Annotated in this window: 47 protein-coding genes and 1 pseudogene (1 of these 48 only partly in view); 10 read left to right on the forward strand and 38 right to left on the reverse strand. The window is 70.8% G+C overall.

Annotated features, from left to right (window positions below; genetic code table 11):
- Both ACFY3C_RS30735 and ACFY3C_RS30740 read left to right on the forward strand, forming a co-directional pair.
- On the forward strand, window positions 1-1,224 hold the 3' portion of the coding sequence (locus ACFY3C_RS30735; protein WP_390773078.1) for a SpoIIE family protein phosphatase. 1,149 nt of this gene lie to the left of the window's left edge; only the last 1,224 of its 2,373 coding nucleotides appear in the window; its start codon lies beyond the left edge, outside the window; its stop codon occupies window positions 1,222-1,224.
- A 105-nt stretch (window positions 1,225-1,329) separates the two neighbouring features.
- The gene (locus ACFY3C_RS30740) at window positions 1,330-1,479 is read left to right on the forward strand and encodes a hypothetical protein (RefSeq protein ID WP_390773079.1); all 150 of its coding nucleotides are present in this window, start codon (window positions 1,330-1,332) and stop codon (window positions 1,477-1,479) included.
- A gap of 26 nt (window positions 1,480-1,505) precedes the next feature.
- Here ACFY3C_RS30740 and ACFY3C_RS30745 read toward each other — a convergent pair whose 3' ends face one another.
- From ACFY3C_RS30745 to ACFY3C_RS30785, 9 genes and pseudogenes are all read right to left on the reverse strand, one after another.
- Entirely contained in the window at window positions 1,506-2,693 is a 1,188-nt protein-coding gene (locus ACFY3C_RS30745) for a VWA-like domain-containing protein (RefSeq protein WP_386575354.1), read from the reverse strand.
- A gap of 11 nt (window positions 2,694-2,704) precedes the next feature.
- A complete protein-coding gene (locus ACFY3C_RS30750; RefSeq protein ID WP_390773080.1) occupies window positions 2,705-3,916 on the reverse strand; it encodes an AAA family ATPase in 1,212 nt (403 codons plus the stop codon).
- Window positions 3,913-5,694, reverse strand: a complete 1,782-nt coding sequence (locus ACFY3C_RS30755) for an ankyrin repeat domain-containing protein (RefSeq protein WP_390773081.1) — start codon at window positions 5,692-5,694, stop codon at window positions 3,913-3,915. The genes ACFY3C_RS30750 and ACFY3C_RS30755 overlap by 4 nt, the downstream gene beginning before the upstream one ends.
- Window positions 5,691-6,824, reverse strand: coding sequence for a gala protein (locus tag ACFY3C_RS30760; protein ID WP_390773082.1), 1,134 nt, complete (start codon window positions 6,822-6,824; stop codon window positions 5,691-5,693). Before ACFY3C_RS30760 ends, ACFY3C_RS30755 begins: the two co-directional genes overlap by 4 nt.
- A gap of 109 nt (window positions 6,825-6,933) precedes the next feature.
- A pseudogene (locus tag ACFY3C_RS30765) lies at window positions 6,934-7,006 on the reverse strand.
- A gap of 124 nt (window positions 7,007-7,130) precedes the next feature.
- Window positions 7,131-8,495 (reverse strand): DNRLRE domain-containing protein, encoded by a 1,365-nt coding sequence (locus ACFY3C_RS30770; protein ID WP_390773083.1) that lies wholly within the window; start codon window positions 8,493-8,495, stop codon window positions 7,131-7,133.
- Between the two features lie 328 nt (window positions 8,496-8,823).
- Window positions 8,824-10,206 carry an L-serine ammonia-lyase gene (locus ACFY3C_RS30775; protein WP_390773084.1) on the reverse strand — a complete coding sequence of 461 codons (1,383 nt, stop codon included), beginning with the start codon at window positions 10,204-10,206 and terminating at the stop codon, window positions 8,824-8,826.
- 109 nt (window positions 10,207-10,315) lie between these two features.
- On the reverse strand, window positions 10,316-11,497 hold the full coding sequence (locus ACFY3C_RS30780) for an NAD(P)/FAD-dependent oxidoreductase (protein WP_390773085.1): 1,182 nt from the start codon (window positions 11,495-11,497) through the stop codon (window positions 10,316-10,318).
- Between the two features lie 16 nt (window positions 11,498-11,513).
- Window positions 11,514-12,647, reverse strand: a complete 1,134-nt coding sequence (locus ACFY3C_RS30785; protein ID WP_390773086.1) for an aromatic ring-hydroxylating dioxygenase subunit alpha — start codon at window positions 12,645-12,647, stop codon at window positions 11,514-11,516.
- 319 nt (window positions 12,648-12,966) lie between these two features.
- Between ACFY3C_RS30785 and purU the strand changes: the two genes are divergently transcribed.
- Window positions 12,967-13,836 (forward strand): formyltetrahydrofolate deformylase, encoded by an 870-nt coding sequence (purU, locus tag ACFY3C_RS30790; protein WP_390773087.1) that lies wholly within the window; start codon window positions 12,967-12,969, stop codon window positions 13,834-13,836.
- Between the two features lie 31 nt (window positions 13,837-13,867).
- Here the strand turns inward: purU and ACFY3C_RS30795 are convergent, their stop codons facing one another.
- From ACFY3C_RS30795 to betA, 14 genes are all read right to left on the reverse strand, one after another.
- Window positions 13,868-16,198 carry an FdhF/YdeP family oxidoreductase gene (locus ACFY3C_RS30795; RefSeq protein ID WP_390773088.1) on the reverse strand — a complete coding sequence of 777 codons (2,331 nt, stop codon included), beginning with the start codon at window positions 16,196-16,198 and terminating at the stop codon, window positions 13,868-13,870.
- Between the two features lie 36 nt (window positions 16,199-16,234).
- A complete protein-coding gene (gene folP / locus ACFY3C_RS30800) occupies window positions 16,235-17,062 on the reverse strand; it encodes a dihydropteroate synthase (protein ID WP_390773131.1) in 828 nt (275 codons plus the stop codon).
- 138 nt (window positions 17,063-17,200) lie between these two features.
- Window positions 17,201-17,812: a sarcosine oxidase subunit gamma gene (locus ACFY3C_RS30805; protein WP_390773089.1), complete on the reverse strand. Its 612-nt coding sequence runs from the start codon at window positions 17,810-17,812 to the stop codon at window positions 17,201-17,203.
- Window positions 17,805-21,062 (reverse strand): sarcosine oxidase subunit delta family protein, encoded by a 3,258-nt coding sequence (locus tag ACFY3C_RS30810; RefSeq protein WP_390773090.1) that lies wholly within the window; start codon window positions 21,060-21,062, stop codon window positions 17,805-17,807. The genes ACFY3C_RS30805 and ACFY3C_RS30810 overlap by 8 nt, the downstream gene beginning before the upstream one ends.
- 11 nt (window positions 21,063-21,073) lie before the next feature.
- On the reverse strand, window positions 21,074-22,306 hold the full coding sequence (locus tag ACFY3C_RS30815) for a sarcosine oxidase subunit beta family protein (RefSeq protein WP_390773091.1): 1,233 nt from the start codon (window positions 22,304-22,306) through the stop codon (window positions 21,074-21,076).
- A complete protein-coding gene (gene glyA, locus ACFY3C_RS30820) occupies window positions 22,303-23,589 on the reverse strand; it encodes a serine hydroxymethyltransferase (RefSeq protein ID WP_386575339.1) in 1,287 nt (428 codons plus the stop codon). Before glyA ends, ACFY3C_RS30815 begins: the two co-directional genes overlap by 4 nt.
- Window positions 23,586-24,446, reverse strand: a complete 861-nt coding sequence (locus tag ACFY3C_RS30825; protein ID WP_390773092.1) for a bifunctional methylenetetrahydrofolate dehydrogenase/methenyltetrahydrofolate cyclohydrolase — start codon at window positions 24,444-24,446, stop codon at window positions 23,586-23,588. The genes glyA and ACFY3C_RS30825 overlap by 4 nt, the downstream gene beginning before the upstream one ends.
- Before the next feature lie 22 nt (window positions 24,447-24,468).
- On the reverse strand, window positions 24,469-26,907 hold the full coding sequence (locus ACFY3C_RS30830) for an FAD-dependent oxidoreductase (RefSeq protein WP_390773093.1): 2,439 nt from the start codon (window positions 26,905-26,907) through the stop codon (window positions 24,469-24,471).
- A gap of 219 nt (window positions 26,908-27,126) precedes the next feature.
- Complete coding sequence (locus tag ACFY3C_RS30835; RefSeq protein WP_390773094.1) at window positions 27,127-28,095, reverse strand: ABC transporter substrate-binding protein; 969 nt, start codon at window positions 28,093-28,095, stop codon at window positions 27,127-27,129.
- Between the two features lie 13 nt (window positions 28,096-28,108).
- Complete coding sequence (locus ACFY3C_RS30840; protein WP_390773095.1) at window positions 28,109-30,109, reverse strand: ABC transporter permease; 2,001 nt, start codon at window positions 30,107-30,109, stop codon at window positions 28,109-28,111.
- On the reverse strand, window positions 30,109-31,197 hold the full coding sequence (locus ACFY3C_RS30845; protein ID WP_389177571.1) for a glycine betaine/L-proline ABC transporter ATP-binding protein: 1,089 nt from the start codon (window positions 31,195-31,197) through the stop codon (window positions 30,109-30,111). Before ACFY3C_RS30845 ends, ACFY3C_RS30840 begins: the two co-directional genes overlap by 1 nt.
- A 20-nt stretch (window positions 31,198-31,217) precedes the next feature.
- Window positions 31,218-32,687: an aldehyde dehydrogenase family protein gene (locus ACFY3C_RS30850; protein WP_390773096.1), complete on the reverse strand. Its 1,470-nt coding sequence runs from the start codon at window positions 32,685-32,687 to the stop codon at window positions 31,218-31,220.
- A 138-nt stretch (window positions 32,688-32,825) separates the two neighbouring features.
- The gene (locus ACFY3C_RS30855; protein WP_386575331.1) at window positions 32,826-33,662 is read right to left on the reverse strand and encodes a 5,10-methylenetetrahydrofolate reductase; all 837 of its coding nucleotides are present in this window, start codon (window positions 33,660-33,662) and stop codon (window positions 32,826-32,828) included.
- Between the two features lie 3 nt (window positions 33,663-33,665).
- Entirely contained in the window at window positions 33,666-35,336 is a 1,671-nt protein-coding gene (gene betA, locus ACFY3C_RS30860; RefSeq protein ID WP_390773097.1) for a choline dehydrogenase, read from the reverse strand.
- A 149-nt stretch (window positions 35,337-35,485) separates the two neighbouring features.
- Here betA and ACFY3C_RS30865 point away from each other — a divergent pair, with 149 nt between their 5' ends.
- Entirely contained in the window at window positions 35,486-36,283 is a 798-nt protein-coding gene (locus ACFY3C_RS30865) for an IclR family transcriptional regulator (RefSeq protein ID WP_386575329.1), read from the forward strand.
- A 70-nt stretch (window positions 36,284-36,353) separates the two neighbouring features.
- On the opposite strand, the gene ACFY3C_RS30870 is transcribed toward ACFY3C_RS30865, so the two are convergent.
- The 8 genes from ACFY3C_RS30870 to ACFY3C_RS30905 all read right to left on the reverse strand — a co-directional run bounded on the left by ACFY3C_RS30870 (window position 36,354) and on the right by ACFY3C_RS30905 (window position 44,253).
- Window positions 36,354-37,487, reverse strand: a complete 1,134-nt coding sequence (locus ACFY3C_RS30870) for an aromatic ring-hydroxylating dioxygenase subunit alpha (RefSeq protein ID WP_390773098.1) — start codon at window positions 37,485-37,487, stop codon at window positions 36,354-36,356.
- Window positions 37,488-37,519: 32 nt separating this feature from the next.
- Window positions 37,520-38,704: an NAD(P)/FAD-dependent oxidoreductase gene (locus ACFY3C_RS30875; protein WP_390773099.1), complete on the reverse strand. Its 1,185-nt coding sequence runs from the start codon at window positions 38,702-38,704 to the stop codon at window positions 37,520-37,522.
- Entirely contained in the window at window positions 38,701-39,063 is a 363-nt protein-coding gene (locus ACFY3C_RS30880) for a bifunctional 3-phenylpropionate/cinnamic acid dioxygenase ferredoxin subunit (RefSeq protein WP_386575325.1), read from the reverse strand. The genes ACFY3C_RS30875 and ACFY3C_RS30880 overlap by 4 nt, the downstream gene beginning before the upstream one ends.
- A gap of 255 nt (window positions 39,064-39,318) precedes the next feature.
- On the reverse strand, window positions 39,319-39,954 hold the full coding sequence (locus tag ACFY3C_RS30885) for an MBL fold metallo-hydrolase (protein ID WP_386575323.1): 636 nt from the start codon (window positions 39,952-39,954) through the stop codon (window positions 39,319-39,321).
- Window positions 39,951-41,036 carry an S-(hydroxymethyl)mycothiol dehydrogenase gene (locus ACFY3C_RS30890; RefSeq protein WP_390773100.1) on the reverse strand — a complete coding sequence of 362 codons (1,086 nt, stop codon included), beginning with the start codon at window positions 41,034-41,036 and terminating at the stop codon, window positions 39,951-39,953. The genes ACFY3C_RS30885 and ACFY3C_RS30890 overlap by 4 nt, the downstream gene beginning before the upstream one ends.
- A gap of 212 nt (window positions 41,037-41,248) precedes the next feature.
- Window positions 41,249-42,094, reverse strand: coding sequence for an alpha/beta fold hydrolase (locus ACFY3C_RS30895; RefSeq protein ID WP_390773101.1), 846 nt, complete (start codon window positions 42,092-42,094; stop codon window positions 41,249-41,251).
- A 65-nt stretch (window positions 42,095-42,159) separates the two neighbouring features.
- A complete protein-coding gene (locus ACFY3C_RS30900; protein ID WP_390773102.1) occupies window positions 42,160-42,606 on the reverse strand; it encodes an organic hydroperoxide resistance protein in 447 nt (148 codons plus the stop codon).
- Window positions 42,607-42,675: 69 nt separating this feature from the next.
- Window positions 42,676-44,253, reverse strand: coding sequence for a tannase/feruloyl esterase family alpha/beta hydrolase (locus ACFY3C_RS30905; protein ID WP_390773103.1), 1,578 nt, complete (start codon window positions 44,251-44,253; stop codon window positions 42,676-42,678).
- A 255-nt stretch (window positions 44,254-44,508) separates the two neighbouring features.
- On the opposite strand from ACFY3C_RS30905, the gene ACFY3C_RS30910 reads away from it, so the two are divergent.
- The gene (locus ACFY3C_RS30910) at window positions 44,509-45,549 is read left to right on the forward strand and encodes an alpha/beta fold hydrolase (RefSeq protein WP_390773104.1); all 1,041 of its coding nucleotides are present in this window, start codon (window positions 44,509-44,511) and stop codon (window positions 45,547-45,549) included.
- 31 nt (window positions 45,550-45,580) lie between these two features.
- Here ACFY3C_RS30910 and ACFY3C_RS30915 read toward each other — a convergent pair whose 3' ends face one another.
- The 4 genes from ACFY3C_RS30915 to ACFY3C_RS30930 all read right to left on the reverse strand — a co-directional run bounded on the left by ACFY3C_RS30915 (window position 45,581) and on the right by ACFY3C_RS30930 (window position 49,241).
- Window positions 45,581-46,060, reverse strand: a complete 480-nt coding sequence (locus ACFY3C_RS30915; protein ID WP_386575316.1) for a hypothetical protein — start codon at window positions 46,058-46,060, stop codon at window positions 45,581-45,583.
- A 72-nt stretch (window positions 46,061-46,132) separates the two neighbouring features.
- Window positions 46,133-46,681 (reverse strand): CGNR zinc finger domain-containing protein, encoded by a 549-nt coding sequence (locus tag ACFY3C_RS30920; RefSeq protein WP_390773105.1) that lies wholly within the window; start codon window positions 46,679-46,681, stop codon window positions 46,133-46,135.
- Window positions 46,682-46,793: 112 nt separating this feature from the next.
- On the reverse strand, window positions 46,794-47,591 hold the full coding sequence (locus ACFY3C_RS30925) for a maleylpyruvate isomerase family mycothiol-dependent enzyme (protein WP_390773106.1): 798 nt from the start codon (window positions 47,589-47,591) through the stop codon (window positions 46,794-46,796).
- A gap of 141 nt (window positions 47,592-47,732) precedes the next feature.
- Complete coding sequence (locus ACFY3C_RS30930; protein WP_390773107.1) at window positions 47,733-49,241, reverse strand: MFS transporter; 1,509 nt, start codon at window positions 49,239-49,241, stop codon at window positions 47,733-47,735.
- Between the two features lie 131 nt (window positions 49,242-49,372).
- Between ACFY3C_RS30930 and ACFY3C_RS30935 the strand changes: the two genes are divergently transcribed.
- Window positions 49,373-49,810, forward strand: a complete 438-nt coding sequence (locus tag ACFY3C_RS30935; protein WP_390773108.1) for a MarR family winged helix-turn-helix transcriptional regulator — start codon at window positions 49,373-49,375, stop codon at window positions 49,808-49,810.
- Window positions 49,811-49,859: 49 nt separating this feature from the next.
- Here the strand turns inward: ACFY3C_RS30935 and ACFY3C_RS30940 are convergent, their stop codons facing one another.
- Both ACFY3C_RS30940 and ACFY3C_RS30945 read right to left on the reverse strand, forming a co-directional pair.
- Window positions 49,860-50,663 (reverse strand): SDR family NAD(P)-dependent oxidoreductase, encoded by an 804-nt coding sequence (locus ACFY3C_RS30940; RefSeq protein ID WP_390773109.1) that lies wholly within the window; start codon window positions 50,661-50,663, stop codon window positions 49,860-49,862.
- On the reverse strand, window positions 50,660-51,667 hold the full coding sequence (locus tag ACFY3C_RS30945; RefSeq protein WP_390773110.1) for an NADP-dependent oxidoreductase: 1,008 nt from the start codon (window positions 51,665-51,667) through the stop codon (window positions 50,660-50,662). The genes ACFY3C_RS30940 and ACFY3C_RS30945 overlap by 4 nt, the downstream gene beginning before the upstream one ends.
- Before the next feature lie 247 nt (window positions 51,668-51,914).
- Here ACFY3C_RS30945 and ACFY3C_RS30950 point away from each other — a divergent pair, with 247 nt between their 5' ends.
- Both ACFY3C_RS30950 and ACFY3C_RS30955 read left to right on the forward strand, forming a co-directional pair.
- Entirely contained in the window at window positions 51,915-52,421 is a 507-nt protein-coding gene (locus tag ACFY3C_RS30950; protein WP_390773111.1) for a DUF485 domain-containing protein, read from the forward strand.
- A complete protein-coding gene (locus ACFY3C_RS30955) occupies window positions 52,418-54,034 on the forward strand; it encodes a cation acetate symporter (protein ID WP_386575308.1) in 1,617 nt (538 codons plus the stop codon). Before ACFY3C_RS30950 ends, ACFY3C_RS30955 begins: the two co-directional genes overlap by 4 nt.
- A gap of 88 nt (window positions 54,035-54,122) precedes the next feature.
- Here ACFY3C_RS30955 and ACFY3C_RS30960 read toward each other — a convergent pair whose 3' ends face one another.
- On the reverse strand, window positions 54,123-55,346 hold the full coding sequence (locus ACFY3C_RS30960; RefSeq protein WP_390773112.1) for a PucR family transcriptional regulator: 1,224 nt from the start codon (window positions 55,344-55,346) through the stop codon (window positions 54,123-54,125).
- A gap of 224 nt (window positions 55,347-55,570) precedes the next feature.
- Here ACFY3C_RS30960 and ACFY3C_RS30965 point away from each other — a divergent pair, with 224 nt between their 5' ends.
- Complete coding sequence (locus ACFY3C_RS30965) at window positions 55,571-56,221, forward strand: carboxymuconolactone decarboxylase family protein (protein WP_390773113.1); 651 nt, start codon at window positions 55,571-55,573, stop codon at window positions 56,219-56,221.
- Window positions 56,214-57,023 carry an SDR family NAD(P)-dependent oxidoreductase gene (locus ACFY3C_RS30970; RefSeq protein ID WP_390773114.1) on the forward strand — a complete coding sequence of 270 codons (810 nt, stop codon included), beginning with the start codon at window positions 56,214-56,216 and terminating at the stop codon, window positions 57,021-57,023. Before ACFY3C_RS30965 ends, ACFY3C_RS30970 begins: the two co-directional genes overlap by 8 nt.
- The last annotated feature ends 37 nt before the right edge of the window (window positions 57,024-57,060 follow it).

Raw genomic sequence — 57,060 nt, forward strand, 5'->3', positions numbered from 1 at the left:
ACCTTCCGGCGCAGCAGCAATCCCGACCCCTTCGGACCCGAGGAGCAGACGCTCGCCGTGGAACTGGCCGAGCGAGCCGCCGTCGGCATCGACAACGCGCGCCGATACACCAGCCAGCATGCGGCAGCCCTGGTACTGCAGCGCAGCCTGCTGCCCCAGCACCTGCCCGAGCAGAGCGCGGTCGACGTGGCGTACCGCTATCTGCCTGCCGACAGCCGCGTGGGCGTGGGCGGCGACTGGTTCGACCTGATCCCGCTGTCCGGTGCCAGAGTGGGCCTGACCGTCGGCGACGTGGTGGGCCACGGCATGCACGCGGCCGCGACCATGGGCCGGCTGCGCGCCACGGTACGGACCCTGGCCCTGCTGGACCTGGACCCGGCCGAACTGCTCACCCGGCTGGACGGCCTGGTCGCGCAGGACTCGGAACCCCACGGGAACGACGGGCTGAGCGACGAGGCGCTCGGAGTGACCTGTCTGTACGCGATCTACAACCCGGTCAACGGCCGGTGCTCCTGGGCGAGTGCGGGCCATCCCCCGCCGATCGTGGCCGATGCGAGCGGCTCGGTGGCCTTGTCCGCGCTGGCGCCGGGACCGCCCCTGGGGCTGGGCGGCCTGCCCTACGAGAACGTCGATCTGAACTTGTCCAGTGGCAGCGTGGTGGCGTTCTTCACCGACGGTGTCGTGGAGGACCGGCGCACCGACATCGACAGTGGCATCGACCGCCTTGTCCATGTGCTCACCTGGCAACGCTGCCCGCTGGAGGAACTGTGTGACCGGGCGCTGTCGGCCCGGCCACCCGGACCACAGGCGGACGACGCCACGCTGCTGCTCGTGCGCACCCGGCGTCTCGACGCCGACCGGGTGGCGGATCTGGAGCTGCCGCCCGACCCGGCCATGGTGGCGCACGCCCGCACGGTCGCCGAGCGCCAATTGGAGGCCTGGGGCCTGTCCGAGCTGTCGTTCACCGCCGAACTCGTGGTGAGCGAGCTGGTCACCAACAGCATCCGGTACGCCACCGGGCCCGTCATGCTGCGGCTGATCTGGGACCGCTCCCTGCTGTGCGAGGTCTCCGACAACGCGCACACCGCACCCCACCTGCGGCGAGCGCGCCGGGACGACGAGGGAGGCCGCGGCCTGTTCCTCGTCGCCCAGATGTCCCAGCGCTGGGGCACGCGATACACGTCGTCCGGGAAGACGATCTGGGCCGAGCTGGCCATACCCTAGGAGCCCTTGCATCCTTCCCGTCCTCACCAGTCGTGCACGGTCCCGTCCTGCAGCCTGCTGACCGGCAAGTACGCCTGCTGATAGGGGAAGTGGCGTGCCGCTTCGATGTCGAGGTCGATTCTGTTGGCCGCGGTGGTGGCGGGACTGCTGGCGGGCCTGCTGACGTACGCCCAGTCCCGCAACTGGCCGGCCTCGATCCTGGCGGCGCTCGGCGCGAGCGGCGCGGCCCTGGTGAGTCTTCCCCTGCTGCTGTGAGCCCGGCGTGCGCCGGGCTCCCGGTGTCAGGTGGGAATGCGTACCGTCTCCACCCAGCTCGGGGGCTGTGGTGCGGCGGAGCCGATCAGAGCCGCGATGACGCGGCAGGGTGGGTTCTCGTCGGGCCAGGGGGTGAACCCGTCGGTGAGGACGACGACGATGCTGGGGCGGTCCGGCGTCGCGAGCGCCGCTTCGATGCCGACGCGCATGTCCGTGCCGCCACCGCCGCCCAGGGTGATCTGCTCGGTGGCCGCCACCCGGGAGACGGCCTGTACGTCGGCGTCGCACGCGAGCACGGTCACGCGATTGCCCCGTATGCCCACCTCGCGCAGGACGCCCGTCACCTCCGCGAGGGCGGCGGCCAGTTCGGCATCGCCCATCGACCCTGAGGTGTCGATGACGACGGCCACCCGCGGCAACGGGCGGCGCAGGCTCGGCAGGACGACGCCGCGCAGCGCCGGGGTACGGCGCGAGGGGCGGCGGTAGGTGTAGTCGACGGCTCCGCCGGCCCATGCGGCGGCCTCCCGGACCGCGCCGGACAGCGCCCGCCGCCAGTCCACCGTGGGCTCCAGGACCTCCTCGGCCCAGCGCTGCCAGCCCGCGGGCAGGGTGCCACGGGTGCGCTGATGGGCCCGCATCGCCTCGGCGGTCTGCCGCCGCAGGGCCTGCGCCTCGACCTCGCCGAGCCGTGCGGGGCCGGCGGAGTCGGGGAGTTCCCAGGGCGCGGGCCGGCCGTGGGCGCCCGATCCGCAGTCCGGCGCCCGCACCTGCGGCGGCAGCCGGTCGAGGTACACCTCGAACAACTGGCCCTCGGGAAGGCCGAAGAGGCGGGGTTCCATGCGCCCCTCGGGCAGGCGCAGGCCGTCGGCGAGCAGGTCGTCGTTGATCTCGCAGTCCTGCGCGACGTTGACACGGTGCCAGTCGCGCTGGGCGGCGGCGGGGAGCCGGTCCGCCCGGCCGTGATGGTCGCGCAGCAGGTGCGCCGCCTCGTGCATCCAGACGCCCGCGAGTTCGGGCACCGGCGTCGCGTCGACGAAGGCGGGCGACACATAGCAGCGCCAGTGCCGGTCCACTCCCATCGTCCGGACCTCTGTGCTGGGCACGACGGTCAGGGCGTACAACGCCGAGGCCAGATACGGCCGGTCGCTCGCCGCCCGGTAGCGGGCGGCGAGCAGCTTGGTCATGTCCAGGGGGCGGCGGGATTCCTCCGTCATCCCCGCACTCCTCACCGGCCGGCGCCGGGCAGTGCCCCGGACATCTGCAGCAGGTCCAGGAACCCGTCGATGCCGGGCGGTACGGGCCAGTCGAGGTGCCGCATCGCCGCGAGGTCGGTGGCGGCCCGGGCGGCCACGTCCGGTACGCCCGCGTCCACGGCCTTCGCCAGCACCGCCCAGCCGGCCTCCCACCGGGGCCGGGTGAGGTCGCTCTGGATCGCGGCGACCACCGCGATGAGGAACGCCAGTTGCCGGTCGCCGCGGTCGGGCAGGGCGAAGGCGTCCGGGTCGGCGAGGACCCGGTCGGGGTCGGGCAGATCGAGGTGTTCGAGGTAGGACAGCAGCTCGATGCCCGCGCCGTCCCCGACGGCGCCGGTGAGCGCGGCGGCCAGCGCCTCGCGGCCGACGCCGGCCGCGTACCCGGCGGCGAGCAGCTTGAGTGCCATCTCCCAGGTGCGAGGGGACGGCCAGGACCGGCCCCGGCTCTCGGCGTCGCCGGGGATGTGGTGGACCAGGCCGGGCCGGGCCGTGAGGAAGCCGGAGATCGCGCCACGGGCCCGTGCGACCGCACCGGGCACCTTGCCGGCGTCGACGACGGGCACGGTCAGCTCCGGCCAGGTGCCGGCCATGCCGCGGGCGACCGTCCGGGGGTCGTGGGTCCATTCGAGGTGGACGAACCGGTTGGCGAGCGGCGGGCTGAGATGCCAGCCGTCCGCCGCGCTGGACGGCGGGTTGGCGGCGGCGACGATGCGCACCGCCTCCGGCAGGACCAGGCTGCCGACCCGTCGTTCGAGCACCACGCGCAGCAGCGCCGCCTGCACGGCCGGCGGTGCGGAGGACAGTTCGTCGAAGAAGAGCAGGCCCTGTCCGGCCCGGGCGAGGCGGACCGCCCAGTCCGGCGGAGCCATCGGCACGCCGGTCACGGCGGGGTCGTCACCGACGATGGGCAGTCCGGCGAAGTCGGAGGGCTCGTGCACGCTGGCGATGACCGTCTCCAGTGGCAGGCCGAGCCCGGCGGCGAGCTGCTCCAGGGCTGCCGACTTGCCGATTCCCGGCTCCCCCCACAGCAGCACGGGCTGATTGGCCGTCACAGCGAGGGCGAGCGCCTCCAGCTGTGGGTTCGCGGCGGGCTCGGTCCGGCCTGCGCGCAGCCTGCGGTTGAGGTCGTCCGCGGCCGCCAGCGGGCCGGACGGCGCGGTCGGGGCAGTACGGTCGGTGCTCAAAAGGGAAGCTCTTCCTCGTCGTCGGGGCCGTACTCGTCCTGCTCGTCCATCCATTCGTCCCACCACTCGGCGCCGACACCTGGATGCTCCGCCTGCACGCGCTCCCGGAGGAAGGCAAGGTCGGGCCGCTTGTACCGGCGGACGAGCTGGGCGAGCGACAACTCGGACTGGTCGATCACGTCGAGCCGCGCCCCGGCGGCGACGAGCGCCTCCACCAGCGCCTTCGAACCGAGGTCGTTCACCGCCACGAACAGCGGCGTGCGCTCCCGCCGGTCGCGGGCCTCCAGGTCCAGTCCCTCCGCCAGCAGGCGCGGCAGCAGCGTCTCGTGGTCGAGGAGGTTCAGTACGTGCAGCAAGCTGCGGCCGCTGGCGTCCCGCACGCGGGGGTCGACGCCCGCGTCCAGGAGCTCCAGCACGCCAGATGTGTCGCCGTGTTGGGCGCGCAGGAACAGTTCGTGGCGTTGCGCCCGCAGCGCCTTCGGCAGACGGCCTTCTCCAGAGGTCCACGTCTGCTCCACGGCGAAGCATCCGGCGACGGCACCGCCGAAGGCGCGCATGGCGCGTTCGCGCTGCTGTTCCTCGTCGCTGTGCGGCATGCGCAGCAGGCCGCCGGGCCGGAAGGCCACCTCGTGCCATTCCCCGCGGCACCTGACCCGCACGGGTGCGGGAGCCGTCGCTCCTGGCGGGCCGACCGGGCCTTCCGGGACCTGGAGGGCGGGGAACAACGCCTCGCGGACGAGCGGATGCAGATGCTCCGCCGCGACGCCTCCGGCGCGCATCAGGTCGAGGTCGGGAAGCCTGCGCCACAGAGCCTCGGCGAGGATGGGCTCGCCCTTCACGTCGTCCCGGTCGACGGCCCGCGCCAGCAGCCCGCCGGCGTCCACGGGCTCCAGCAGGATGTAGGTCCGCCAGTGCGCGGCGATGAGGAAGCGGTCGCCGGCGTCCTCGGCCATCTGCCGACGGATCTCCGGCTCCAGGCGGGTGTGGTCGAGCGCGAGCCCGCCCAGGAGCTGCTCCGGATCGGCCTGGTACCAGCCCGATTTCTGCGGGGGTGTCAGGTCCAGCTCGATACCGGCGGCGGCGAAGGCGGCCTGGGTCTCGCCCTTCTGGTGCAGCAGCGTGGCCCACTCGGCCCGCGCCGCCGGGTCGCGGTCGCCGGGATCGGCGGCGGGCAGTTCGTCCGTGCCACGCAAAGTGGCGTCGGCGTGGAAGAACGGCGGCCTGTCCGTGCCGCCGCACCGTTCACGCAGCTCGGCGGCGTGCCGTGCGTCCCACAGGTGCCGCGCGTACCGCCAGTCCTGCGTGGTCCGCCCGAAGACGCCTGCGGCCTGCTCGTGCGTGACCGTGCTGAACCGCAGGGCGATCCGCTGCGGTCCGTCGGTCATCGCAGGAGTGGTGATGTGCAGGTAAGGCGTGGCCCGGCGGCCCTCGTCCGCTGCCTTCGGGCGGTAGCGCGCGAGGACGACCGTCGTGTCCGTGGCGAGCGTGGTCCGTCCGCCGAGCAATCGCGGCAGGTGCCAGCGCAGCAGGTCGGGGGCGAAGTGGCGGAGGTCGTCCTCAAGGGCCGCGGCGACCTCGTCACCACAGTGGTCGGCGACTTCGGCCAGGTCGAAGGTGACGTCGACGTTCGCCGCCGCGCAGGCACCCAGCCAATCACCGGCCAGACGGCGCTCGGTCGCGCGCTCGATCATCCGGCCGGGCACCGCGTACCGGCGGATCCGGCGTCGGCTCGCCGCCTCGTCCGGGGGGAAACAACGGAGTTCGCTACGAGAGCTCAACGGTAGACACTCCCTATCGCGCGCAGGTCGGGATGTGCCCGGCCGACGGGCCGCAGACGCTGGGTGAAGGACCGCTTCACCTTGCGGGGCAGGCCGGGCCCCAGACCGACGTACTCCAGGGGCGAGTTGTCGGGCACGGCCGCCAGCAGCGTCTTCGCGCCCCGGCCGGTCAGACCGGTGTGGCACAGCTCCAGCCGGCGCAGCGGGCTGCCCGGCAGTGCGGCGGCCAGCGCGTGGGCGCCTTCGTCGCCGGTGGTGTTGGCGGGGGCGCCGAGGCTGCGTTCCGACATCGGGCGGCCCAGGTCGAGTGCCTCGATCCCTTCGAGGGAGTCGGCGAGGGCCCGGGCACCGACGGGGCCGATGCCGTTGCCGCCCAGGCCGAGGCGCACCGGCCGTGCGGGGTCGGCCGCGGCGGCGAGGATCGCGGCGCCCTCGTCTCCGAGGTGGTTGGCGGGGAGGTACAGCTCGCGCACACCCGCCTCGCGGATCAGTGCCGCCAGCAGCGGGGCGGCGTCGGCGGTCAGGCCGTTGCCGCCGAGGAAGAGGCGTTCCACCGGGCTGGGCCGGTCGGTGAGGGCGTCGAACAGGGCCCGCAGACCGTCGGTGGTCAGACCGGTGTTGACCAGGTCGAGGGTGCGCAGCGTGGTGTTGCGGCGGAGCATCGCGGCGAGCGCGCGGGCGCCTTCGTCGCCCACCGGGTTGCGCTTGAGCCACAGGGCGCGGACGGTGCCGTCCGTCGTCAGCGCGTCGGCGAGCGCGGTGACGCCCTCGGGGCCGATGCGGTTGCAGCCGAGGTAGAGCGTGTGCAGGCCGTGGCCGTCGATCAGCGCGTCGGCGACCGTGCGGGCTCCCTCGTTCCCGATGGCGTTGGTGCCGAGCAGGACATGCGCGGCGTGCGCGGAGGCGGCGGCGACGGGCATCAGCCGCGCGGCGCCGACCGCTCCGAGGCCCTGCTTGCACAGGTCGACGCGCCCGTCCGCGCGCACCGTGCCGCGCGGGAAGGCCTCGTCGGCCTCGACCGGCTGCGCGGACCGCAGTCGGGTGAGCAACGGCTCCAGAGCGGTGGGATCACTGATCGGGATGTCGGGGTGCTCGATCGCGGGGCAGCGTACGGGTGTCGGCTGCGTCATCACCACTCCACCGGTCCATCGCCGGTGCCCGGCTCGCCGAGGGCGGCATCGCCCTCCGCCCGCCCAGGACGAACCGACGCCAATCGACTTTCCTCCACGACAAGGGCGGCAAGGCTGGTCGGATTCGAACCGACGTCCTCCAGCTTGATGCGTGGGCGCGACGACCTCTGCGCTACAGCCTTGCCACGGAGATCATAGCGGCTATCGCCTTTGTGTTCGAACCCGGTTGGTCCTGGGCGTCGGGCAGTCGACGGGGGCCGCCCGTGGCTTGGCCACGGACAGCCCCCTCGTGCGAGAGGTGATCACTCAGTGGCAGCTGGTGGTGCCGCTGTCGCTGTAGGTCTTGCCCGCCTCGGGCACGAACTGCCAGTCGTAGCTGCCCGCGTGCAGGGTGAACTTGAGCACGCCGAAGCTGTCACTGTTGCGGGCTTCGCTGTTGGGCATGATGGTGCCGAAGCCGTAGTGGCTGGCCCCACCCATGCCGGCGACGAAGTGCCGGATGCCGCGGGTGGTGTCGAGCTGGCCGCTGGGGTTCATGGGAGCGAACCGCTCGTACTGGTGGTTGTGGCCCGCCACGATCACGTCGGCGTTGTTGTCGTACAGCGCCTGGACGAGAGGTCCGGTCGAGGTGTCGGGAGCGTGGTTGGCGCCGGAGGTGAACCGGGGCTTGTGCCAGTAGGCGATGGTGCACGGCTTGGTGCTGGCGGCCAGGTCCGAGCGCAGCCACTGCTCCTGCGGGGAGCCGACGGCCATGTTGACCTCGGAGTTCAGCGAGACCACGTGCCAGTCGCCGAGGTCGTAGGAGTAGTAACCCCGGCCGGACGGACCGGCGTTGGCCCCGAAGTAGTCGTAGTAGCCGGTGGCGCCGGGGGTGTTGTAGTCGTGGTTGCCCGGTGCCGGCCTGGTGCGGGCCTTGTGCCGGCCCCACGTCGGGTCGTAGTAGGTGGCGAACTCCGTGGCGGTGCCGCTGTCGTAGGCGTTGTCGCCCGCGGTGAACACGGTGCCGGGGATGTTGTCCAGCAGGTTGGCGGTCGCGGTGTCGCCCGTGCCGGAGTTGGCGATGTCGCCGGCGCCGACCAGCACCGGGTCGCCCGAGGGCGGCGGGGTGGTGGTGGGCGGCGGGGTGGTGCCGGTGGTGATCACCAGCTGCGGGGCGTCGGCGCCGCTCTCCCGCGAGTCGTAGTAGGCGCCGTCGCTGTTGGGGGAGGTCGCGCCGATGCTGAACGTGCCGTTGCCGGTCACGAGCGAGGTCACGTCGATCTCGTACCAGGTGTTCTTGACGACCGAGCCGAGGGTGCCCAGGGTGGAACCGTCGATGGCGGGCTTGTTGTTCCAGGTCGTGCCGGTCTCCGACCACGTGGTGTCGGTCATCGCCTTGAACGTGCCGCCGTTGCTGCTGCCGTTGTTGCCGCTGACGGTACGGATGCGCAGCTTGGCGTTGGTCACCGGGTCGGTGACGCCGCTGACGGTGAACTTCAGGAACGACTGGCGGACCGGCGAGTTGTCGACCACGAACTGGGTCGAGGTGCCGTAGTTGGTGGACGGGGTGCTGTCCTGTACGTAGGTGTCGGCGACCGGGGTGAACGTGGTCGTGGCCGCGGTGGCCACGGGAGCGGTGGTGAGCAGGCCTGCGACGGCTACGGCCGTCAGCGCGACTGCTCCTCCGGCCAACGCTGATCTCCGGAAGCGGCGGTTGCCCATCGGATGATCCCTTCTGAAGTGAGGGCTGTGGAGGGCGATTCGGGAACTTAGGGACCCGCCGATGCCGCCGCCATCCCCCTTTGAATGAACTGTGAGTGAGCTGTGAATGAGGGCCTGTCGGACTCGCTCACATGTTCTGACGAGCTGTCAGTACGCCACCCGTTGTTCAGCTACTGCATGCCCGCTCGCCGACTGCGTGCTGCTGGTGATCGTCGGGCTGGGGCACACCGGGAGCGAGCCGGACGTCGACGACGTCGTACGTGTTTGCCGCCGAGCCGGATCTCCAGCGGCTCCCGCCTCAGCACTCGATGACGTTGACGGCGAGGCCGCCGCGCGCGGTCTCCTTGTACTTGATCTTCATGTCGGCGCCGGTCTCCTTCATGGTCTTGATGACCTTGTCGAGGGAGACGTGGTGACGCCCGTCGCCGCGCAGCGCCATCCGAGCGGCGGTCACGGCCTTGACCGCGGCCATGCCGTTGCGCTCGATGCAGGGGATCTGGACCAGGCCGCCGACCGGGTCGCAGGTCAGGCCGAGGTTGTGCTCCATGCCGATCTCGGCGGCGTTCTCCACCTGCTCCGGGCTGCCGCCCAGCACCTCGGCCAGACCTCCCGCGGCCATCGAGCAGGCCGAGCCGACCTCGCCCTGACAGCCGACCTCGGCGCCGGAGATGGAGGCGTTCTCCTTGAAGAGCATGCCGATGGCGCCTGCCGCGAGCAGGAATCGGACGATGCCCTCCTCGTCGGCGCCGGGCACGAAGTCGAGGCAGTAGTGCAGGACGGCGGGGATGATGCCCGCCGCGCCGTTCGTCGGCGCGGTCACGACCCGTCCGCCCGCGGCGTTCTCCTCGTTCACCGCCATCGCGTAGAGGGTCACCCACTCCATCGCCCGGCTCGCCGGGTCGCCCTCGCTGCGCAGCGCGCGGGCCGCGGCCGCGGCCCGGCGGCGGACCTTCAGGCCGCCGGGGAGGATGCCTTCGCGGGACAGGCCGCGGGAGACGCAGGCCCGCATGACCCGCCAGATCTCCAGCAGTCCCGCGCGGATCTCCTCCTCCGTGCGCCAGGCCTTCTCGTTCTCCAGCATCAGCGCCGAGATGGACAGGCCCGTCTCCTTCGTGAGGCGGAGCAACTCGTCGCCGGTACGGAAGGGGTGGGGCAGCACCGTGTCGTCGAGCTTGATCCGGTCCGCGCCGACGGCGTCCTCGGCGACCACGAAGCCGCCGCCGACCGAGTAGTACGTCTTCTCCAGCAGCGGCAGGCCGTCGGCGCCGTACGCGAAGAGGGTCATGCCGTTGGCGTGGTACGGCAGTGACCGCCGGCGGTGCAGGACCAGGTGGGTCGAGGCGTCGAAGTCGAGTTCGTGGGCCGCGCCGATCTGCGCGCCGAGGAGGCGGATGCGACGTGTGGCGCGGATCCGCTCGACGTCCAGCTCGGCCTGGGCGATGTCGACGGTGTGCGGCTCGTTGCCCTCCAGCCCGAGCAGTACGGCCTTGGGGGTCCCGTGGCCGTGGCCGGTGGCCCCGAGGGAGCCGAACAGCTCCGCCCGCACCGCGGCGGTCCGGGCGAGCAGGCCGTCCTGCTTCAGCCGGGCGGCGAACATCCCGGCGGCCCGCATCGGGCCGACGGTGTGCGAGCTGGACGGGCCGATGCCGATGGAGAACAGGTCGAAGACGCTGATTGCCACGCCATACTCCGTGGGAGGGTCGGGGCATGCCGGGCATGTCCCGGGCAAGCCCCTGCGGGAGGGTTGTCGGTCACCGGCCCGGGTGGAGCGGGTGGCGGGGACGGGCGGCTCATGCGACCGGTACCGCGGTGGCCGGGACGAGGGTGCGGCGCAGCCGGTTGAACAGCTTGGGCTGGTTGAGGGAGAGCACGGCGACGGCGGCGCCCTCGCGGCGGTAGACGGCCGTGAAGGAGCGGCTGTCGAGGTCGCCCTCTACGACCTCGGGCACGGCACCGGGGGCGACGTGTCCGGCGAGTTGGATGCGCACCTGGTACTGGTCGGACCAGAAGTACGGCGCGGTGCGCGGGGCGGGGGCCGACACCCCGGAGAGCAGCGTGCGGGCGGCGGTCCGCGCCTGTTCGGTGGCGTTGGTCCAGTGCTCGACGCGGGCATGCCGTCCGGTGAACGGATGCGGGCAGCGGGCGACGTCACCGACGGCGACCACGCCCGGGACGGCGGTCGCGCAGCCGGCGTCGCACACCACACCGTCGTCGACCTGTACGCCGGAGCCGGCGAGCCAGTCGGTGGCGGGTCGCACCCCCACCCCGACCACGACGATGTCGGCGGGCAGCACCCGCCCGTCGGCCAGTCTCACTCCGGTGACCCGGCCGTTGCCCGTGAAGCCCGCCACGCCGGTGCCGCACAGCAGGGCGACCCCGTGATCGCTGTGGAGCGAGGCGCACACCAGCCCCAACTCGCGCCCCAGTTGGCGCTCCAGTGGTACGTCGAGCGCCTCGACGACGGTGACATGAAGCCCGAGCCGATGGGCGGTGGACGCCACCTCGGCGCCGATGAAACCGGCGCCGATGACGACGACCCGGGGCAGGCCGTTCAGCAACTCGGTGCGCAGGGACCGGGCGTCGTCCAGGGTCCGCAGGGTGTGGACGCCGGCCAGCCCCTCCATGCCGGGGAGCCTGCGGGGGGTGGCGCCCGTCGCGATGACCACGCCGTCGGTGCGCAGTTGCCGTCCTCCGGCCAGGGTCACGGAGCGGTCCGCCGGGTCCAGCCGGACCGCGCGCTCGCCGAGCAGCCACCGCACCCCCAGCTCCTCGTACTCGTCCGCGTCGCCCAGCGCGAGCGCGTCGGCGTCGAGGTCGCCCTTGAGGAACTCCTTGGACAACGGAGGCCGGTCGTAGGGGGTGTGACGCTCCTCCCCGACCACGACGATCTCACCTTCGTAGCCCTCCGAGCGCAGCGCGCGCACCGTGCTGAGGCCGGCCAGCGACGCTCCGACGACGGTGATGCTCCTCATGCCGGTCCTCCGGGTATCAGCGGACGGCTCGTACGTCGAGCTTGTCCTGCAGCCAGGTGTGGAAGGCGCCGATGTGGTGCTCGCTGGGCACCAGGACACCGCCCCCGGTGTAGGCCCGCGAGCTCATCCCGGGCTGGGTGCGCTCACAGGCCTCGAAGTCCTGCTGGTTGACGCGGTGGAAGAGCTCCACCGAACGGTCCACGTCCTTGCCGCTCTCCACCACGTGCGGCAGGTAGAGCCAGTCGCACTCCACCACCGTGCGGTCGTGCGCCAGCGGGTACATCCGGTGGAAGATCACATGGTCGGGCACGAGGTTGATGAAGACCTGCGGCTTGACGGTGATCGCGTAGTACCGGCGGTCCTGGTCCGCGGAGACTGAGGGGATGCGGTCCAGCCCCTCGGAGCCGTCGACGGTGAAGCCCTTGACCTCCTGCCCGAACTCCGCGCCGTGGCCCACGTAGTACTGCGCCGCGTATCCGTCGGCGAACTCCGGCAGGACCTCGGTGAGTTCGGGATGGATGGTGGCGCAGTGGTAGCACTCCATGAAGTTCTCGACGATGAGCTTCCAGTTGGCCTTGACGTCGTAGGTGATGCGCCGGCCCACCTCGAGGTCGTCGATCCCGTAGTTCTCGATCGACTCGGTGTCGCCCAGCCGCTCGGCCGCGGCCCCGATCACGTCCTCCTCGAAGGACGGCGGGTTGTCGGCCAGGCACACCCACACATAGCCGAGCCACTCCCGGACGTGAACGTCGACCAGGCCGTACGCGGTCCGGTCGATGTCCGGCATCGAGGTCAGGTTCGGCGCGGCGACCAGCTTGCCGTCAAGGCCATAGGTCCAGGCGTGATACGGGCACTGGAACGCCCGCTTGACCTCGCCGGACTCCTCGGTGCAGAGCTTGGCGCCGCGGTGCCGGCAGATGTTCAGGAACGCCTTGATCGCGCCGTCCCGGGAGCGTGAGACCAGCACGCTCTCCCGCCCGACCTGACAGGTGCGGAACTGACCGGGTTTGGCCAGTTCCGCGGCACGGGCCACGCAGAACCACATGGCCTCGAAGACGCGCTCCTGCTCCGACGCGAAGACGGCGGGGTCGGTGTAGTACTCGCCGGAGAGCGTGGAGATCAGGCTCGGGGGCAGATCGGTCGTGGTCATCGGTGTCACCTCGAAAGACGTCAGACGCGGACGCGGCGCGGGCCGAAGAGGATGATGAGGGCGATGAGGCGTCGTTGCGTATTACGCATCAAGCATCGTTATAAGCAACCGTCAAACTGTCTGCTCCTGCGGCGGCAGCTGTCAAGGGGTTGCCGCACGTCGCGCGTGCGCGCCACGGTGACGCCGGTGCACGACCGTTGCGTATCGCACAGCGCGATGCGTCAAGAAGAACTCCACCCCTTGACCAGTCAGCCACCCTGGCTGGACCATGTTGCGTATTACCCATGTCGTTGCGCATTGCGCATCCAGGGAGGATGTCATGTCTCCTCGACCGCAGCCCGGCCGCGAGTTCGTCCTCACCCTCTCGTGCCCGGACCGGGCCGGCCTCGTCCACGCCGTGACCAGCTACCTGGTGACCCATTCGGGCAACATCCTGGAGAGTCAGCAGTTCGACGACCGGCTCCAGGACCGCTTCTTCATGCGGGTGCACTTCGACGTCTCGGGCCCCTCCTCACTGGAGGACCTGCGCACCGGCTTCGGCCCGGTCGCCGAGGCGTACCGGATCACCTGGCGGCTGCACGACGCGTCGACCCCGACCCGCACGCTGATCATGGTGTCGAAGTTCGGCCACTGCCTGAACGACCTGCTCTTCCGCAGGTCGACGGGCGCGCTCAACATCGAGATCCCGGCGATCGTCTCCAACCACCGCGACTTCGAGCCGCTGGCGCAGAACTACGGCATCCCCTTCCACCACATCCCGGTGACACCCGACACCAAGACGGAGGCCGAGGCCCGGCTGCTCCGGCTCGTCGACGAACTCGACATCGACCTGGTGGTACTCGCCCGGTACATGCAGATCCTCTCCGACGACCTGTGCAAGCAGCTCGAAGGCCGGGCCATCAACATCCACCACTCCTTCCTGCCGAGCTTCAAGGGGGCCAAGCCGTATGTCCAGGCCCACCAGCGCGGCGTCAAGCTCGTCGGGGCCACGGCGCACTACGTCACGCCCGACCTCGACGAAGGCCCGATCATCGAACAGGACGTCGTCCGTGTGACCCACTCGCACGCCCCGGACGAGCTGGTCACCCTGGGCCGCGACGTCGAGGCCCAGGTGCTCGCCCGCGCCGTGCAGTGGCACAGCGAGTCCCGGGTACTGGTCAACGGCCACTGCACGGTCGTCTTCCGCTGACGCGCCGGACGCCTTCAGCGTTGCCATCGCGCTACCCGGGCTGAGCCCCCTCCCGGCCCGCGGCGGGCGCGACACGGCGTTCCAGGCGTACGACGACGCTCTTGGACGTCGGCGTGTTGGAGGTGTCGGCCACCGAGTCGAGCGGGACGAGCACATTGGCCTCGGGGAAGTAGGCCGCACAGCAGCCACGGGGCGTGTCGTACGCGACGGCGCGGAACGCCTCCGCCCGCCGGTCCGGACTGTCCGGCCACTCGCTCACGAGGTCCACCGCCTCGCCGTCGTCGATCCCGCGCTCCGCGAGGTCCTCGGGGTGCACGAAGACCACCCGTCGTCCCTGGTGGATGCCGCGATAGCGATCGTCGAGGCCGTAGATCGTGGTGTTGTACTGGTCGTGGCTGCGCAGGGTCTGCAGCAGCAGGCGGCCCGGCGGTACCCGCAGCACCTCCACGGGGTTGACCGTGAAGTTGGCCTTGTCCGTGCCCGTCGGGAAGCGCCGCTCGTCGCGCGGGGCGTGCGGCAGGGTGAAGCCGCCGGGGCGGCGTACCCGGGTGTTGAAGTCGGTGAAGCCGGGCACGACCCGGGCGATGCTGTCGCGGACGGCGTCGTAGTCGGCCTCGAAGGCCGCCCACGGCACGTCGCCGCCCGGGCCGAACAGGCTCCGGGCCAGCCGGCAGACGATGGCGGGCTCGGAGAGCAGGTGCGGCGATGCGGGCGGCAGTCCGCCCCGGGAGGCGTGCACCATCCCCATCGAGTCCTCGACGGTGACGAACCGGTTCGCGCCGTCCGGCCCCTGGTCGCGCTCGGTACGGCCGAGCGTGGGCAGGATGAGGGCCTCGCGGCCACAGACGGCGTGGGAGCGGTTCAGCTTGGTGGAGACCTGGACCGTGAGCCGGCAGCTGCGCAGGGCGCGCTCGGTGGCGGCCGTGTCCGGGGCGGCGGAGACGAAGTTGCCTCCCATGGCGAAGAACACCTTCACCGCGCCGGTGCCCATCGCCCGGATCGTCTCCACCGCGTCGAAGCCGTGCCGGCGGGGCGGCTCGAAGCCGAACTCGCCCTGCAGCGCGTCGAGGAAGGCCGGCGCCGGTTTCTCGTAGATGCCCATCGTGCGGTCGCCCTGCACGTTGGAGTGGCCGCGCACGGGACACACCCCGGCGCCGGGGCGGCCGATGTTGCCGCGCAGCAGAAGGAAGTTCACCACTTCACGGATGGTGGGCACGGAGTGCTTGTGCTGGGTCAGGCCCATCGCCCAGCACACCACGACCGACCGGGCGGACAGGACGTCGCGGGCGGTGGCCTCGATGGCGTCGAGCGGAAGTCCGGTCGCCTCCGCGACGTCGCCCCAGTCGAGTGTGCGCAACTGGTCGGCGCAGGCCTCGAAGCCGTCGGTGTGCTCGGCGATGAAGTCGTGGTCGAGGACCGTGCCGGGCGCGGCGTCCTCGGCGTCCAGCAGCAGCCGCGACAGCGCCTGGAAGAGCGCCAGGTCGCCGCCGAGCCTGATCTGCAGGAAGCGGTCCGCAAGGGGCGTGCCGCCGCCCGCGAGGCCGCGGGCGTTCTGCGGGTTCCTGAAGCGCAGCAGCCCGGCCTCCGGCAGCGGGTTCACGGCGACGACGCGCGCACCGCGGCGCTTGGCCTCCTCCAGGGCGGACAGCATCCGGGGATGGTTGGTGCCGGGGTTCTGCCCGACGACGAAGATCAGCTCGGCGTCGTACAGGTCGTCGAGGCGGACACTGCCCTTGCCGATGCCGATCGTCTCGGTGAGCGCCGAACCGCTCGACTCGTGGCACATGTTGGAGCAGTCCGGCAGGTTGTTGGTGCCGAACTGCCGCACGAACAGCTGGTAGAGGTACGCGGCCTCGTTGGAGGTGCGGCCCGAGGTGTAGAAGGCGGCCTCGTCGGCGCTGCGCAGCGCCCCGAGTTCCCGGGAGACGATGTCGAACGCCGTCTCCCACGTGACAGGTACGTAGGTCTCCGAGTCGGCGGGCTTGTGCATCGGCCGGGTGAGCCGGCCCTGTTGGCCCAGCCAGTAGTCGCTGCGGCCCGCGAGTTCACTCACCGGGTGCGCGGCGAAGAACTCCGGGGTCACCCGGCGGACGGTGGCCTCCTCGGCGACGGCCTTGGCGCCGTTCTCGCAGAACTCGGCCGTGTGCCGGTGGTCCGGCTCGGGCCAGGCGCAGCCCGGGCAGTCGAAGCCGTTCTTCTGGTTGACCTTGAGCAGGGTCAGCGCGGTGCGCCGGATGCCCATCTGGTCGTACCCCATGCGCAGTGCGTGAGTCACCGCGGGGATCCCGGCGGCCCACTGCTTGGGCGCGGTCACCTCCAGGGCGCCCTCGCCGGGTTCCTCGCGCGGGGCCTTGCGTGCCATGGCTGTCTCTCCTCATGGACAGGGCGAACAGTGCCGTCAGCGCAGCCGGGCCCGCGCCGACACATCCGCCTCGACACCCCAGCGAGCGGTCACCCGTACCGCGTCGCATGTCGAGGCCACATCGTGCACACGCAGGCACCAGATGCCCTGCGCGGCGGCCAGAACGGACACCGCGGTGGTCGCGGCGTCCCGCTGCGGCGCCGGGCGGGGGTCTCCGGTCACCGGGTCCGCCAGCAGTCGGCCCAGGAACGACTTGCGTGACGCGCCCAGGAGGACGGGGCGGCCCAGCGCGGACACTTCCCGGAGCCGGCCCAGCAGTTCCCAGTTGTGCCCGGGCTCCTTGGCGAAGCCCAGCCCGGGATCGACGATCAGGCAGTGGGGCGGGATCCCCGCCCGCAGCGCGGCCTCGATCCGCAGACGCAGTTCGTCGACCACGTCCGTGACGACATCTCCGTAGACGGCGTTGGCCTGCATGCCGGCGGCGTGTCCGCGCCAGTGCATCAGCACGTACGGCGTGTCCGCCCGCGCCATCAGCGGCAGCATCGCGGGGTCGGCGAGGCCGCCCGAGACGTCGTTGACCAGCCGGGCGCCCGCGTCGAGGGCGCGGGCGGCCACCTCGGCCCGCATGGTGTCCACGCTGACGGTCCCGCCCGCCGCGGCGAGTTCCCGCACGACGGGCAGAACGCGCCGCAACTCCTCCTCGGCGGACGGGCGTACGGCGCCCGGGCGGGTCGACTCGCCGCCGACGTCCACGATGTCGGCGCCCTGCTCGAACAGCGCGCGTCCGTGCGCGACGGCCGCTTTTGGGGCGAACGACCGGCCGCCGTCCGAGAACGAGTCCGGGGTCACGTTCACCACGCCCATGACCAGCGTGCGGCCCGGCCGGGGCAGCCCGTGCGGGTGCAGGTCCGGGAGTCCGGGGCGCGTCGAGACGGTGGCGGTCACCGGGGTTCCGCCCTGCGCACCGGCATGCTCGTCACGTGACGCGCCACGTGACGCGGATCATGCGACACCGGCGTATTCCGCGGCCGCGTCCAGCAGCCAGTCGGCCAGGTAGCCGGCGAAGGAGGAGCGCACCAGTACCCAGAAGCCGGCCCTGGTCTCGTCGCGGGCGACGAGGACGACCTGGGCTCGGGCCAGCGTCGTCTGGGCGCAGCGGCCGGGTCCGAAGGCGCGCGGGTGGAGGTCCAGCGGGCAGCCGTGGGAGAGCAGGTCGCGGGCGCGGGGGCCCGCGACGAGGAGGGTGGTGCGCTGGGCGGAGACGTCGGTGACGGAGACGGGCTCGTCCCCGGCCGCCGCACGGATCCGGCTCTCCAGATCGCGCTCGGTGCCGGGCCGGCCCACCACCAGCCATTCGTCGGGGCCGAGCCACACCGCGGTCACGTCACCCGTGTGCACGACCGTGTTGGGTTCCAGGGGCAGTTGGAGTCCCAGGGCCAGCCCGACGGCGTCCGCTGCCGGGCTCTTGGCATCGAGGCGGACGTTCACCTGGGCCAGGAAGGGGAGTTCGGCCAGGCGGATCGCGCCCCGGGAGGAGCGCGTCACGGCGGCCAGGCGGTGCGCGGCATCCGCCATGGGGCTGCGCTGCCGTGCGGTCTGGGCGGTGTCAGCCATCGCGGCGGGCTCCCTCGGGGTCGTAGAGGACAGGGCTTGCGACGGTCACCGGCAGCAGCCGGTCGGCGACGGGCGCGTAGAGGCGTTCACCGATGCGGTCCCTGCCCCCCTTGACGAGGGCGAGCGCGAAGGTCCGGCCGAGCGCCGCGCTGCGGTAGCTGGAGGTGACGTGGCCGAGCATCGGGACGGGTGGGGCGGGCAGTTCGCTCTCGGCGACCAGCTGCGTGCCCTCGGGGAGGAAGGCGCCGGGATCGTCCGGGAGCAGGGCGACCAGGTGCTTGCGGTCGGGGCGGACGGTGTCGGCTCGGGCGTAGGAGCGCTTGCCGATGAAGTCGGGCTTCTTCTTCGACACCGCCCAGCTCATGCCGAGGTCCTGCGGGGTGACCGTGCCGTCCGTGTCCTGACCGATGATCGGGTAGCCCTTCTCCGCGCGCAGGACGTGCATGGTCTCGGTGCCGTACGGGGTGATGCCGTACGGGGTGCCTGCCCGGTACAGCGCCTCCCACAGGGCGAGGGCGTCCCAGGGCGACACGTTGATCTCGTAGGCGAGTTCCCCGGAGAAGCTGATCCGGCACACGCGCGCGTCGATGCCGGCGACGGCCGTCTCCCGCCACGCCATGAACGGGAAGTCCTCATTGTCCACGGCGAGTCGAGGCGCGAGAGAGGCCAGGACCTCACGGGACCGGGGGCCGACCAGTGCCACGGTGGCCCACTGCTCCGTGACCGAGGTGCAGTGCACCCGCAGTTCGGGCCACTCGGTCTGCAGCCACTCCTCCATCCAGTCCAGGACGGCGGCCGCGTTGCCGGTGGTGGTGGTGACCAGGAACCGGTCCTGGGTGAGCCGGATGACCGTGCCGTCGTCGAACACCATCCCGTCCGGGCGGCACATGAGGCCGTAGCGGATCATGCCGACCTTCAGGGTGCTCATCATGTTCGTGTAGAGCAGGTCGAGGAAGTGCGCGGCGTCCGGGCCCTGCACATCGATCTTGCCGAGCGTGGAGGCGTCCATGAACGCCACGCCCTCGCGGGCCGCCCGGCACTCGCGCAGCACCGCGGTCTCCATGTCCTCGCCGTCCTGCGGGTAGTACCAGGGCCGCTTCCACTGGCCGACGTTCTCGAAGAGGGCGCCGTGCTCGACATGCCAGCCGTGCAGGGTGGTCGTGCGGATCGGGTCGTGCAGCGCGCCGCGGTCGCGGCCCGCGAGGGTGGCGAAGGAGACGGGGGTGTACGGCGGCCGGAAGGTGGGCAGGCCGAGCGCCGAGACGTCCACACCGAGGAGTTCGGCGACGACCCCGCTCGCCAGGACGCCCCCGGTCCTGCCCTGGTCGTTGGCGGTGCCCGCCGTGGTGTACCGCTTGGTGTGCTCCACCGAGCGCAGGCCCGCACCGGTAGCCCGCGCGAGGTCGTCGACCGTGACGTCGCGCTGGAGGTCGACGAACCGGGGTGCGCCGGTGGCGGTCGGCACGGTGAAGACCTGCATGGGCGGGGTGTGCGGCTGGGCTGCGACGGTGGGCAGGGCGGGTGTCTTTGCGGTGTACCCCTCCGCCTCGACCGCGCGGGCGCCGGCCGCCGCGCCCTGCGCGAGGGTCGTGGCGAGGTCGAAGGCGCCGTTCGCACTGCCGGCGACCTCCACCGCCTGACGGCAGCTGTCGGGCACGAACGTGCCGAGCACGTCGTCGTGGCGGAGCTTGCCGCCCGCCTGGCTGTAGAGGTGCGCGACGGGGTTCCAGCCGCCGGCGACCAGGAGCAGGTCGACGGCGAACTCCCGTTGTCCGGCGGCGTCCCCGTACGGGGCGACGGTCACGGCGGTGAGACGGTCCACGCCCTCCGTGCCGGTGACCGCGTGTCCGGCCAGGACCTCGATCCCGGCGGCCCGGGCACGCTCGGCCCACTCCCCCGGCTCGGGCCGGGTGTCGACGATCGCCGCGATGCCCACACCCGCCGCCGCCAGGTCGAGTGCGGCGGCGTAGGCGCTGTCGTTGGTGGTGAACACGACCGCGCGCCGGCCGGGCAGGACGGCGTACCGGTGGAGGTACGTCCGGGCCGAGGCGGCCAGCATCACGCCGGGGCGGTCGTTGTCGCCGAACGCCAGCGAGCGCTCGTGGGCGCCGGTGGCGAGGACGACGCGCCGGGCGCGGATCCGCCAGACGCGCTCGCGGGAGACGTGCTCCGGGGCGTCGGCACCGAGGTGGCTGGTACGGCGCTCCACCGCGAGGAGGTGGTTGTCGTCGTAGTGGCCGAAGACGGTGGTGCGGCGCAGGACACGTACCTCGGGGGCGGCTTCGAGCCGGGCGCGCGTCGCCGCCACCCAGTCTGCGTGCTCGCCGGTGCCGAGGAGGCTGCCGCCGGGCTCGGGCTGGTCGTCGGCGAGGATGACGCGTGCGCCGGATTTCGCTGCCGCGGTTGCAGCAGCGAGGCCGGCCGGGCCGGCGCCGACGATCAGCAGGTCGCAGTGGGCGTGTACGGCGTCGTAGCGGGCGGGGTCGGGTTCGGTGGCGAGGCGTCCCTGGCCGGGGAGGCTGCTTGCGACCAGGCCGTCGTACAGCTCGACGGTGGTGGCGGGGAGCATGGGCTCGGGGAAGGGGGCCTCGATCTGGACTACCGCGTTGGGTTCTTCGACGCCGGCGGAGAAGATGCCTCTCGGGCGGCCGAGTTTGATGCTGGTGGCGGCTTGGATGATGCCGTTGGCGAGGAGCGCCGAGGCGAGGGTGTCGCCTCGGTAGCCCTGGTATTCGGTGCCGTCGAAGGTGAACGTGAGGGGCGTGGTGCGGTCGATTCGGCCGCCGGTGGGGGTGCGGAAGGGGTGGTCGCCCCCGCCGCCCCTACCCGTCCCGTCCTCCAGGGGCTCTGCCCCTTCGACCCCGCTGGGGGCTGCGCCCCCAAACCCCCGCTTCGGCCCTGAAAGGGCTTCGTCCTCAAGCGCCGGACGGGCTGACGATGCCAGCCGTGGCTGGGATGTGACCGCAGGTCGCTCCACCCTCTCCGGGCGCGGCTCGCCCGACCGGTACACCGCCAAGATCTCGTTCGTCGCCGTGTCCCGTACCGCGTTGAACCACCTGCGGCAGCCTGCCGCGTGGCTCCAGCGCTCGGCGAAGGGGCCCTTGGGGTTGTCGCGGAAGAAGAGGTAGCGCGCCCACTCCTCGTCGGTGAGGGCCGCGGGGTCCTCGGGGTAGGGGACGTGGGCCTGGCCGCCGTAGTGGAACTCGGCCTCGTCGCGGGGCCCGCACCACGGGCAGGGGATGAGCAGCATGGTTCGGCTCCCTAGTGGGCCACCGCGGCCGCGCCGTGCTCGTCGACGAGCGCGCCGGTGGTGAAACGGTCGAGCGAGAAGGGGGCGTTCAGGGCGTGCGGGGTGTCGTGCGCGATGGTGTGGGCGTAGACCCAGCCGACGCCCGGGGTGGCCTTGAAACCGCCGGTGCCCCAGCCGCAGTTGAGGTAGAGGTTGTCGACCGGGGTGAGGCCGACGATGGGTGAGGCGTCCGGGCTGACGTCGACGATGCCGCCCCAGGTGCGCAGCACATGAGCGCGGGCGAAGACCGGGAAGAGTTCCAGAGCGGCGGACATCTGTTCCTCGATGATGTGGAACGCGCCGCGCTGGGTGTAGGAGTTGTAGGCGTCGATGCCCGCGCCCATCACCAACTCGCCCTTGTGGGCCTGGCTGACGTACACGTGGACCGCGTTGGACATGACGACGGTGGGATGCACCGGCTCCAGCAGCTCCGACACCAGGGCCTGCAACGGGTGGCTCTGGAGCGGGAGTTCGATGCCCGCCATGGCGGCGAGGACCGAGGTGTGGCCGGCCGAGCACAGGGCCACCTTGCCCGCGGCGATCGGGCCGCGCGTGGTCTGCACGCCGACCACCCGGCCGTCGGCCATGTCGAGGCCGGTGACCTCGCAGTTCTGGATGATGTCGATGCCGGCGGCGTCCGCGGAGCGGGCGAAGCCCCAGGCCACGTAGTCGTGCTTGGCGATGCCGGCGCGCGGCTGGTAGGTGCCGCCGAGGACCGGGTAGCGGACGTCGGGTGAGATGTTGACGATCGGGCAGACCTCTTTGACCTGCTCGGCGTCGAGCCATTCGGCGTCGACGCCGTTGAGCCGGTTGGCCTCGACCCGGCGCACGCTGTCGCGGACGTCCTGCAGGCTGTGGGCGAGGTTCAGCACACCGCGCTGGGAGAAGAGGATCGGGTAGTCGAGTTCCTCCTCCAGTCCCTCCCACAGCTTCAACGCGTGCTCGTAGATGCCCGCGCTCTCGTCCCACAGGTAGTTGGAGCGGATGATCGTGGTGTTGCGGGCCATGTTGCCGCCCGCGAGCCAGCCCTTCTCCAGGACCGCGACGTTGGTGATGCCGTGGTTCTTCGCCAGGTAGTGCGCGGTGGCCAGGCCGTGTCCGCCGCCGCCCACGATCACCACGTCGTACGACCGCTTGGGCTCGGGATCGCGCCAGAGCCAGTCGGGGTGGTCGGGCAGGTCGGCGCCGGGGGTGCGCGGGCTCATCGGACGTCTCCTGAAGTGCCGGAAAGGTGCGGGTAGAGCGGGTGCCTGTCGGCCAGTGCCTGCGTGCGGGCACGCAGGGCGGGCACGTCCGGCTCGGGCTGGAGGGCCAGTGCGATCACGTCGGCGACCTCGGCGAAGTCCTCCTCGGTGAAGCCGCGGGTGGCCAGGGCCGGGGTGCCGATGCGCAGGCCGGAGGTGACCATGGGCGGGCGCGGGTCGAAGGGGACGGCGTTGCGGTTGACCGTGATGCCGATCTCGTGGAGGAGGTCCTCCGCCTGCCGGCCGTCCAGCTCCGAGTCCCGCAGGTCGACCAGGACGAGGTGGACGTCGGTGCCGCCGGTCAGCACCTTCACTCCGGCCGCTGCCGCGTCGGGCCGGGTGAGGCGCTCGGCGAGGACGCGGGCGCCCACGAGCGTACGGGCCTGCCGGTCGGCGAACTCGGGCGAGGCCGCGACCTTGAAGGAGACGGCCTTCGCGGCGATGACGTGCTCCAGCGGGCCGCCCTGCATCCCGGGGAACACCGCCGAGTTGAGCTTCTTGGCGAGGTCGGCGTCGTTGGTGAGGATGACTCCGCCGCGGGGACCGCCGAGAGTCTTGTGCGTGGTGGTGGTGACGACGTGGGCGTGCGGGACGGGGCTGGGGTGCAGTCCGGCGGCGACCAGGCCCGCGAAGTGCGCCATGTCGACCATGAGGAGGGCGCCGACCTCGTCGGCGATACGGCGGAAGGCCGCGAAGTCCAGCTGCCTCGGGTACGCCGACCAGCCCGCGATGATCATCTTGGGCCGGTGTTCCTTGGCGAGCCGCTCCACCTCGTCCATGTCCACGAGGTTGTCCGCCTGGGAGACGTGGTACGGCACGACGTTGAGCATCTTGCCGCTGTAGTTGATGCGCATGCCGTGGGTGAGGTGGCCGCCGTGCGCGAGGTCGAGGCCGAGGATCGTGTCGCCGGGCTGGAGCAGGGCGAAGAAGACGGCGGTGTTCGCCTGGGCGCCCGAGTGCGGCTGGACGTTGGCGAAGCCCGCCCCGAAGAGGGACTTGACCCGCTCGATCGCCAATCGCTCGGTGACGTCGACGTGTTCGCAGCCGCCGTAGTAGCGGCGCCCGGGATAGCCTTCGGCGTACTTGTTGGTCGCGACCGAGCCCTGCGCCTCCATCACGGCCGTGGGCGCGAAGTTCTCGGAGGCGATCATTTCCAGGGTGGACTGCTGGCGGTGCAGCTCGGCGCGGAGCGCGGTGTGGACCTCGGGGTCCAGCTCGGCCAGCGGGGTGTTCAGCGCGTTCATACGGGGTTCGCGTTCCTCTCGGCGGCCTCGACGACGTTGGCGAGCAGCATCGCCCGGGTCATGGGTCCCACTCCGCCGGGCATGGGCGCGACCCGTCCGGCGACCTGGGCTGCCTCCGGGTGGATGTCGCCGACGAGCCCGTGCTCGGTGCGGGTGATGCCGACGTCCAGGACGGCCGCGCCGGGGCGCAGCATGTCCGGGGTGATCAGTCCGGGCGAGCCGGCCGCCGCGACGACGATGTCCGCCTCGCGTACGTGCCAGGCCAGGCCCCTGGTTCCGGTGTGGCACAGGGTGACGGTGGCGTTCTCGGAGCGGCGGGTGAGCAGCAGTGCGATCGGCCGTCCCACGGTGATGCCGCGCCCGATCACACAGACCCGCGCGCCGGCGATGGGCACTTCGTAGCGGCGGAGCAGTTCGACGATGCCCCGTGGGGTGCACGGCAGCGGGGCGTCGACGCCGAGAACCAGTCGGCCGAGGTTGACCGGGTGCAGGCCGTCGGCGTCCTTGGCGGGGTCCATGCGCTCCAGTACGGCGCCCGCGTCCAGGTGGCCCGGGAGCGGCAGCTGGACGATGTAGCCGGTGCAGGCCGGGTCGGCGTTGAGTTCGTCGATGACGTCCTCGACCTGCTGCTGGGTGGCGTCGGCGGGCAGGACGCGGCGGAGAGAGGCGATACCGACCTGTGCACAGTCGCGGTGCTTTCCGGCGACGTAGGCGTGGCTGCCCGGGTCGTCGCCGACGAGCACGGTGCCGAGGCCGGGCTGCCGTCCGGTGGTGGCGGTCACCTTGGCCACGCGCTCGGCGAGTTCACGACGGACGGCGGCGGCGGTCGCCCTGCCGTCGAGGAGTTGTGCGGTCACCGGCGGTCCTCCTTGTCCACGGTCAGCCACGGAGGCGGGACATGGTCGGGTCGAACAGGGGCTCCTCGGCGACGGTCGCCTCGACGCGCTGGTCGAAGTAGCCGATGTGCACCGTGGTACCGGGGGTGGCCAGCTCCGCCGGGAGCCAGGCGTAGGCGATGCCCTTGCCGATGGTGTGGCCGTGGGCGGCGCTGGTCACGTAACCGACGGCGCGGTCCCCGTCGTACACCGGCTCCTTGCCCATGACGACGGCCCGCGGGTCGTCGATGGTGAGGCAGCTCAGCCTGCGCCGCACGTCGGCCTTGCGGCGCTCCAGTGCGGCCTTTCCGACGAAGTCGCCCTTGTCGAGCTTGACGGCGAAGCCGACGCCGGCCTCGTAGGGGTCGTGCTCGTAGGTCATGTCGGTGCCGAAGGAGCGGTAGCCCTTCTCCAGGCGGAGGCTGTTGAAGGCGCCGCGGCCGGCGATGATGCCGCCGAGCGGCCGGGCCGCCTGCCACAGGGTGTCCCAGAGCTTGGCGCCCTGGTCGGCGGTCGTGTAAAGCTCCCAGCCGAGTTCGCCGACGTAGGACAGCCGCATCGCGGTGACCGGCACCGAGCCGATGTAGGCGCGCTTGGCGCGGAAGTACTTGAGGCCCTCGTTGGAGAAGTCCTCGTCGGTCAGCGGCTGCAGGACCTCGCGGGCCAGCGGGCCCCACAGGCCGATGCAGCAGGTGCCGGGGGTGATGTCGCGGACCTGGACCGTGCCGTCGGCCGGGAGGTGGCGGGTGAACCAGTCGAGGTCCAGGTTGCCGTTGGCGCCGACCTGGAAGAGGTCGCGGGCGAGGCGGGCGACGGTGATGTCGCTGCGGATGCCGCCGTCGTGGTCCAGGAGCAGCGTGTACGTCACCGAGCCGACGGACTTGGCGACCTTGCCGGTGACCAGGCCCTCCAGGAAGTCGGCGGCACCGGGGCCGCTCACCTCCAGGCGCTTGAGGGCCGTCATGTCGTACAGGGCGACGGTCTCGCGGGTGACCTGGGCCTCGGCGCCGACGATGGGCGACCAGTAGCGGGCGGCCCAGTCGTTGGGGGTGGGGATGGCGCGGCCTTCGACCAGGCCCGCGTTGGCTTCGTACCACTGGGGTCGCTCCCAGCCGTTCGCCTCCAGGAAGAACGCGCCGTGTTCCTGCTGGCGGGCGTAGAAGGGGCTGGTGCGGATCGGGCGCGGCTTCCCGGACGGCTGGAGGGGGTGGAGGATGTCGTAGACCTCGACGAAGTTCTGGCAGTCGCGGGCCAGGACGTACTCCGGGGAGAGCTGGTGCGGCTCGAAGCGGTTGACGTCGCACTCGTGCAGGTCGAAGGAGGAGCAGTAGCCGTCGACCAGCCATTCGGCGACGGCCCGGCCGACGCCCGCGGAGTGGGTGACCCACACGGCCTCGGCGACCCAGAAGCCCTGGACGTCCGGGGATTCGCCGAGCAGCGGGTAGCCGTCGGTGGTGAACGAGAACAGGCCGTTGATGCCCTCCTCGACCTCGGCCTCGCGGGTCGCGGGAAGCAGCGACCGGGTCTCGGTCCAGGCGTCCTCGAAGTCCGCCTCGGTGAACTTCAGGACCGAGGGCATCTGTTCGGCCTCGTCCACGGAGAGGATGTCGTCGGCGGAGACGGGCATGGGGCGGTGGCCGTAGTAGCCGATGCCGAGGCCGTCGAAGCGGTCGCGGTAGTAGAGGTCGGCGTCCTGGTGGCGCAGGATCGGGCGCACCGCCTCCTCGGTCTGGCCGGCGAGGGCGGGGATCGGGCCGGTCCAGGCGAGCTGGTGGGCGAGCGGGGTGAGCGGCAGGTTCATCCCGACCATGCGGGCGATCTTCGGTCCCCAGATGCCGGCGCAGCACACGACGATGTCGGCGGGGATCTCGCCCTGGTCGGTCACCACGCCGGTGACGCGGCCCTCGCTCTGCCGCACGTCGAGGACTTCGTGGCGGGCGAGGAAGCGCACACCGCGCTCGGTGGCCCGGCGGATCTGGGCCTCTACGGCGAGGACGGCCTTGGCGAGGCCGTCGGTGGGGACGAGGAGACCGCCGAGGATCTTGTCGCGGTCGACCAGCGGGTGGTGCTCCACGCACTCGTCGGGGGTCAGCAGCCGCGACTCGATGCCCCAGGCGGTGATCCAGCCGTGGCGGCGCCGGAGTTCGGAGAGGCGCTCGGGGCTGGTGGCCACTTCGAGGCCGCCGACCTGGAGGAAACAGGGCTTGCCGTCGACGTCGAGGGAGCAGAACTTCTCGACGGTGTAGCGCGCCAGCTCGGTCATGGTCTTCGAGGGGTTCGTCTGGAAGACCAGGCCCGGCGCGTGCGAGGTGGATCCCCCCGTGGCCGGGAGGGGGCCCTGGTCGACGACGGTCACCTCGGTCCAGCCGCGTGCGGAGATCTCGTCCGCCAGGGCGGCTCCCACGACGCCCGCTCCGATGATGACCACTCGGGGTCCCGCCATCGCCCAACCTCCGAACATTGAGACCGGTGCAGTTGCTTTCTCCGCAACTTGGTTCAGGTTGCGCAACTCAATGTGCCCGTCCCCGAAGGGGGTGTCAAGGGGTCCGTGACGTCGGAAAACGGCCCGAAACACGCCCCTGGACACGGCAATGCCCGGCGGGCGGCGCGCATCTGCACGCACCGCCCGCCGGGCATGTCCGACCCGTCGTCCCGACTCGGCCTACTTGAGCCAGGCGTCCACCTTGTCCTTGTTGGCGTCGACCCACTTCTTCGCCGCCGCCTCGTCGGACATCTTGTCCTGGGCGATGTACTTGGCGACCTCGTTCTGGTCGTCGTTCGTCCAGTTGAAGTTCTTCACCAGGTTGTAGGCAGGGCTGCCGGACTTGGCGAACTTCGCGCTGACGATCTTGTTCAGGTCGTACACGGGATAGTCGCAGGCGATCTTCTCGGCGACGGCGTCACAGCCCGTCGTGTACTTCGGCAGGGAGACCTTCTTCAGTGGGACCTCGGACAGGAACCACTGCGGCTCGTAGAAGTAGCCGAGCACCCACTGCTTGTTCTTCTCGGCGGTGCGGAAGGCCTGGATGAGCGCGGTCTCGCTGCCCGCGTACACCACCTTGAAGTCCAGCTTCAGGTTCTTCACCAGCGCCGCGTCGTTGGTGACGTACGACGGGTCGCCGTCCAGGAGCTGGCCCTTGCCGCCCGACTCGGAGGTCTTGAAGTGGGACGCGTACTTGTTGAGGTTCTTCGAGTCGAGGATGTCGGGGTGTGCCTTGGCCAGCCACGGCGGCACGTACCAGCCGATGATGCCCTTGTTGCCGGTCTGGCCGGCGTCGACGGCGGTCTTCTGCTGGTCGATGTACTTCTTCTTCAGATCGTCGTGGCCCCAGTTCTCCAGGACGGCGTCGACCTCGCCGGTCCCGAAGCCCTGCCAGGCGATCTCCTCCTTGAGGTTCTTCTTGGTGACCTTGCAGCCGAGGTTGTGCTCGGCCACGTACGCGACGACCGCCGCGTCCGCCTCGTAGCCCACCCACGGGTTGACCGCGAGGTTGAACGTGCCGCACTTGCCGGAGCTGCCCGCGTCGTCCGAACCCGAGGAGGTGTCGCCGATCTTTGCCCCGCCGCAGGCGGTGAGCGTGAGGCCGAGGACGGCCAGGCCGGCCGCGCCGGCTCGCCAGTGTCTTGCCATGGTGTCGTGCTCCTTAAGCGCTCGCGCGTCGCGCCGCTGCCTGAGTGATCCGGTCGAACATGACTCCGAGCAGTACGATGGCGAGTCCCGCCGCCAGCCCCTTGCCGTACAGCTCTCCCTGCGAGAATCCGGCCACGACGTCGTAGCCGAGGGCGCCCGCGCCTACCAGGCCGCCCACCACAACCATCGACAGCACGTAGATCAGGCCCTGGTTGGTCGCGAGCGTCAGGGCACTGCGTGACATCGGCAGTTGGACCTTGGTGATGATCTGCCAGGTGTTGCACCCGGCGGAGGTGGCCGCTTCCACGGTGGTCTCGGGCACGGCCCGGATCCCGTCCGCGATGATCTTCATGGCGACGGGCGCGCCGTAGACGATCGCGGCGACGATGGCCGTGAAGCGGCTGGCGCCGAACAGTGCGAGGAACGGCACCAGATAGACGAACGGCGGCATGACCTGGGCCGCGTCCAGGCTGGGCCGGATCAGCCGGTCCACCATCATGCTGCGCCCCATCCAGACGCCGAAGACGATGCCGAGCACCATCACCAGCACCGTCGCGACGAGCGTCGAGGCCAGCGTGGTCATGGCGTCCGACCACAGGCCGGTGCCGACCAGCAGGCCCACGCACACGGCCGTGGTGATCCCGGCCTTCCAGCCGCCGAGCACCACGCCGAGTGCGACCAGCACCGCGCCGACGAGCCACCACGGGGAGTCGGTGAGCAGCGTCTGGAACGGGTTGAGCAGGCCGTTGGTGATGACGTCGCGGAGGGCGTTGGTCAGGCCCGCCAGGTTGTCCTGCGCCCAGTTGGTCGCGGTGTCCGCCGCGCTCGCGATGTGGCTGCCGACGGTGCCGTCGCCGGGGAAGTCGGCCGCCCACACGTAGGTGTGCGAGAGGTAGATCAGGACCGTGGTGACCGCTGCGCCGGCGCCCAGCAGGGGCCGGCGCCACTTCGCGAAGCTGTGCTTGGAGTTGCGTGCGTTCTCCTCGCGTGCGGCGGCCGCGGTCGTCACCCGGTCCAGGACGATCGCCATGACGACGATGGCGAGGCCCGCGTTGAAGGCCGTGCCGACGTCGAGCGACTGCAGGGCCTGGATGACGACCGGGCCGAGGCCGGGTGCGTTGATCAGGGCCGCGATGGTCACCATGGCCAGGGCGGCCATGATGGTCTGGTTGACGCCCATCACGACGGTCCGCTTGGACATCGGCAGCAGGACCTTCAGCAGCGACTGGCGGCGCGTGGCGCCCAGCGAGTCGGCCGCCTCGACCGTCGTCGCCGGCACGTTCCGGATGGCGTGCGCGGTGATGCGGATGGCCGGCGGAGCCGCGTAGATCACGGTGGCGATGGTGGCGGAGGCACCGCCGATGAGGAAGAACAGGGTCAGCGGTGCCAGGTAGACGAAGGTCGGCATCGTCTGCATGAAGTCCAGGAACGGCGTCATGATCCGGTTGAACCGGTCGGACAGCCCTGCCCACACCCCCAGCGGGATCGCGAACAGCAGCGCCACGAAGACCGCGGAGAGGGTCAGCGCCAGGGTGTCCATGCTCGGCTGCCACAGGCCCTGCAGCCCCATGAAGGTGAAGCCGGCCACGGCCAGCAGCGCGACCCGCCAGTTGCCCACGGCCCAGGAGACGTAGCCGACGAGGCCGACGACGCCGAGCCAGCCGATCTGCGGGACCGGGCGGGCGCCGGAGGGCTGGGAGATCAGGTGCTGGATGAAGGTCACCAGGTTGTCGATGACCAGCCGGATCTCGTTGAAGAAGTACAGGAAGAGCGGGTTGGAGTTGCGGTTGGCGCCGATGGAGTCGTTGAGGTCGTTGAGCCACCGGTGCAGATCGGTGAGGTCGGCCGCCGCCAGGGACAGGGTCCCCTTGCCGCGCAGCACGGCGAACAGCACCAGCCAGACGACCAGGATCGCGCCGACCACCATCGGCCGGCCGACCTTGCGTGTCCCTTTGGCGGGAGCGGCCGGTTCGGCCGTCCCCGTCTTCTCGGGTTTCTCGATGACGACGGTCATCACGCGCCGCCTTCCTGCCCGGCGACCACCGCGAGGATCTCCTCGTCGCCGACGATGCCGAGCAGCTTGCCGTTCTCGACGACCTTGACCGGCTTCTCGGCCGCGAGGACGGCGCGGGTGGCCTCGCGTACGACGACGTCCGGCCCCAACTCTGGCCCGTCGAGGGCGTCGCCGGGCTCGGCGGGACGCATGATCCACCGCAGGGTGAGCACGTCGCCGCGCGGCACGTCCTTGACGAACTCGCGTACGTAGTCGTCGGCGGGGGCGCCCACCAGCTCGTCGCCGGTGCCGCACTGGACCATCTTGCCGTCGCGCATGATCAGGATGCGGTCGCCCAGCTTGAGCGCCTCGGAGAGGTCGTGGGTGATGAACACCATGGTCTTGCCGACCTCGTGGTGCAGCCGGATGACCTCGTTCTGCATGTCGCGCCGGATCAGCGGGTCGAGCGCGGAGAACGGCTCGTCGAAGAAGAGGACGTCGGGGTCGCCGGCCAGGGCCCGGGCGAGGCCGACGCGCTGCTGCATACCGCCGGAGAGCTGGTCCGGGTAGGAGTTCTCGTAGCCGGCGAGGCCCACCAGCTCGACGACCTCCAGGGCCCGCTTGGTGCGTTCGGCCTTGCTCATGCCGCGGATCTCCAGGCCGAAGGCCACGTTGTCGACCACGCGGCGGTGGGGCAGCAGCCCGAAGTGCTGGAAGACCATGGAGAACTTGCGGCGGCGCAGCTCGCGCAGGCGCCTGTCGTCCGCCTCGCGGATGTCCTGGCCCTCGAAGACGACCTCGCCGGCGGTGGGTTCGATCAGTCGGGTCAGACATCGCACCAGCGTGGACTTGCCGGAGCCGGACAGGCCCATGACGACGAAGACCTCGCCCGGCGCCACCTCGAAGTTCACGTCGCGTACGGCGGCGGTGCATCCGGTGCGCTCCATGAGCTCGCGGCGGGAGAGACCGCACAGCTCCTCCGATCCCGGCACCCGGTCGGCCTTCGGCCCGAACACCTTCCACAGATTGCGCACGGATATGACCGGAGTGGCGTCCGAGTCCTGGGGTGTGCCGCGCCGCTGCGGCACCTCGGTCTGTGTTGGGGTCACGATCGACCTCTTTTCGGCGTTCAGCCGCGGAACCAGTGCTGCGGCCGGGGGTGGATGTTCTGCCAGATGTGTTTGGGCTCTCGGTACTCGTTCAGGCCGGTCGGCCCCAGCTCCCGGCCCACGCCCGAGTGCCCGAAGCCACCCCATTCCGCTTGCGGCACATAGGGGTGGTAGTCGTTGATCCACACCGTGCCGTGGCGCAGCCGCCGGGCGACCCGCTGGGCCTTTCCGGCGTCCTGGGTCCACACGGCTCCGGCGAGTCCGTACTCGGTGTCGTTGGCGATGCGTACGGCGTCGTCCTCGTCGGTGAAGCGCTCGACGGTGAGGACGGGGCCGAAGGACTCCTCGTGCACCACGCGCATGTCCTGCCGGCACTCGTCGAGGACGGTCGGCGGGTAGTAGTGGCCGTTCGCGAGGGCGGGGTCGGTGGGCCGCTGCCCGCCGCAGCGCAGTACGGCGCCCTCGGCGAGGCCGGCCGCGACGTACGCCTCGACCTTGTCCCGGTGCTGGGCGGAGATCAGCGCACCGGTCTCGGCCTCGGGGTCGAAGGGTCCGCCGAGGCGGATCTGCCGGGCGCGGCGGACGATCTCGTCGACGAGGCGGTCGTGCAGGCAGTCCTCGACGATCAGGCGGGCGCCGGCCGAGCAGACCTGCCCGGAGTGCAGGAAGACGGCCGTGAGGGCGAAGTCGACGGCCGCCTCGAAGTCGGCGTCGGCGAAGATCACGTTGGGGTTCTTGCCGCCGAGTTCCAGCGCCACCTTCTTCACGGTGGCGGCGGCGGTGGCCATGATCCGCTTGCCGGTCTCCAGGCCGCCGGTGAAGGAGACCATGTCGACGGCGGGGTCCTCGCAGAGCGGGGCGCCGACCTCGGGCCCGGTGCCCAGGACGAGGTTGGCAGCACCGGGCGGGAGCCCGGCCTCCTCCAGCGCCCTCATCAGCAGGACGGAGCTGGAGGGGGTCAGCTCGCTCGGTTTGAGGACGATCGTGTTGCCCGCGAGCAGCGCCGGGGCGACCTTCCAACTGGCCTGCAGCAGCGGGTAGTTCCACGGGGTGATCAGTCCGCACACGCCGACGGGCTCGTAGACCACGCGGCTGACGGCGTCGTCGCGGCCGGTGTCGATCACCCGGCCGGCATCGGTGCCGGCGAGCCCGCCGTAGTAGCGGAAGCAGGAGACGACGTCGGCGATGTCGTACTCGCTCTCCACCAGCCGCTTGCCGGTGTCCAGCGACTCGGCGCGGGCGAACTCCTTGGCATCGCGCTCGATCAGGTCGGCGGTGCGCAGCAGCAGTGCGCCGCGCTCACGCTCGGGGGTACGCGGCCAGGGGCCGAAGTCGAAGGCGCGCCGGGCCGCGGCGATCGCCGCCTCGGTGTCGGGGCGGGTCGCCTCCGAGACCGTCGCGACGAGCGTGCCGTCCGCCGGACAGCGGATCTCCCGGTGACCACCGGCCACCGCGGCTCGCCATTCTCCGTCCACATACAGATCTGCCACTGCCGCGCCCTTCGAAAATTCGTTGCGCATTGTGCACTGTATTGCTTGTGGTGGAACACCCTGGCCGAATGCACGGACACCCGTCAAGGGGTCTGCATATCCCGATTCGGCCACCGCGACGCCGCTCCACCGGGGGTGTCAGCCGCCCAGCCGGTCCAGCACCTTACGGCGCCAGCGCTCCGTCTCGGCGATCTGATTGAAGGTGAACAGGTGCAGTCCGGCCACCCCTGCCGACGGCCGGGTGAGCGCCTGCGCGCCGCGGGCGAGCAGTCGCTCGGGGTCGTATCCACCGGGTGCCGCGAACCGCAGGAACCAGGAGGCGTGCCGGGTGAGAAAGCGGGTCGACTCCCCCACCCCGATCTTCGTCGCCATGGACAGCAGCTTCGCCCGCTGCACGGGCCCGGCGACGCCCACGTGAACGGGGAGTGGCACATCGCGGCCCCGTATCCGGGCGATCCAGTCGCCGAGCGCGCGCGGGTCGAAGCACAGGTTGCTGACGATGTACGTGGCGTGCGTCCGCTTGTCCCACATCGACTGGATGGTGACGTCGTCGTGGATGAGCGGATGGCTCTGCGGATAGCCGGTGATCCCCAGGTCCGCGAAGGGGCTGCCCAGCTCGCTCAGTCTGCGCAGCACCGGCAGGGCTCCGTCGTACGGCCCGGCCGGCGGGTCGGCGTCACCCGCCGGTACGAAGAGGTCGTCGACCCCCGCCGCCCGCAGCCGCTCGGCGACGTCCTTGAGGTGCGCGTCGTCCCGCAGCAGCCGCGCGGGGACGTGGGGGACGACGCGGTAGCCGTGCGCCGCGAGCCGCTCGGTGAGGCCGAGCGTGGGCTCCAGCCCCTTGACCGGCGACGCCGTGACCGTGACCACGACGTCGCGGGGCACATGGGCGAGGACCTTCTCCTCCGTCGCCCTCGCCGGCAGCACCTCGTAGCGGACACGGGTGAGCAGCGCCCGCAGGGCCTCGGCGCCCACCGGCTACCCGGCCTGCTTCTGGGCGTCGCGGTGCCGGTAGTACGCGGCCTTGGAGGGCTCCAACGGCTCCTTGCCGAGGATGAGGTCGGCCGCCTTCTCGGCGATCATCATCACCGGCGCGTAGATGTTGCCGTTGGTGACGTACGGCATCACCGAGGCGTCCACCACGCGCAGCCCATCCACGCCGTGCACGCGCATGCTCGTCGGGTCGACGACGGACATCTCGTCGGTGCCCATCTTGCAGGTGCAGGAGGGGTGCAGGGCCGTCTCGCCGTCCTTGGCGACCCAGGCGAGGATCTCCTCGTCCGTCTCCACGGAGGGGCCGGGCGAGATCTCCCCGCCGTTGTAGGGGGCGAGTGCGGGCTGGTTGAGGAGCCTGCGGGCCACCCGGATCGCCTCGACCCATTCGCGGCGGTCCTGCTCGGTGGAGAGGTAGTTGAAGCGCAGCGCCGGGTGTTCGCGCGGGTCCTTGCTCTTGATCTTCACCGAGCCGATGGCGTCGGAGTACATGGGGCCCACGTGGACCTGGTAACCGTGGCCGCCGGCGGGCACGGAGCCGTCGTAGCGGACCGCGATGGGCAGGAAGTGGAACATCAGGTTGGGGTAGTCCACGTCCTCGTTGCTGCGGCAGAAGCCGCCGGCCTCGAAGTGGTTGGTGGCGGCCGGTCCCTTGCGCAGCAGCCACTGCAGGCCGATGAAGGGGGCCCGCCACTTCGCCAGGTACGGCTGCATGGAGACGGGCTGCTTGCAGGCGTACTGGATGTACACCTCCAGGTGGTCCTGCATGTTCTCGCCGACGCCCGGCAGGTCGTGGACGACGTCGATGCCGAGGGCGCGCAGTTCCTCGGCGTTGCCGACGCCGGAGAGCTGCAGCAGCTGCGGGGAGTTGATCGCGCCGCCGCAGAGGATGACCTCCTTGGCCCGGACCTGCTGGAGGGCGCCCTTGCCGCGCTGGAACTCGACACCCACGGCCTTCTTGCCCTCGAAGAGGACGCGGGTGACGAGGGCGCGGGTCTTCACGGTGAGGTTGGGCCGCTTCCTGGCGGGCTTGAGGTACGCCTTCGACGCCGACAGGCGCCGGCCGCGATGGACATTGCGGTCGAACTTGGCGAAGCCTTCCTGTCGGTAGCCGTTGACGTCGTCGGTGGGCGCGTGACCCGCCTCCTCGGTGGCCTTGAGGAAGGCGGAGAAGAGCGGGTTGGTGGCCGGGCCGCGTTCCAGCACGAGGGGGCCGTCGTGGCCGCGGAACTCGTCGTCCGGGTCGGCGGCCAGACAGTTCTCCATCCGGCGGAAGTACGGCAGACAGTGGGCGTAGTCCCAGGTCTCCATGCCGGGGTCGGCCGCCCAGCGCTCGTAGTCCATGGGGTTGCCGCGCTGGAAGATCATGCCGTTGATACTGCTGGAGCCGCCCAGCACCTTGCCGCGCGCGTGGTAGACGCGCCGGCCGCCCATGTGGGGCTCGGGTTCGGACTCGTACTTCCAGTCGTAGAAGCGGCTGCCGATGGGATAGGTCAGCGCCGCCGGCATGTGGATGAACACATCCCAGGGATAGTCGGGGCGGCCCGCCTCCAGCACGAGCACCCGGTTGCCGGGGTCGGCCGAGAGCCGGTTCGCCAGTGCGCTGCCGGCCGATCCACCGCCGACGATGACGAAGTCGTAGTGCAGGAGAGCCATGGTGCCTCGTCTCGCTCGCGTCGTCGCTTGCGGGGATGCTAATACGGGTATCGCGATGCGCACCAGGTTGCGAACAACGCAACTTGTAAGATCTTTGTTCACACCGCGTTACTTGCCGCGGTGTTGTTTACTGCGCGTATAGTTCCGCTATGAGCAACTACAGTCCGGATACCGAAACGAACGGTTCACCGTCCGGCGGCGTGCAGTCCGTCGACCGGGCCATCAGCGTTCTGGAGATCCTCGCCCAGCGCGGCGAGGCGGGCGTGAGCGAGGTGGCCGCCGAGATCGATGTTCACAAGTCGACCGCGTTCCGTCTGCTCGGCGCCCTGGAGGCGCGCGGTCTCGTCGAGCAGGCGGGCGAGCGCGGCAAGTACCGGCTCGGTTTCGGCATCGTACGCCTGGCGGGCGCGGTGACGGGACGCATCGACATCACCCAGCAGAGCCGGCCGGTGTGCGAGCGCCTGGCCGAGGAGATCGGCGAGACGGTCAACATCGCGGTGATGCAGGAGCACTACGCGATCAACCTCTACCAGGTGCGTGGCCAGTCCGCCGTCACCGCGCACAACTGGGTCGGCCAGCTGACTCCCCTGCACGCCACTTCCAGCGGCAAGATCATGCTGGCCCATCTGCCGGCCCAGGAGCGCGCCGCGCTGGTCACGGAGGCCGGCCTGAAGAAGCTGACCCCGCACACGATCTCCTCGAAGGCGAAGCTGGAGAAGAATCTCGCCGAGGCCCGGGAGCGCGGTTACGCCTGGACGCTGGAGGAGCTGGAGATCGGGCTGCACGCCATGGCCGCGCCGATCCGGGACCGGGAAGGCCAGGTCATCGGGTCGATCAGCGCCTCCGGGCCGTCGTACCGGTTCACCGAGGAGCGCATGCACGAGCTGGCTCCGGTGCTGGTGAAGGGCGCGGAGGAGATCAGCCATCGCATGGGGTACCTGGGCTGAGCGCACACAGTACGACCGCCGCAGGGCCCGCGTTCGCCCCCCGCGCGGGCCACGGGCACCCTCTTCCGGCTCACTCCGGCTGCCGTGTACCGAGCCGCTCGTGCACCCAGTCGTGGAAGGCGCCGATGTGGTGCTCGCTGGGCACCAGCACACCGCCCTTGGCGTACAGCCGTGAGCTCATGCCCGGCTGGGTGCGCTCGCAGGCGTCGAAGTCCTGGCGGTTGACCCGGTCGAAGAGTTCCACGGACCGGCCGACGTCCTTGCCGCTCTCCACCACGTGCGGGAGATAGAGCCAGTCGCACTCGACGACGGTGCGGTCGACGGCGACCGGATACATCCGGTGGAAGATCACGTGGTCGGGCACCAGGTTGATGAACACCTGCGGCTTGACTGTGATCGCGTAGTAACGGCGGTCCTGGTCCGCGGAGACTGAGGGGATGCGATCCAGCCCCTCGGTGCCGTCGACGGTGAAGCCCTGGACGTCCTCGCCGAACTCGGCTCCGTGGCCGACGTAGTACTGGGCGGCGTATCCGTCGGCGAACTCGGGCAGCACCTCGGTGAGTTCGGGATGGATCGTGGCGCAGTGGTAGCACTCCATGAAGTTCTCGATGATGAGCTTCCAGTTCGCCCTGACGTCGTAGACGATCCGCCTGCCCACCGCGAGGTTGTCGATGTCGTAGCGCTCGATCGACTCGACGTCGCCCAGCCGCTCGACCACGGCCCCGATCACGTCGGCTTCGAATGAGGGCGGGTCCTCCGCGAGGCACACCCAGACATAGCCGAGCCATTCGCGCACGGCCACACTCACCAGCCCGTACTCGGTGCGGCCGATGTCGGGCATCTTGGTGAGGTTGGGCGCCGCGACCAGCTTGCCGTCCAGGCCGTAGGTCCAGGCGTGGTACGGGCACTGGAACGCCCGCTTGACCTCGCCGGACTCCTCGGTGCAGAGCTTGGCGCCGCGGTGCCGGCAGACGTTGAAGTAGGCGCGGATCGAGTGGTCCCGGGCCCGGGTGACGAGGATGCTCTCGCGGCCCACGTCGACGGTGCGGAAGGCGCCGGGCTTCGGCAGGTCCGCGGCCCGGGCGACGCAGAACCACATCGACTCGAAGATGCGCTCCTGCTCCTGGGCGAAGACTGCCGGGTCCGTGTAGGCGGAGCCGGGAAGGGTGGCGATGAGGCTGTCCGGCAGGTTTGTCGAGGTCAACGCTGCACTCCTCGGGAAACGTCGTGGAAGGTTCAGAGGTCGCCGGCGCGGTGTAGCCATGCCGTGGCGGTGAACTGCTTGCGCCAGCGGGTGAACAGCCGCGGCTGGTTCATCCCGAGCGCGGCGACCGGCCGGTCGGCCCGCCGGTAGACGGCCAGGAAGCTGCGGTCGTCGGTGGAGCCCTCCTCGACCGTCACACTGTCGGCCCCGGCGGCGTGGCCGACGAACTGGATCTTCACGCCGTACTGGTCGGACCAGAAGTACGGCGGCCGTGGGGCACCCGGCTGCGTGGCACCGTGCGCGAGCAGCGTGGCCACGGCGGCGTCGGGCCGTTCCAGTGCGCCGGTCCAGTGCTCGACCCTGCGGTGGATTCCGGTGTGCGGGTCGTACCAGTTGGCGCAGTCGCCCACGGCGACCACCCCGGCCACGCTGGTGCGCCCGTCGGGGCCGCACTTCACGCCGTTGTCGAGCGCGACGCCGGACCCCTGAAGCCACTCGACGCAGGGATGCGCGCCGACCCCGACGACGACGGTGTCGGCGGGCACGGAGCGGCCGTCCTCCAGCAGGACGGCATCGACCCTGCGCTCCCCGCTCAGCCCCTTCACCCCGACCCCGCACAGCAGTCGTACGCCGTGGTCGGCGTGGAGGGCCGAGACGACCCGGCCCATCGCCTCGCCGAGCGGTCCGGCCAGCGGCGTCGGCGCCGCCTCGATCACGGTCACGTCGAGGCCGAGGGCGTACGCCGTGGAGGCCACCTCGGCGCCGATGAACCCGCCGCCGATCACCACCAGCCGTCCGCCGCGGGCGAGGTCGTCCCGCAGGGCGCGGGCGTCGTCGACGGTACGCAGCACGTGGACCCCGGCAAGTCCCTCGGTGCCGGGCAGGGTGCGGGCGGCGGCTCCGGTCGCGATGACCACGCCGTCGGCGCGGATCTCGCGTTCGTCGGCGAGCCGGATCGCCCGCTCGGTGCGGTCGAGCCCGGTGGCACGGACCCCGAGCACCCACTCCGCCCGGAGTTCCTCGTCGTCCCGCTCCAGTGCCAGGTCCGCCTCGCCGACGGCACCGGCCAGGAACTCCTTGGACAGCGGCGGCCTGTCGTACGGGCGGTGGGGCTCGTCGCCGATGACGACGAGCCGGCCGTCGTACCCGCGCTGCCGCAGTGAGCGCGCGGCCGACAGACCGGCCAGCGACGCGCCCACCACGGCGACGGTCCTCACGCGGGGCCTCCGGCGAGGCGGGCGGCGACGCACGGCGGCAGGTTGGGCGCGTCCGTGGACAGCCGGACGTAGACCATCCCGTCCTCGACGACGACCTCGTGGGTGCGGACCGGGAGCTTGGCCGGGGGTGCGTCCACGGCTCCGGTCCTGAGGTCGAACTTGGAGGCGTGCAAGGGGCATTCGACCTCACAGCCCTCCAGCCAGCCGTCGGCGAGCGAGGCGTCCTGGTGGGTGCACGTGTCGTCGATGGCGAAGAGCTCGCCGTCGTCGGTGTGGAACACCGACACGGGCGGGTCGATGTCGAGCCGTTGGGCCTCGCCTCGCGGCAGATCCGCGAGACGGCACGCGGGAATCATCATGACACCTCGGTGCGTATAACGAAACGGATTGCGATTGACGCAACGCCAGTCTGCGGGCCGTTCTGAAGCGTTGTCAAGGCGTCCACAGGCCGGGTTGCGCACGGTCCGACGACGGTCTTCGAGGCACGCCGAAGCGACCTCGAAAGCGCAGGTGAACAAGGGGGACACGGCCTCGTCGGGTACGACGACGACCCCGACCCGGTGCCGTCCACGAGGTCCGTCACCGGGTCAGGGCCGCTGTCTCCGCCGACGCGGTCAGAAACCGCGGTCGATCCACTCCTGGAGATGCGGCGCCTCGGCGCCGACGGTGGTGGTCTCCCCGTGGCCGGTGTGCACGACGGTGCCCTCCGGCAGGCCGAGGAGCCGGTCCCCGATCGAGGTGATGATGGTGGGGAAGTCGCTGTACGACCGTCCCGTCGCCCCCGGCCCGCCGGCGAACAGCGTGTCGCCGCTGAAGAGCGCGGAGAGGTCCGGGGCGTGCAGACAGACGGCTCCGGGGGCATGGCCCGGGGTGTGCAGCACGGTCAGCTCGGTACCCGCGACCGGGATGCGCTGCCCGTCGGCCAGTTCACCGTCGGGCAGCCGCTCGGGATGGGTCTGTTTCCAGAGCGGCAGATCGTCGGTGTGCAGCAGGATCGGGGCGCCGGTCCGGTCGGCGAGTTCGGGCGCGGCGTCGATGTGGTCGTTGTGGGCATGCGTGCACACGATCGCCCGCAGGGTGCGTCCACCGAGGGCCCGGACGATCGCGTCGGCGTCATGCGCGGCGTCGATGACGAGCGCCTCGTCCTCGTCCCCCACGATCCACACGTTGTTGTCGACGTCCCAGGTGCCGCCGTCCAGCGAGAACGTCCCCGAGGTGACGAGGTGTTCGATACGGGCGCCGCTCGTCACAGGACCACCACCGAGCGCAGGACGTCGCCGTGGTGCATGCGCTCGAAGGCCTTCTCGACCTCGTCCAGGGCGATGGTCTCGGTGACGAAGGCGTCCAGGTCGAGGCGGCCCTGCAGATAGAGGTCGATGAGCATCGGAAAGTCACGCGAGGGCAGGCAGTCCCCGTACCACGAGGACTTCAGCGCCCCGCCCCGGCCGAAGACGTCCAGCAGCGGCAGCTCCAGCTTCATCTCCGGGGTCGGCACACCGACCAGCACCACGGTCCCGGCGAGATCGCGGGCGTAGAAGGCCTGCCGGTAGGTCTCCGGACGGCCCACCGCCTCGATGACGACGTCGGCGCCGAAGCCCCCGGTCAGCTCACGCACCGCGTCGACCGCGTCGGTCTCCTTGGAGTTGACCGTGTGGGTCGCGCCCAGCTTCGCGGCCGTGGCCAGCTTGCGATCGTCGATGTCCACGGCGATGACCTTCGCCGCGCCCGCGAACTTGGCCCCGACGATCGCCGCGTCCCCCACGCCGCCGCAGCCGATGACCGCCACGGTGTCACCGCGCCCGACATTGCCGGTGTTGATGGCCGCGCCGAGGCCCGCCATCACCCCGCAGCCCAGCAGTCCGGCAGCGGCCGCCGACGCGGCCCGGTCCACCTTGGTGCACTGCCCGGCCGCGACGAGCGTCTTCTCGGCGAAGGCGCCGATCCCCAGCGCCGGCGACAGCTCCGTGCCGTCGGTCAGGGTCATCCTCTGCTTCGCGTTGTGCGTGTTGAAGCAGTACCAGGGCCGCCCGCGCAGACAGGCCCGGCACTGTCCGCACACGGCACGCCAGTTCAGGATCACGAAGTCACCGGGTGCCACGTCGGTGACCCCCTCGCCGACGGCCTCGACCACCCCCGCCGCCTCGTGCCCCAGCAGGAACGGGAAATCGTCGCTGATGCCGCCCTCGCGATAGTGCAGATCGGTGTGGCACACGCCGCAGGCCTCGATCTTGACCAGTGCCTCACCCGGGCCGGGGTCGGGCACGACGATCGTTTCCAGACTGACAGGGGCGCCCTTGCTCCGCGCGACGACCGCTCGGACCTGCTGAGACATGGCCACTCCTCGACTGACAGAGGGACGAGACGTTGCCTAATACGGTACACATCTCGTGTTTCGCAACACAGCATCGCGGAGGCCGAAGCAGCGGTCAAGGATCCGTCAGGCGGTAGACGCAGACCTGCGGGGCAACGGGCTTACGGCCCAGCCGGTTGCTCCGCCCGCCGAGGGGCCGGGCGGAGCGACCGTGCACATCGGCGGAGCCGGCCTCAGCGTGCGGCTCGTGCCGCCTTCTCGATGACATCCGCGACGAGGCGGGGATGTGAGACGGCCACGGAGTGCGAGGCGGCGACCTCGATGGTGTGGGCGTGGGCGCGCCGGGCCATGAAGCGCTGTACGGCGGCGGGGATGTTGAGGTCCTGGGTGGTGACGATGTCCCAGGTGGGCTTGTTCTTCCAGGCGGCGGCGGTGGCCTTCTCCTCCAGCGCGGCCTGGGCGATCGGCCGCTGGGTGGCGGCCATGAGGGCGGCCTCGTCGGCGGGGACGTCGGCGGCGAACTGGTGACGGAACTTGTCCTGCCGGATGTAGAGGTCGGTCCCCGTGCTGCCGTCGGCGTCGGTGCAGGGAACGGGATCGAGGGCGTCGGGGAGGGTGGAGCCGGGGTACTTGTTCGTCAGACCGAGAGCGGTCTCGCCGGGGGCCGGGAGGAAGGCCGCGACGGAGACCAGGGCCTTGACCTGGGGGTCGTCGGCGGCGGCCTGGCTGATGACAGAGCCGCCGTAGGAGTGGCCGACGAGGATCTTGGGGCCCTTGACATGGTCGAGGACGCTGCGCAGGGCGGCGGCGTCGCTATACAAACCACGCAGCGGGTTGGCCGCCGCGACGACCGGGTAGCCGTCGGCGTGCAGCCTTTCGATCACGCCGTTCCAGCTGGAGCCGTCGGCGAAGGCGCCGTGTTCCAGGACTATGGTCGGCCTGGCGTGCCGATCCGCCACGGCCGGCCGGGACGCGCCGCTCGCGGAGACGGCGAGCGCGCCGACCGCGGCACCCGCCATGACCGTCGCTGCGGCAGCCGTCGCGAACCGCCGACCGCGCACACGCCTTGTACCGACCATGGGAAATCGCCCTCCGGAAGCTTCAGACTGTTCGGACTGTGCTGTGCGAAAACGCTGTTCGACGTTCACCGCGAGTCGTCCTTCGACGAGGTCGTGGCCACGTTGATGGTGACGGGGATGTTGCCGCGGGTGGCCTTGGAGTAGGGGCAGATCTCGTGGGCGGCCTCGGCGAGTTCCCGGGCGGTGTGCTGGTCGACGCCACCGAGGGTGGGGTTGAGCGTGGCGGAGAGGGTGAACTCGCCGTCGTCGCCGTGCGCGAGCGTGATCTCGGAGGTGATGGCGGTGCTGGTGAGCTTGATCCCACGGGTGGTGGCGGCCCGGCGCAGGGCACCGAGGAAGCAGGCTGCCCAGCCGGCGGCGAAGAGCTGTTCCGGGTTGGTGGCGTTGCCCGCGCCGCCGAGTTCCTTGGGGATGGACAGGGTGTGGTCCAGGAGGCCGTCCTGAGAGCGGACGGTGCCGCCGTTGCGGCCCTCTCCGGTGACGTTGACGACGGCCGTGTAGCTGACTGCCATGGCAGGTCCCCCATCTTGGGTCGTGAAGTATCGGGATGTGTGGGATGTGGTCGAGACGCTTGATGCCGGTCAGTGCCGGTGCGGTGGGACGCAGCGGAAGCTGCCGGCGTCGGCCGGGTCGCCCAGGCCCTTGTAGTGGGAGACCAGGGGGTAGCGGCACAGGTCGCGGGTGAGCGTCCGACCGGAGGCGTCGGTGAGCGAGGCGGTGAGGGTATCGGGTGCCTGGCCCTGCTCGACCCACTTGGTCAGCGCCGCCAGGTCGTCCACCTTGTCCTTGAGCGCGCAGTGGGCCGTGCCCGGGGCGAGGAAGAGGCGGTAGAAGTCGTCGACCCGGTGTGAGCCGCCCAGCTTCCGCTCCACGCGCTCGCGGTAGTCCACGGTGCCCTGAGTGGGGATCAGCTGGTCCGCCTGACCGTGGTAGGTGAGAAGCTTGCCGCCCGACTTGCGGAACGCCGACAGGTCCGGGTCGTCGGTGCCGATGACCTTGTCGTACTCGGCCTGGGACTGCCTGAACAGCTGCGTGAACTGGTCGTACGTCAGCTTCGAGGTGTCGAGGGAGGGCTGCTTCTTCACCCACGACGCGACCCAGGCGGCCGGGACGGGGAACGGGACGTCCCCCGCGAGACTCGTGAAGTCGGCGCCGACCGGCAGGCCGTACCACAGCCTCTCGCCCGACGTGGTCCGCGGGCCGTCCCAGATCCTGCGCACCACGGCCGCGTCGGCAGCCGTGATCGTCTCCTCCTCGCCGGCGCAGACGACCTTGGTGCCGATCAGCCTGCGGGGGTCGAAGGTGCACCGCTCGGGGTCGGAGACCAGGCCGTCCCCGACGCCGTCGAGCTTGTCGCAGGCCTTGAGGGCGGCCTGGTCGAAGGCGTTGAACTCGCAGGCGCTCGGGCGGGTCTTCGCCTCGTTCATCACCACTTGAGGCCACAAGGTCGCGACTTCGAACTCGTCCCAGTTGACGGCGGGCGCGTCGGCGAGGATGCCGTCGAAGTCGTCTGGGTGGCGCTGGGCCTCCATGTAGCCCTGGCGTCCGCCGGTGGAGCAGCCGTTCCAGTAGGAGTAGGAAGCGGCCTTGCCGTAGACCTCGCCGACGACCTGCTTGCCGACGAGCGCCATCTCGTGCTGGGAGCGGTCGGCGAAGTTCTTCAGCAGCGCGGTGTCGACCTGCCCCTCGCTGTTCAGCGCCCAGCCGGCGTCCAGGACGTCACCCACGCCCGCGTCGGTGGTGGCCGCGGCATAGCCGTTCTTGACCGCCGTACCCAGGCCCACGCCGTTGTCCCCGGCGGCGTAGGCAGCGCCGCCCAGCGCCTGGAAACGGCCGTTCCACCCCTGCGCGGGCAGCCATGTCCGCACCTTGGCGTGGTCGCCGTCTCCGGGATGGGTGAGGGTGACCGTCACCTCGCAGTAGGCCGGTACGCCGGAGACCGAACCACCCAGGATCCCGGTCCCGTTCACCGTGCCGCCCTCCTGGCGGGTCACCGTCACGGACTCCACCTCGGTGCCGGCCGGGGCCTGCACGGAGACGGTCGAGCAGGTGAACGGGGCGGAGGCGGTGCCTCGGTTGTCCGCGGAAGCGCCGGCCGGCAGACACATGGCCGCCGCCAGCGGTACTCCGGCCGCGAGAAAGGTCAGAAGTCGTCTCATCGACATTCCTGTCATGAAGTGGGGATGCGCCCGCTCTCTGCAGCGCAACACGTGTGAGGGCTCGACTTCGAGTGAACCGAGTCTTCGTAACCTCTTAAACCGGTGACGATGCTTGCACGGGCAAGGGAAACCCGTCAAGAAGTGGCGAGCCTCCATAACCTCTTTGACTGGTGACGAACTCTGTGCCAGTGTCACCCTGCACGCAAACTCGCGGCACCTGTGCGGCACTTGGCCCAACAACACGGGAGGCTTCACATGATCAACAGGCGCACCTTCACCAAGGCGATGGGCCTGAGCTCGGGAGCGACCGCCGTCTCACTGGCCGGTCTGCAGGGTGTTTCGAGCGCCGCCCCGGCTTCCTCGGGCCTTCCGAGCACTCCGGGCGCCCACACCGCCTTCCCCTCGCTGAGGCAGGTCAAGGCCGGTCTGCTGAACGTCGGTTACGCCGAGCTGGGCCCCGCTCATGGCCCGGTCGTCATCTGCCTGCACGGCTGGCCCTACGACATCCACAGCTACGTCGACGTCGCTCCCCTGCTGGCGGCCGAGGGCTACCGCGTGATCGTCCCCTACCTCCGCGGTCACGGCACCACGCGGTTCCTGTCCTCCCGGACCTTCCGCAACGGGCAGCAGTCGGCGATCGCCCTGGACATCATCGCGGTGATGGACGCTCTCAAGATCCACAAGGCGGTGATCGCCGGCTTCGACTGGGGCTCGCGGACCGGCGACATCCTCGCGGCGCTGTGGCCCGAACGTGTCAAGGCCCTGGTCTCGGTGAGCGGTTACCTCATCACCGACCGCAGGGCCCAGCTCGAACCGCTCCCGGCGGCCGCGGAGCACACCTGGTGGTACCAGTTCTACTTCGCCACCGAACGCGGCAAGAAGGCCATGGAGGACCACGACCACCGCCTCCAGCTGACCCGGCTCGTCTGGGACCTCGTCTCCCCGACCTGGAACTTCGACGACGCCACCTTCGCGCGCACCGCGGCCGCCTTCGACAACCCGGACTACGCCGCGATCGTCATCCACAACTACCGCTGGCGGCTCGGCGTGGCCGACGGTGAACGCCGTTACGACCGCTACGAGGAGAAGCTGGCCACGGCACCGTCCATCGCGGTGCCGACCATCACCCTCGACCCCGAGAAGGACCCCTTCACCCTGCCCGGGGACGGTTCCATGTACCGCGACAAGTTCACCGGCGCGTACGAGCACCGGACGCTGACCGGCATCGGCCACAACCTGCCGCAGGAGGCGCCGACGGCGTTCGCCCGGGCCGTGGTCGACGCGGACCACCTGTGAGGGAGTGAACTCGCCTCCGCCGCGACAGAAGTCAGCTTGTCGCGCGCTCCGCGAGGGTGTACGACACCGAGCGCTCCCGCTTGTGACGTCGGATCCGCCCCTTCGCGACGAGTGACTCGAGGGTGTTGCGCACGACCTGCGGGGTGGGCGAGCGGTCCGGGTGCCGCTCCATCAGCTCGTCGCGCAGGTCCTTGGCCGACCGCGGCTCGTCGTGGCTACCGAGCAGTTCGATGAGGGCATCTCCGAGCAGAGGCTGCCGCGGCGTCCCCGTCTCGGCGGCCCTCGCCCTGGTGGTGGCGGGTCGTTGCTGTGCCTGCTCGGGAAGGGGAGCGGGATTCGCCTCTTCATACCGCTCGGCGAGCGTCAGGATGTCCATCAGGAGGGCTTCCTCCTGCTCCAACATCTTGATCTTCTCGGCCAGTTCACGCTGTCGACGGCGGTTCTCCGCCAGATCCGACACGGCTTGTTCGACGTACCGCGCTCGGAGCGAGGCGGCTGATCGGCTGGTCACAACCGTTCACTCCCCAGTGAGTGCCAGATGACGCTGCGCATCGTACCTACGTGACGTCAGCCCTACGCGACGTCAGCTCTTCCCGCCGTGCCGGCGGGCCCGGTACGCGGCGGCCTTGACCCTGTTGCCGCACGTCCTCATGGCGCACCAGTCCCGTCGGTGGCCTCGTGAGCGATCGAGGTAGACCTGGGTGCACTCGGGACGGGCGCACTCGCGCAACAGCGCCGCCTCGTCACCCCCGATGATCTCGACGGTCTCACGGGCGAGGGCGGCGAGTCCCTGAACAGCCGTGCCGGTACGGGTCGCACCGTCGGGACCGAGCCGCAAGGTCACGGGGAGACCCGCCGCGTGCAGGTTCACCTCGGCGACCGCCTCGGCCGGCAGTGGCCGCCGCTCGATCCGGGCCGCGACCAGGGAGTAGATCGCCTCACGCAGCTCCAGGGCGAGGGCGAGGTCGGCCTCGCTCGCCCCGGGCGCCAGACCGAGCATCCCGGACTCCAGGAACCAGTCGTCGAGCAGCTCGGGGGAGGCGAGCTTCTCCATCGGCTCGTCGTTGCGCCGCGCGCGCAGCGTGCCGACGAAGTCCAGGGGAAGCGTCCCGCAGGGGAAAGCGTGATTCACGTAACCATACTGATGGGTGACTCACGGATACGCAATAGCCTACCCGTGACAACGCTTCCGCGAGTCACCCGCTTGACCAGTTACACCACATGTGAACGCAGAGTGCGCCTTCTCAGAAGGCGGAGTTGGCGAACCAGTGGGCCAGCAGCTGCTCGTCACCCTCGTGAGCGAGGGCCTCTGACTCGTAGGACAGCCGGCCGTAGACGAGCAGGAGCAGGTCGGCCGCGGTTCCCTCGACGGTCGCATCAACGGCGGCCGCGGCCGGGTGGGCCGTGTCGAGCCCGAAGCCGTCGGGCCGCAGTCGGACGACCCAGGCATCGTCCCCGTCGGTCGCACGGAAGCGGATGGTCCTGTCGGGGCCGCGCAGGTCGGCCACCTTGGGGGCGAAGAAGCCGGCGAAGGGCAGATTGACGAGGAACTCGTCGATCCCGTCGACCGCGACCGGGCGGTCGATCGCGGGCCGGAGACCGAGTGCGAACTCGGCGTCGGTTCGGTGCAGCAGGGTCTCGAAGAGCATCCGGCGGGCCCAGAACCGGGCGTACTGGTCGGCGCCCCATGCCCACATCGGCAGGTCCGGGTCGGTGGCCGCGAAGGCGTCCGCGGCCACGGTCGCGCTCTCGGCCAGCCAGTCGGCGTATCCGTCCTCCTGGTCCGGGAGCCGAAGGTCCACCTCACGGGTGCGCGGGGGTTCCTGGATACGCGCCCGCAGCAGGACCGAGAACCAGCGCTGGACGCTGCCGGTGTGCTTGACCAGGTCGGCCAGCGTCCAGCCCGGACAGCTCGGCACCGCTGTGGCCAGGTCGGCGTCCTTGACCGCCGCGACGAACCGGGCGGTCTCCGACGCGACCGCCGCGCGGTGATCGACCGAGGTGAAACCGGGCTCGTGCCCGGTGTGGTCAGACGTCTTCATCGTGACTTGCCTTTCGGGGAAACCGCGGGTTCAACCGGACGGTCGGCCGATGACGGCCTTGTCGTGGCTGAACCCGTCGTTGGACGCAGGTGCTGTGCCGGCTGCCCTTACGCAGGGCCGGCGGCGGTGCATGAAGCACGGTCACACGAGCTCGGCGTCGGCTTCCGTCTCTGCGATCCCCGCCGTCCCGGAGTCGGCGACCTTCTTCGACACGGGCGTACGAGGCGCATGTGCCGACTTGATTCCGAGGAGGGACACGGCGACCACCAGGCCGAAGGCCACGCCGGCGATCACGAAGCTCGTCGTGAACTGGCTCTCCTGGGGCAGAGCGGGCGCTCCGGCCGGAAGCGGGATGGTCTTCGACGCCAGGAGTGAGGTGATCACCGCGCTGGCGACGGCGCTGCCGACCGAGCGGGAGATGGAGTTGATGCCGTTGGCGATGCCGGACTGGTGGGCGGGGACGCTGGCGACGATGAGCGCCGGCATGGCTGCATAGCCGAAGCTGATCGCCAGACCGATGACCATGCCCGCGCCGATCACCGAGGCGGTCGTATCGTGCGCGACGCTCAGCCAGGTGAAGCCGAGCACTCCGAAGCAGGCCCCGGCGGCCAGGGTGAAGCGCGCGCCGAGCCGGCGCACCAGTACGCCGCCGAACTGGGCGCCTGCGAGCGAAACGAGTGTGGTCGGAAGCAGATACACCACGGACGCTTCGAGCACGGAGGCGCCGAAGCCGTAGCCCGCGATCTTCTCCGGCACCTGGACGAGGTAGGAGACGCCGATGAACTGGGCGAACATCGCGAACCCCAGCAACAACCCGGCCAGGTTGGTGAAGAGAACGGGCCGGTGGGCGAACATCTTCATGTCCACCATCGGTTCCCCGACCCGGCTCTCGGTGACGACCCACACCACCGCCATGACGACCGCCCCGGCGAAGGAGCCGAGCGTACGGCCGGACGTCCATCCCCACTCGTGCCCCTGCGAGATGGGCAGAAGCAGCAGCACCAGCAGCGTCGCCAGAGTGCCCGCGCCCAGCCAGTCCGTCCGGCCTCCCGTCGTCGTCCGGGAAGCGGGCACCGTGAACAGCACTCCCGCCAGCGCCACCGTCGCGAGCACCACCGCGAGCCAGAAGACCCGGTGGTAGTCGGGGTCGGAGCCGCGGGTGAGAAGCCCCGCGCCGACCAGCGCGAGCCCGCTGCCGAACGCGAGCGTGCCACTGACCAGGGCCATGGCACCGTGCAGCTTCTCCGGCTTGATCTCCTCGCGCAGGATGGAGAGCGCGAGCGGGAAGATCGCGGTCGCCGCTCCCTGCATCACGCGGCCGACGATCAGCCACGTCAGCGAGGTGGTGGTGGCGGCGAGCACCGAGCCCGCGATCATCACGAGCAGAACGCCCACGAGGGTGGGCTTCTTGCCGTGCTGGTCGCCGAAGCGGCCGAGCAGCGGGGTGAAGACGGCGGCCGACAGGAGCGTGGCGGTGGTCACCCAGCTGACGTTCGCCGTGGTGGCGTGCAGGTCGCTCTGGATGATGCCCAGGATCGGGACGACCAGGGTCTGCATCATCGAGACGACCATCGCGGCAAGGCCTAGCACCAGGACGACCGCAGTGTCCGCCGAGCGCCGTCCGGCCGCCGTGTGCTGTTCGTGAGACACGGAATCTCTTCCCTCAGTGAGACTTCGACGAACTACTTCAGAACATCGAAGCTTGAGAACTTCAAGTAATGGGAGAGACCGTAGCCGTCAATATTTGAGATCGTCAAGTTTCCGGGGGTAAGGTGCCCGGCATGACGGCACTCCCCCGCGCCACCCCCGCACAGCTCATGGAGCTGCTCTCCGTGTCGCTGGCTGCCTACTACGGCGACTTCACGGTCGCCGCCGCGAGCGAGAACCTCACGCCCAGCCAGGGCAAGACACTCAATGTGCTGCGCCGGGGGCCCGCCTCCATGAGCGTGCTGGCCACCACGCTGACCTGCGACGCCTCCAACATGACCGGGATCATCGACCGGTTGGAGAAGCGCGGCTTGGTGCGCCGCGAGCCCAGCCCCTCCGATCGGCGCGTCAAGAACGTCCTCCTCACCGCGGAGGGCGAGCAGGTCATCGACGTGATCCGCGGGAAGATGAACAACACGCTGGCCGGCCTGAACAGGCTCAGCCAGCAGGAGCAGGACACCCTGTACGCGCTGCTGGAGCGCGCCTTCACCGCGCAGGCCGCGGCTGCCTGACCCGGCGGCTCACCAGGGACGGCGAGCCGCCGAGTACCTCCGCCCCTCCTCAGGCGCCGTCAGGCTTGCCCGGACCGGGGACCTTACGGAAACGGAACGGCTCCGGGTCGCGGCCGGGCTGGATGAACCAGCACTCCCCGGTGCCGTCTCCGGTGACGATCCGCAGCACCGTGTCCGCCACGACCTGCGCCGGGATGACCGGCAGTCCCTGCTCGGAGAGCATGTCGCGCAGCGGATCGATGATCCGCGACTCGGCGAAGCCGGGGCAGACGGCGTTGAAGCGCACGTTCTCCGGCGCAAGAGCCGGCCCCAGCGAGCGGGTAAGTCCTACGACCGCATGCTTGTTGGCGGCGTACAGGGGATCGAGCGGTACGGCCGCCAGGCCCGCCAGGGACGCCGTCGCCACGATCGTGCCTCCACCGCGGGCCCGCAGCGCCGGCAGCACCGCATGGGTGCCGAAGACCACGCCGTCGAGGTTGGCCCCCATCGCGCGACGGTAGCGCGCCAGGTCGAAGTCCTCGCCGAGGCCGCATCCGGTCGCCACCCCGGCGTTGAGCAACGCGATGTCGACACCGCCGCACTGCTCCTGGGCGAACTCCACCAGCGCGCGGTTGGCGTCGGGGTCGGAGACGTCACAGGCGCGGAAATGGCCGCCCACCATCTCGGCCACCTCGCGGCCGCCCTCGGCGTCGAGGTCCGCGACGACCACGCGCGCCCCCGCCTTCGCCAGCGCCAGTGCCGTGGCCCGGCCCAGTCCGCTGGCACCGCCGGTGACGACGGCCACCTTGCCCTGAAGCGCGGCACCGTCCGTCTGTCCCGCCCGTGCGGCGGCGTCGCTCTCGACGGCGGTCATGACAGCTCCAGGACGAGCTTGCCGACGTTCTCCCCGCGGAAGAGCATCCCCAACGTCTCGGGGAAGTCGTCCACGCTTCCCCTCACCACGTGTTCCTTGACCTTGATGCGGCCGGCTCCGATCCAGGCGGAGATGTCCTGCGCGGCCTGCGCGTAGCGCTTGGCGTAGTCGAAGACGACGAAGCCCTCCATGCGGGCGCGGCGCACCAGCAGCGTGAGGTAGTTGGAGGGGCCCTTGACCGGCGTGGCGTTGTTGTACTGGCTGATCGCACCGCAGACCACGACGCGCGCGTGCATCGCCAGTCGTGTCAGGGCGGCGTCGAGGATGTCACCTCCGACGTTGTCGAAGTAGACGTCGATGCCGTCGGGGGCCTCCCGGCGCAGCGCCTTCCTGACGTCCTCGGCGCGGTAGTCGATCGCCGCGTCGAACCCCAGTTCGTCGGTGAGCATGGCGCACTTCTCCGGCCCTCCGGCGATGCCCACGACCCGGCAGCCCTTGGCCTTCGCGATCTGACCGGCGATGGTACCGACCGCACCGGCCGCACCCGACACCACGACGGTCTCTCCGTCCTTCAGCGCCCCGACGTCCAGCAGGCCGAAGTAGGCGGTCATGCCGGGCATGCCCAGCGCGCCGAGATACGTCGAGGGCGGGGCGAGGGAGGTGTCGATCTTCATGGCCCCCTTGCCGTCGGAGACCACGTACTCCTGGACGCCGAACGTGCCGACCACGTGGTCGCCCGGCTGGAAGTCGGGATGGTTGGACGCGGTGACCTCGATGACCGATCCGGCGCGCATCACCTCGCCGATGCCCACCGGCGGCAGGTAGGAGGGACGGTCGTCCAGCCAGCCCCGCATCGCCGGGTCCAGGGAGATGACGCGCGTCCGGCCCGCGAACCGGCCCGGACCGGGCTCGTCGACGAGTCCTGAACAGTGCTCCCAGTCATCGGGTTTGACCTCACCCACGGGGCGGGCTGCCAGACGGATCTGGCGGTTGGTCGCAGACATGACGCCTCCTGTCGTTCACGGCTTCGCCGCAGGGTACCGACCGGTAGGTATGTCGGAGCGTGTGATGTTCGCCACGCGCTGGGCTGCGAGGCGGGGTGGCGAGCCGAACGGACTGTCGTTCACCCGACCCCGAAACGTGACCCACAGTGGGCTTATGGGCATCCCAACCAGTCGGTATTGTGCGCCGCCACAGCCACCCCCTCCCCGTCCACCTCCACGGATCCGAGCCGCAGCGGAAGGCCATGCGATGACATTCGCCGACGAGAACCGGTACCCGCCAGCAGAACCGGGGTGGCCGCCCCGCATCGAGCCCCAGGGGTACGCACCCAACGCCCCTCGGTACGAGTCGTACGGGCAAACCCCTTGGGACGCACCGTACGGGCAGACCCCCTGGAACGCGCCCTACGGGCAGGCCCCTTGGGGCGATCCGTACGCGCACGAGGCTCATCGGCGCAGTGCCGACCTCGCCGCCCTGCGCTCGGCCTACCGCCTGCTCCGCCGGATCTCCACGCTCACGGCGCTCGGCTCCTTCGTGGTGTACGTCGTGCTGTCCTGTTACGCGCCCGGCCTGATGGGGGCCAGGATCGCCGGAGAGCTGAGCCTGGGCATGGCCCTGGGGGTCCTTCAGCTCGTCGTCACCTTCGCGGCGGTCTCCTGGTACGGACGCAGCGCACGACGCTCGGTGGACCCCTTGGCCCGCGCCGTCAGAGAGCGGGCGGTCCCCGTCGGCCGGAACACGGGGATGGCGAGATGACCGACTTCAGCACCGGAACGCAGGCCACGGTCCTGATCCTGTTCACCACGCTGGTCACCGTCACGCTGCTGATGTGCGTGATGGCGGGACCGGACCGCGACGACCTGACGAACTTCTACACCGGCTACCGCTCGCTCACCCCGTTCAAGAACGGCCTCGCGATCGCCGGCGACTACATCTCCGCGGCCACGGTGCTGAGCACCACGGGCATCATCGCGCTCGCCGGATACGACGGGTACGTCCTCGCGGTCAGCACGGCCCTGTCCCTGGTGCTGCTGATGTTCCTGCTGGCCGAACCCCTGCGCAACGCCGGCCGGTTCACCATGGGCGATGTCCTGGCCCGCAACATGCCCGGACGGGCCGTGCGTGTCGCGGCCTGCGTGGTGACCCTGTCGGCGACCCTGCCCTTCCTGGTCGTCCAGCTCTCCGGCGCCGGGTCACTGCTCACCTTCATCCTGAACATCCCGCACGTGGCGGGCGCCAGGACGGCGTGCATCGTCATCGTCGGCAGCCTGATGATCCTTTACGCGGCGCTCGGCGGTATGCGGGGCACCGCACTCATTCAGATGATCAAGATCGTGATCCTGCTCGGCACCAGCGTCGTCGTCGCCGCTCTGGTGCTGCACCGCTTCGACTGGAACCCCGGCGAGGTGCTCAGGGCGGCCCAGCACGGCAGCGGTGCAGGCCCCGCCTTCCTCCAGCAGGGCCTTCAGTTGGGCACCTCGGCCGCTGACCGGCTGGACTTCGCCAGTCTCCAGATCACCGTGATCCTCGGCGCTGCCTGTCTGCCCCACATCACCATGCGTCTGTACTCCGCGCAGGACGTGCCGGCCGTGCGTCGCTCCATGTCGTGGGCGGTGGGCACGGTCACCACGTTCTGCCTGCTCGTAATCATCATGGGTACGGGGGCGGCGGCGCTGGTGGGGTCGCGGTACATCACCATGGCCGACCCGCACGGCAGGACGTCGGTACTCATGCTGTCGCAGGTGCTCGGCGGGGCCTCCGCCTCCGCAGGCGCGACGATTCTCTACTCGGCCGTGGCGGGCATGGTGTTCATCACCCTGCTGTCGTCGGTCGCGGGGATGACCCTGGCCGCGGCCTCGTCGCTCGCCCACGACCTGTTCGCCCATGCGGCGCGGCGGGAACAGGCCGAGCCGCGTACGGAGATGACGGTGGCGGCATGGACGAGCGTGGCCGTGGGAACCGTCGCCATCGTGCTCGCCACCCTGGTCCAGAACTGGGACGTCGGCGTGCTGACCACCCTGGCCATCTGCATCGGGGCATCGGCGGTGGCACCCGCGCTCACCTACTCCCTGTTCTGGCGGGGATTCACGCGCACCGGCCTGCTCGCCACCCTCTACGGCGGCGCGGCCTGCGCGCTGCTGCTCATGGCACTCTCCAAGGCCGTTTCGGGCACGCCGTCCGCCGTCTTCCCGAACGCCGACTTCGACCTGTTCCCCATGCAGTCCACCGGACTGGTCTCCATCCCGTTCGGCTACCTGGCGGGATGGCTGGGCAGCCGATGGGACCACCGGCGCCGCCCCGCCGTCAGCCACGAGAACCAGCGGCTGTACGAGGAGAGCGAGGCCCGGCTGCTCGCCGCAGCCGAATGACCATGTCGGCGGAGGCGGACTGCACGAACGGCCTCGGTGCCGGCGCTGTGGTCCGCCAGGGGCCCAAGTCCCGTCGCGCGGTGCAAGCCTAGGGAAACCCGGTGGGAGCTGCGGCCTCGCCCGCCGTGCCATGAGCAGGTCCTGCCGGGCCTCCCGGCGGTGTCTCCAGCTCGCGTGCCGCCAAGGCCCAGCTGAGTTCCACCGCGGTGTCCGGAGCGTCCAGGCTGGTGCCGGTGAGCTGCTCGAATCGGCGCAGCCGGTAGCGGACGGTGTTGACATGGACGTGTGCGCTGCGAGCGACTTCGCGGATGTGCCGTCCGCTCTCCAGGTATGCCCGCACCGACTCCTCGACGAGCGCACCGAACTCCCCCTCCGCCTCCAGTGGGCGCAGATAGCGGTCGAGCAGCAACTCGGCGAGTTCCGGTTCGGCGACGACCGCCACGCGCCAGGACAGGTCGCTCAGGTCGTACACGCCGCGCAGACGGTACGCGCGGGCTGCTTGCAGCAGCCTGCCGGCGGCGCGGAAGGAATGGTGAACCTCGGCGAGGTCGGTCGGTGGGCCCAGCCCCGCCGTCACCTCCAGGTCACCGGTCTCCGGCTTTGCCTCGACGACTCCGGCGACAGCCTCGTCCAGCACGGTGAGCAGCGCGCCTCGGCCGTTCCTGCGGCCGAGGGACTCCAGGGAGCGTTCCAGCGCCTCCGGACCGACGTTGCCGTTCGGTACAGCTGTGATGGCCCGGTACGGCCGCGACAGGTCCAGTCCGTAGATCGCCGCACCGCTGTGGATCTCCGCCGCGCTCAGCGTCCCGTAGAGCAGTCCCCGCAGGAAGTCGGCGCGGCGGCGGGCGTCGGACAGGGCGGAGGCGACCTCGGCCTGCCGGTGGACGGCAGCGATCTGCAGGCTCGCGACGTCCGCGAGCTCCCACAGGCACTTGGTGCGGTCGACGATGAGGCCGGGGTCCAGCCCGCGTTGGGTCGCCTCGGCGAGGAACAGATCCCGTATCGCGCTCAGCGCCCGCCGGAAGGCGCGGAGTCCGTCGCTGAGCGGCACGCCGCGGGCGGCCCGGTCCCGGGCCACATCGGCTTCGTCGAAATCCTCCGGCGCGGGCACCGTCCCCGCTCTCACCACCGCGAGAGCCCGCTGGAAGTGCCGATGCCAGATCCGGTCCAGGAGTTCTGGCGGAACCGCGCGGTAGGACGGGATGTGGTCCGCCAGATCCATGTGCAACCGCCCGCCCACGTGCGTCTGCTGCGCGGCCATCGCGGCGATGACCTCTTCGAGGGACGCTGCCGCGCCCGACTGTCCGCCCATGGGCCTCACCTCCGCCCCTCCGGCACCGGCCGTTGTGCGACTGAACAATATGCCGCCCTCCGGCCTTGGCCGAGGAGCCGTCGACAACCCGCCGCGCCCGAAAGCACAGTGGCAAGGCGGCAAAGGGTGCCCGTGTCGACGCGCACGCGACGAGGCGCCGATCGACCGTGCTCAGAGCCGCCCTCGTGCTACCGCCCCACCCGACGAAGAGTGCGGAGACCACCATGACCGAAGAGCACCATCACCGCCCCCACCACGCGGCCCCGGACACCGGCCCGCGCCTCGCGCCACTGTCCGAGGACGGATGGGACCCGTTCACCCGGGAGCTGCTCGCCCCGATTCCCCGGGACGCCGACGGCCACCTCGCCAACGTCTTCACCACCTTGGTGCGGCATCCCGCCCTCTTCCGGCACTTCCTGCCGTTCGGCAGCTATCTGCTGCGCGAGGGCCGTCTTCCGGACCGGATCCGGGAACTGCTGATCCTGCGCACCGCGTGCAACACCCGGGCCGGTTACGAGTGGGGACGGCATGTACCGCTGGCCAGGGCCGCCGGGGTCACCGACGAGGAGATCGAGAGGGTCGGCGCGGGCCCGGACGCCAAGGGGTGGACGCCGGCCGACGCCCGTCTGCTGCGCGCCGCCGACGAACTGCACCGGGACGCACGCCTGTCCGCAGCCACCTGGTCCGCACTCGCCGCCGACCACGACGAGGCACAGCTGATCGAAATCACCATGCTCGTCGGTCAGTACCACATGGTCGCGTTCTTCCTGAACTCCGCCGGTACCCGGCTCGAGCCCGGCTACGAAACGGAGACCCTGCCCGGACCCACCGGGCCCGGCGCGGACGCGGCGAAGGGGGCACACGCCGATGCCTGAGCCCCGGCACACCATGACCCACCCGGTCGGCCTCCTGGTCGGCCGGAACGTACTGGTCGTCGGAGCGGGCACTCGCCCCAGCGACGATCCGAAGGCCCCAGTGGGCAACGGGCGGGCGGTGGCCGTGCTCGCCGCCCGCGAGGGAGCCTCCGTGGCCTGCGCCGACGTCTCCCCCTCCGCCGCGGCGGCCACTGCCGCCCTGGTCGGTGAGGAGGGCGCCCGTGGCCTGCCGGTGGTCGGTGACGCCGCGGATCCCGGCCAGTCCTCGGCCATGGTCGCCGAAGCCCTCCGCGAACTCGGCTCGCTCGACGCGATCGTGGTCAACGTCGGGATCGGCCTCGGCGCGGGCCTGGCGGAGACCTCACCGCAGCAGTGGGAACGTGTGCTTTCGCTCAACCTGAGCGCACCGTTCTTCGCCGCCAAGTACGGACTGCCCGCGATCGCCGACGGAGGATCGATCGTCTTCGTCGGTTCCGTGGCCGGACTGCGCGCGGCCACCGACTCGCCCGCCTACGACAGTTCCAAGGCAGGCCTGTTCGGTCTCACCCGCCATGTCGCCAAGGAGGGTGCGCCGCGCGGGATCCGCGCCAACCTGGTCGTCCCCGGCCTGATCGACACCCCGATGGGCCGCGAGGCCTCGGCCCGACGGGCGTCGCGTTCCGTCTCGTTCACGCGCATCCCGCTCGGCCGCCAGGGCACCGCCTGGGAGGTGGCCGAAGCCGTCACCTTCCTGCTCTGCGACCGCGCCTCCTACATCACCGGGCAGAGCCTGGTGGTGGACGGAGGGCTGAACGCCGTCTGAGCACCTAGACGCCTGTCCGCACGGTGCCGACGGGGCG

It is taken from the genome of Streptomyces sp. NPDC001410 (genome assembly GCF_042895235.1).
In the GTDB taxonomy this organism is placed as follows: domain Bacteria; phylum Actinomycetota; class Actinomycetes; order Streptomycetales; family Streptomycetaceae; genus Streptomyces.

Coding starts and splice junctions, on each gene's coding strand:
- ACFY3C_RS30810 (WP_390773090.1), bottom strand. CDS start 21,062: ATGCTGCTCATCCCCTGCCCGTGGTGCGGGCCCCGCGACGAGGCCGAG.
- ACFY3C_RS30865 (WP_386575329.1), top strand. CDS start 35,486: ATGAGCAACTACAGTCCGGATACCGAAACGAACGGTTCACCGTCCGGC.
- ACFY3C_RS30745 (WP_386575354.1), bottom strand. CDS start 2,693: ATGACGGAGGAATCCCGCCGCCCCCTGGACATGACCAAGCTGCTCGCC.
- ACFY3C_RS30890 (WP_390773100.1), bottom strand. CDS start 41,036: ATGTCTCAGCAGGTCCGAGCGGTCGTCGCGCGGAGCAAGGGCGCCCCT.
- ACFY3C_RS30940 (WP_390773109.1), bottom strand. CDS start 50,663: ATGACCGCCGTCGAGAGCGACGCCGCCGCACGGGCGGGACAGACGGAC.
- ACFY3C_RS30760 (WP_390773082.1), bottom strand. CDS start 6,824: ATGACGCAGCCGACACCCGTACGCTGCCCCGCGATCGAGCACCCCGAC.
- ACFY3C_RS30795 (WP_390773088.1), bottom strand. CDS start 16,198: ATGGCACGCAAGGCCCCGCGCGAGGAACCCGGCGAGGGCGCCCTGGAG.
- folP (WP_390773131.1), bottom strand. CDS start 17,062: ATGGGCGTGGTGAACGTGACCCCGGACTCGTTCTCGGACGGCGGCCGG.
- ACFY3C_RS30935 (WP_390773108.1), top strand. CDS start 49,373: ATGACGGCACTCCCCCGCGCCACCCCCGCACAGCTCATGGAGCTGCTC.
- ACFY3C_RS30900 (WP_390773102.1), bottom strand. CDS start 42,606: ATGGCAGTCAGCTACACGGCCGTCGTCAACGTCACCGGAGAGGGCCGC.
- ACFY3C_RS30945 (WP_390773110.1), bottom strand. CDS start 51,667: ATGTCTGCGACCAACCGCCAGATCCGTCTGGCAGCCCGCCCCGTGGGT.
- ACFY3C_RS30910 (WP_390773104.1), top strand. CDS start 44,509: ATGATCAACAGGCGCACCTTCACCAAGGCGATGGGCCTGAGCTCGGGA.
- ACFY3C_RS30780 (WP_390773085.1), bottom strand. CDS start 11,497: ATGAGGAGCATCACCGTCGTCGGAGCGTCGCTGGCCGGCCTCAGCACG.
- ACFY3C_RS30960 (WP_390773112.1), bottom strand. CDS start 55,346: ATGGGCGGACAGTCGGGCGCGGCAGCGTCCCTCGAAGAGGTCATCGCC.
- ACFY3C_RS30815 (WP_390773091.1), bottom strand. CDS start 22,306: ATGAGCCCGCGCACCCCCGGCGCCGACCTGCCCGACCACCCCGACTGG.
- ACFY3C_RS30830 (WP_390773093.1), bottom strand. CDS start 26,907: ATGGCGGGACCCCGAGTGGTCATCATCGGAGCGGGCGTCGTGGGAGCC.
- ACFY3C_RS30950 (WP_390773111.1), top strand. CDS start 51,915: ATGACATTCGCCGACGAGAACCGGTACCCGCCAGCAGAACCGGGGTGG.
- glyA (WP_386575339.1), bottom strand. CDS start 23,589: ATGAACGCGCTGAACACCCCGCTGGCCGAGCTGGACCCCGAGGTCCAC.
- ACFY3C_RS30895 (WP_390773101.1), bottom strand. CDS start 42,094: ATGGTCGGTACAAGGCGTGTGCGCGGTCGGCGGTTCGCGACGGCTGCC.
- ACFY3C_RS30880 (WP_386575325.1), bottom strand. CDS start 39,063: ATGATGATTCCCGCGTGCCGTCTCGCGGATCTGCCGCGAGGCGAGGCC.
- betA (WP_390773097.1), bottom strand. CDS start 35,336: ATGGCTCTCCTGCACTACGACTTCGTCATCGTCGGCGGTGGATCGGCC.
- ACFY3C_RS30955 (WP_386575308.1), top strand. CDS start 52,418: ATGACCGACTTCAGCACCGGAACGCAGGCCACGGTCCTGATCCTGTTC.
- ACFY3C_RS30740 (WP_390773079.1), top strand. CDS start 1,330: ATGTCGAGGTCGATTCTGTTGGCCGCGGTGGTGGCGGGACTGCTGGCG.
- ACFY3C_RS30805 (WP_390773089.1), bottom strand. CDS start 17,812: ATGGCTGACACCGCCCAGACCGCACGGCAGCGCAGCCCCATGGCGGAT.
- ACFY3C_RS30835 (WP_390773094.1), bottom strand. CDS start 28,095: ATGGCAAGACACTGGCGAGCCGGCGCGGCCGGCCTGGCCGTCCTCGGC.
- ACFY3C_RS30925 (WP_390773106.1), bottom strand. CDS start 47,591: ATGAAGACGTCTGACCACACCGGGCACGAGCCCGGTTTCACCTCGGTC.
- ACFY3C_RS30785 (WP_390773086.1), bottom strand. CDS start 12,647: ATGACCACGACCGATCTGCCCCCGAGCCTGATCTCCACGCTCTCCGGC.
- ACFY3C_RS30905 (WP_390773103.1), bottom strand. CDS start 44,253: ATGAGACGACTTCTGACCTTTCTCGCGGCCGGAGTACCGCTGGCGGCG.
- ACFY3C_RS30970 (WP_390773114.1), top strand. CDS start 56,214: ATGCCTGAGCCCCGGCACACCATGACCCACCCGGTCGGCCTCCTGGTC.
- purU (WP_390773087.1), top strand. CDS start 12,967: ATGTCTCCTCGACCGCAGCCCGGCCGCGAGTTCGTCCTCACCCTCTCG.
- ACFY3C_RS30965 (WP_390773113.1), top strand. CDS start 55,571: ATGACCGAAGAGCACCATCACCGCCCCCACCACGCGGCCCCGGACACC.
- ACFY3C_RS30840 (WP_390773095.1), bottom strand. CDS start 30,109: ATGACCGTCGTCATCGAGAAACCCGAGAAGACGGGGACGGCCGAACCG.